Below are 57,671 nucleotides of genomic sequence, written 5' to 3' on the forward strand. Positions count from 1 at the left end.
GTCATTTCTGGCGCTTCCATTACCGCCAAAGCTTTTATTGAGATCAAGAAAAGCACAACAACGATCAGTCGATTCATCTCACATCCTTTTACTTACACCGCATCCGATGTGCGACATGACCACCAAACTGAGACCAGTTCCCGTAATACGACACCCAACGTTGCACTGAAAATTCCAAGCGTCGGGAATCACGCTTCAATACTTCTTCTCAATGTTGTTCCAGCTCAGCCCGGAGACTGGCTATCGTATGCTGACTGAAGACTTTAATACCCGCTTGCTCGAATAATGCGGCGGTTACACCTGAACCATCGATTTGAGTGCCATTAAATGTCCCATCATAGATTTTAGAACTGCCACAGGAAGGACTGCGCTCTGCGAGGATGGCATACTTTATGCCTTGTTGCATGCACAGATCGAATGCGTTTTGTGCACCAGCAACAAATTGCGCCGTCACATCAATGCCATCATTGCCGACCACACTGGCAGACCCCTGAAGGACATCGATGCCTTTACCTGCGATGATTTCAGCAGGCGCTCTGGGCACAGGCAAACCTGATGAGAGCTCAGGGCAGAAAGCAACTAATTCAACATTTGATTGCAGCCAGTTGAAATCATGGGCTGGTACTGAAAGACAACTCGCATTGTATCGGACCTTATTTCCGACCAAACACGAACTGATGAAAACCTTTTCCAAAATGCGTTCCTTTGAGTGAGAGAAAAAATTCATCACACGCTCAGCCATGGCACATCTGAACGGTTTTAATTTTCTTGGAGCAGAAACATTCATTTCCAGTCATGCCAGTTTAAAACCGGCCTTTTCATAGGTTGTGTTAGCTGAACTATTCTTGGTATATACATCAAGATAAAAGTCAAACATACCTCTGCTTTTACCCCAAGCCATTCACGACCGATGCGCTTAGAAAGAATCCCTTGGCTCCGATGACCTGCTTGTTTAAGCAATAATCTCAGTGATAACTTCAGTTTTTACAGAGTTTGCAATAAAGCACTGCTCATGTGATTGATGATGCATTTTCTCAAGTTGCTCAAGGGATGGTTGTTTCTCGCCTGAGAATTTCACTTCCGGACGCAAAATCACTTTCGTCATTGCTATTTTCCCATTGCTGTCTTTCTCCATCAAACCAACAGCATTGTCTGTATATTGGTCAATGATGAATTTTTTCTTTGCAGCAATAGCCAGAAAAAACAACATGTGGCAGCTTGATAAAGATGCAACAAATGCTTCTTCTGGGTCAACGTTGGCCTCAACGGAGTATGGCAAAGGCACCACGTGAGGAGACGAAGAGGCTGGAACCGTCACGCCTCCATCAAACATCCATTCGTGACCTCGACTGTACTGATTATCTGTATACTGCTCATCACTTCCGCGGTTCCACACGACTTTTGCATAATACTTTGACATGATTTTCCCTTTTCAAAATTTTGCCTGCAAATCGCGTAAAAACGATAATGCGACGAAACATGTTTCCTTGATGACCAAGCATAGAAAATCGGCCTGAGACATTTAGTCATGTGGTTTCACCCCGGAGACCAATTAAGTTTCCAAATGGATCTTCAAGTTGGCACATGGAGAGCCCATTTTCTATTTGCATTGGACCCCGGTAAAGATGCGCACCCAGTGATTCGAAGTGCGCTAAAGTCGCAGATAGATCGTCCACAGACCAATATATGACAGTACCATGTTTACCCGAACCCACTTTTTCGTCTGCCTGAACGAGCTCTATGGAAAATCCATTGAGGTCCAGTACGGTAAAATCGAAATCCTGATGATAGATTGGCACTGCTTCAGGGAAAGCTTTCTGATACCACTCAAGCCCTTTAGCTACATCGGAAACATGAACAAGAACAGCGGACGGGACCATACCTATCTCCAGCCAAATAACGCAAGTGCAACGTTGGAAGGTAAATCGTGACTTTACAAGTTACTTTTACTCAATAAAACGACTCAAGCCAGTACAGGAATTACGCAGGCTTTAACGCTCTGAAATACTACACCGATTCTTAATCCGGCCAGCATCCATCACCTTGGAGTGATCAGTCCGATTGATACGCCGATTCAGGCACGCTACCGCCCCTGACAACCAAGTCACGACTGATGCGATAATAAAATTGTCAGCTATGATAAGGAGTTAACAGAGGGCTTTCACGAACTGATGCATTTAAAGTTGCATATCTGTGGAGAAGCGCAAAGTTGTCTTGTACACGCCTGAGAAAAGAAGGCAATTGCGCCACTGCGCTATCCGGCAGCCGGATAGCGCATCATGAATCAACAACTTGAAGAAGAATTTGACGCAGCAGAGACAGGTGTTTCTGATGCCGGGCTCAAGCTCCCCAGTTTCCAGCACAGGGCGTAGAGCACCAGATAAAGCACACTCCCCCCAGCAAGCACGCCGTACCAGCCCCAGTGTTGCCAGCAGGTGATCAGATAAAATCCACCGAAACTGCCTCCCACATAATAGTGAACCAGATACAACGCTGTTGCTGTTGCTTTGGCACTTTTCGCTTTCTGGCTGACCCAGGCATAAGCCAGTGAGTGCGTGAAAAAAGCACCGGAGCTGATCAGTAACAGGCCGCTCAGCATGGCAGAAACAGAATCGATCGCGGCGACCCACATCCCCAGCACGCTGATTGTGGTCCCCAGCACCATCCCGTTCAGCGGCTTAAAGCGCAGGCTCCAGCTTCCGCTCAGCTTTGCGGTCAGTGTCCCGCTGAGATAGCACAGAAAGATCATCGACGCCCAGCTGACCGGCAAGTGGTAAGGCGGCGCAACCAACCGAAAACCCATCACGGTATAGAGGTTCACAAAAAGCGCAAAATTAATCCCGCCGATCAACATGGGCACCCAGAGCACGGGTTGCTGCAGGTGACGAATCACATGCTTGGTGTGATGCCGTAACTGGCCGCGCTGGGGGGTAAAATGCTGCTGTGCGGGTAGTAATCGGGCCACTAGCACCGCACCCACCAGACTGATCACCGCCATACCCGCAACTGCACCCTGCCAGCCCCAGGCTTCCGAAGCAAAGCCGCCGAATAAGCGACCGGCAATACCGCCGAGAGAGTTCGCGCTGATATAACCACCCACGGCTAATGACAACGCCTGCGGAGAAAACTCCTCGGCCATATATGCCACGGCAACTGCCGCAAACCCGGCCAGCGACGCGCCCATCAGGGCTCTGGCCAGACTCAGCATCAGCAGACTTTCTGCAAATAACATCAGACCGCCCACGACAGGCAGCAAAAACAGGCTCAGCAGCATGACTTTGCGGCGGCCAATCATTTCTGAACTCACTGCCCAGGGCACCAGCGTGATCGCCAGCGCCAGAGTTCCCGCCGCCAGCAGCCAGTTCACTCGGGTCGCGCTGGCTGAGAAAGCCTCAGTCATCACCGGCAGCATCGGCTGGAACAAATATAAGTTACAAAACACCAGAAATGAGCCGAGAGCCAGTGCAAAACTGGCGCGGCGATAGGCAGCGCTATGGGTTTCTATCATGAAATGAGCCTCAGACGGCAAACTGATGTGAAAACGTTAGCAATTTCCATCTGATAGTGAAAATATATTAAACATATCGAACTGATAAAAAATATTAATAGCCATGGATATCCGTCAACTCACTTATTTCATCGCGATTGCCGAGTGCGGCAGTTTTACCCGCGCAGCTGAGAAACTGCACATCGCGCAACCTGCGCTGAGCATTGCCATGAAGAAGCTGGAGCAACAGCTGGACATGCCTCTGTTTGATCGCAGTGATCGCCATATCGCCCTCACCCACGAAGGCGAGGTGCTGATTCAGCATGCCCGGCTTATCCTGCAGCAGGTTGAAGATGCCCGGATTGCGATGGATGAACTCAAGGGACTACAGAAAGGTGAAGTACGTCTGGGCGTACCCAGCATGCTCGGGTCTTATTACTTTCCGGATATTCTGATGGGATTCAAATCCCGCTACCCCAGGCTGAAACTCACCCTAGTTGAAGCCGGGACGCAGTCCATTCGCTCCATGTTACTGAATGGCGAATTGGATCTGGGGGTGATTCGTAGTGCCGATCTGCCCGACAGTCTTGAAGCCGAACCCTTACTTACCTCGGAAATGGTTGCGGTTGTCAGTCCGAATCACGAATTCAGTCAGTATGAATCTGTCACCTTCGAACAGTTTTTCAGTCAGGAACTGGTGATGTTCAAACAAGGCTATTTTCACCGGGACTACATCGACAATGTCTGGCAGAAGCATCATCTCAAACCGGAAATAGCTTTCGAGACCAATCTCTTACCCATGATCCTCAGCATCATCCGGCAGGAGTTTGCGATTTCGGCACTGCTGGAAATGGTCACCCGCCATGAACCCGGGCTGGTTGCCGTGCCGTTCAGTACGCCCGTCCATTTAAACCTGGCCATTGCCTGGCGCAAGAACGGATATCTGTCACTGGCAGACCGGGCTTTTATGGAGTTCATCAAAGAACATCAGCGGCACCGGAAGGAAGCGGTTTACCGCTGAGTGCGTGCGAATCAAAATGAGAATTTTGCAAATAGCATTGTGATGTAAATCACATGAAAATTTCTGATTGATGATATTTGTGTGTCATTTTCTTTTACAATGGAAAGCGACCTGGGAGCCTGATCGCAGCGGAATGTCAAAACCCGTACCGGATTTCTGTTTACCTGATCCCTTTGCGATCGACAGAACTTCGATCAGAGTCACATGACCATATTGATTTCATGGTCTTTCCGGGCCCGTCAACCGTATCACTGACTAGCATGGATGATTCACGAATGTTTGAAAAAATCGTTGCCGCACCTGCCGACCCGATTCTGGGTCTGACTGAAGAATTCAAAAACGACGCCCGCGCTGAAAAAATCAACCTGGGCGTGGGTATCTACAAAGACGAATCCGGCAATACACCGGTTCTGGCGACAGTGAAAAAAGCTGAAGCTATCCTGCTGGAAAAAGAAACCACCAAATCTTACCTGAGCATTCCGGGCACCGCAGAATATGGTCTGGCCGTACAGGAACTGCTGTTTGGTAAAGATGCAGCCATTATTACCGAAAAGCGCGCTCTGACAGCACAGGTACCTGGCGGTACAGGCGCACTGCGTGTTGCGGCAGAGTTCATCAAACGCCAGCTGGGTGATGTCACCGTTTGGATCAGCAACCCAACCTGGGCGAACCACTTTGGTGTCTTCGGTGCTGCAAGCCTGAATACCGAGCAATACGCTTACTACAACGCAGAAACTAAAGGCATGGATTTTGATGCAATGCTGAGCTCGCTGAGCAATGCCAAAGCCGGTGATGTGGTTTTGCTGCACGGATGCTGCCATAACCCAACCGGTATCGACCCGGATCTGGCGCAATGGGAAACACTGGCGAAATTCTGTGCCGAGAAAAACCTGCTGCCTATGTTCGATTTCGCGTATCAGGGCTTTGCCAAAGGCGTTGAAGAAGATGCTGCCGGTCTGCGCATTTTCGCAGAGCACAATACCGAGCTGCTGATTGCCAGCTCCTTCTCGAAAAACTTCGGCCTGTACAATGAGCGTGTTGGTGCCTTCACGCTGGTTGCTAAATCTGCAGACGTTGCCAGCACCGCGTTCAGCCAGGTGAAAAGCATTGCGCGTGTGATTTACTCTAACCCACCAGCACACGGTGCCGCTGTGGTGACTGAGATTCTGAATGATGCAGCGCTGCGTGCTGAATGGGAACAGGAAGTCGCAGACATGCGTGACCGCATTCAGGAAATGCGGACCCTGTTTGTTCAGACGCTGAAAGATTTGGGTGTGGATGCAGATTTCAGCTTCATTGAACGCCAGAACGGCATGTTCTCTTTCTCGGGTCTGAACAAAGATCAGGTGGCGCGTCTGAAAGAAGAATTCGCGATTTACATCGTGGGTTCCGGCCGCATCAGTGTGGCAGGCATGACCAAAGACAACATGATGCCGCTGTGCAAAGGCATCGCAGCCGTCATGTAATCGGGCAGCATGTCAGAAAACACATCAGGGGCGCTTATCGGCGCCCCTGCTTTTTGATGGTATTCGATTCGCCTGTGGCAGCCGTCAGCCGGATTTGTCTAAAGGCAGCACATTGCAGAATAATTCACGCTCGTACTGATGCTCGAGCTGTTCGCGCCAGGAACGCTTGGAGATATGGACCAGATAAAAGTTTTCCCGCGACGTGTCCGTCACAAAGGCCATCCCATACTGCATCAGTTCATAATGAATATCGTGAACAAATCCCAGCGAAAAACTCTGACGTCCGGTCAGTTGATTAATGTCTTCCCGTGTTAAACACACACCCTGTTCATCTTCAGCAAAACGGTTTCTTAACCATTCGGAAAACTCTCGAGCACTGATCATCGTCATATTACCTCGTTTGCGCGTGCCTACATCCGTGAATCATCCGATCCTCTCATTAGGTATAGCAGAACCAGATTATTTCGTCAGAATAAAACGAAATTACACAATAAAATCAGCCATACAGCCGTGTTATCGTCGGAAAACAGGAAAAGAAACCTGAAGGGAAAAGTGTTGTAAATCAGAGGGGGGAGGTTTACCCGCTCCTGAATTGTCTCAGGAACGGGACAGGACAATTATAGCGCTTTATATACGACTTTATTGCCAGCCAGCTGAATTCGCTCTACCAGGCTTTCTTCAACTAACTTTTTCAGTGCGCCAGTTGCCCAGGAGGCAGCTTTGCTGTCTTCCTGACCGGCTTCGAGACCGATGCTCTTCGGGTTAATCCCCTCAGCGTTCTTTGCAACGATATCCAACACCTGCTGCTGCTTTGGTGTCAGAGAAACTGAGGTCGCGACCGGGGCCGCTGGTGCCGTTTGCTTCTCTTCAACCTGAGGCTTTGCCACAACCGCTTTAGCTGGTGCTGCCTTCTTCACCGCTGCTTTGGTGACAGGTTTTTGAGCAACTGTGGTGGCTGCTTGAATGCGTTTTTGCAGTTTAAGCTGTACTTTACGTTTGTGAGAGATTCTCATTAACTTCCTACTCCGTTGTACTACTTTCAGTCGCCAGTTTGAATGTCCAGCGGGAAAAAAGTAGCGCGTGTTATACCAAGGATGTCAAAGAAATGCCAGCAAACGGCCATTTTAAGCACCATAAAAGCCAGATTAAGGGGATTTTAAGCGACAAGATCTCATTTTTATCTTTTTTCTGATCATGCCATATATGGCATAAAAAATTCTTTTCATGCACACTAACTTCCTTGCACACAAGCATTTACTGTCAATGAATTGACTCATCCTGCACCCGGCGGACAGGCTGCGGGACTCACTGAAAATTTGCCATACTCAAATCACAAGGGTTGCAGAACGATCCCCTGTCGGAGTCTCTTTGAATACTGTGTATATTACCCCTCATCATCCCAAGCCCGGTGCTTATCTCATCTGGCTCAGTCTGCTCGCAATTCTGGGTCTGGGGATCACTGTTTTCATTTTTCCCGACATCAATGGTGTGGCCGTCGCCGTTCTGCTGTTTGCCCTGCTCTGTCTGCTGCTGATTGGCGTCCAGCTCAATCGTCAGCAACCCGTGGGCTTTACCCTCACATTCATGCACATTCAGTACCACAGCCCGCAGGGCGGCTGGATGACCAAATGGCAGAATATCGCCGACATTGACCGTGCCACGATCAGCCGTGAAGGCTGGTACAAACCCCTGCCCTGGGTGGGTGTGCGGTTAAAACAGTACGATGAATTTCTGGACACTATCAGCCCCCGCATCGCCAGCCAGATCCTGATGGAGCAACGCGGTCTCCTCATCATGGCGTATAAGCGTGCAGAATCCCCGCCTCATGACATTGAAGACATGCTGTTTGACGACAAACATTACGTGAGTGGAAGCGGTAAGATCAGCAAGGGACTGATCGCGATGCTGGCCAACCGGATGCGGTATAACCGGGAGCTGACCGGGTTCGATTTCTTTATTTCGGAAGATTTACTCGACCGGCCAGCCGATGATTTTATCGGCCTGGCCCGCCGTTTTCTGGCGCAAGCCAGATAAATTATTTTGCCAGCGTCATCCTGAGATAACTCAGGCATCAATACAGAGGCATCTGATCGGCAACGTGGGGATTTGAAGCACGTTCTTCACCAAAGGTCGACATTGGGCCATGACCGGGAATAAACCGGGTGTCATTTCCCAGCGGCCAGAGTTTCTCTTTGATGGATGCAATGAGTGTGCGGTGATCCCCGCGCGGAAAATCTGTCCGGCCAATACTGCCGTTAAACAGCACATCTCCCACAATGGCAAGCTGTGCCGCTTTGTTGTGCAGAATAACGTGTCCCGGTGTATGACCCGGCGTATGGTAGATATCCAGCGTTTGTTCACCAAAGGGGATCGTGTCACCCTCTTCCAGCCAGCGGTCCGGCTGAAATTCTGGCACAGGCGGGAAACCGAACATCTGACACTGCTGCAGTAAAGCATCAATCCAGAAGCCATCCTCTTTGTGAGGCCCCCACACAGGCACATTCAACTGCTGTGATAATGGCTTTGTCCCGCCCACATGATCCAAATGACCATGGGTCAGGACCAGCCTGACAATCTGAATGCCCAGCGATTCGGCTTTGGCGGTAATCCGTTCGATATCTCCACCCGGATCGACAACAATGCCTTCCATGGTTTCATCGCACCACAGAATTGAGCAATTTTGCTGGAAAGGCGTGACCGGCACGATTTCAAACTGCAGACTCATAAACTTGTCCTAACTGTTCCAAAACCGGGCCAGCATATCACATTCATTCACATGCCCGTAGTGAGCATGTGAATGAAAGATCTTTACCAGCGGCGTACCGGTCCGGTATCAATATGAACGAAGCCACTGTTCGGGTAATAACCAACACCGCCAAGTTTCAGTTCCAGCGCAGCATTACGCACGCGGGATAAAGAAACGCCTTCCAGATTGAAGTCGATGGCCTGTCCGGTCATGTGGAAACTCTTTTTCGCAACCCCTTTGGTGGAGCCGCGCAGCATCTGATTGGTTTTTGGGGAACGGTAGCCCGAAATAATGCGGACCTGCCCCTGGTGACCTAATGCTTCCTGAATCTGGGAGATGCCGTCAAACAGACGACGATCCATGGGTGCAACTTCATTCTGACGATAATCGCGGCAAATGTGGTTCAACCGTTTCAGTTCGCGATCAAGGTAGAACTTTCCATCGAAATAGCGCGTTTCCAACTCTTCTTTCGTATGAATGTTACAAAGGTACAACTCTCGGGGACTTTTTGCCCGGTATGGGCTCGCCACTGCCATTTGGGGCAGCATCATAGCGCCTAAAGTCAGTCCGCTCGCAATCAGGAACTGACGACGCTTATTATCTACTTCTGACATCCTGAAAAAACTCAACTGGAAAACACAAAAACACAGGCGCGCAAGCCCGTAAACGAATGCAAGATAGCGATGTGTTTTCTTTGAGTCAACGCACGAATGTCAAAAAACAGACATCAAAAAGACGTCATTTTGACTAGTTATTGACGTATAAGGAATTTAGTTTTTGTAAACCGATGCAAATTTTTCTGAGTCTGGTGAATTTTTGTCCTGCTCATCGTACTGATACACATCCGGCCGGAAATTCACTAACCCTTGCTCATCCACCCAGGCCGTCTGATAGATCAGAAAAACTTCAATCCGGGTTTTCACCCCCACAGTCCGGGTTGATCTTCTGCCTGCCAGTTCATCAAACCGCGCCTCAGAGACACCGGCATAAGTCAGTAAAACTTTCGCAAGCTCATCGGCACCCTGTACACGGATACACCCCGAACTGAAAGCTCTGAAGTCTTTATTGAACAGGCTTTTTGACGGTGTATCGTGCAGATAAATGGCCTGATTATTGGGAATGTTGAACTTAAAGCGTCCCAGTGCGTTATGCGCACCAGGCTTCTGACGTAATCGGTATGGGAAGTTTTTCGCAGACACATAACGCCAGTCGATACTGCTGATTGGAATCTTCTCATTACTATTCCAGCCCCGCAGCACATCATAGTGATGCCGATAGAGATAACCCCGGTCATAACGGACTTTTGGCAGGATATCCTTCCTCATGATCGAGTTGGGCACATTCCAGTACGGATTAAACACCACAGATGAAATGCGGGAAGTCATCACCGGTGTTGGGCGTTTGGGCTGTCCGACGATCACCCGGGCATCAAACACCCGCTGGTTATCCAGCCAGAGTTTGAGCGCAAAACCGGGAATATTCACAATGAGTCTGGACGGATGGTCTGACACCCACACTCGGCTGCGTTGTGCATTCAGCGCCAGCAAGCGGATCCGCTGTTGCGGCGTGACTGCCAACCAGCTTCGTGTCTGCGGGCCAATCGCACCGTCCACTTTCAGGCCATGACGTTGCTGAAAATGTTTGACTGCTGAGACTAAATCGACATTGTAATGCCGTTTTCCGGACGCTCTGAGCTGAGCGGCTTCGCCGGGTGACAGGTCGCCCAGTCGCTCCAGCATGGTAATCAGCGCATCTGGGTTACTCAGCCAGGCTCCGAGCCGGATGATGCCCGCCTGACTGAATACCGGCCAAGGCTTCTGCGCAATCTTTTCCATCCGATCAATGGCTTGCAGCAACTGCGGATACTGACGACCAGCAGGTTTCAGGGACGCGACGAAAGTGTTCAGCTGATCACGTTCCAATGCTGCCATTAAGGTGTCGAGCGTTGCTTCAGCGGGGGCCGGAATCCGGGCGGGCACTTCCTGCCCGAACAGCCACTGGGAGCCGCCATCCAGCACATGCTCGATAAAACTCAGGTAAGCGAGGAGTGTGTCTGTCGCCAGCAGATCATACTGACGCCAGTCCCGGCTCTGTTTCAGATGTTTGAGCTGCTTTAACCTGGCCTCAAAATCCGGGCTGACTTCCGCCAGCGTGAGTACCCAGAGTTGCTGTTCTAAATCAGAGACAGTGAAGCTATCTTGCCATAAAGGCACATAGCCAACCCCGTGATAGAGCCTTGCCAGCTGTTCCCGGTAGCGTAAACCGGGTATCTGACCGGAGACCTCATCAATCCACGCCAGAGATTTTTCTCGGATCAGAGCCAGTTCAGCTGCTCTTTCCTGCGCCTGAATCTCTTCCGGGGTCATCGCCGGGAGGGGCGACTCCGGCTCCTCGGCAGGGATAGCATGTACTGCATCCTGAGCTGGTGCTGCGACGGGCGCAGACTGGATACGGGCGTAATCTCCTCGATTTTCCCCAGAATCCTCATAAAAACCAGCCTGTGACTGAAGCGGGAGTAAAACGCTGCCCACCAACAGAAGAAGCCCAATACAACCTAGCCCCGACATGTGTGCTCTCCGGTTCTGACACTGTGATTATGGCAAAGCAGCGACAGATCCGCCTGAATACAAGCGGCCTGCCCCTACTTTCTGTTCCTCTTCCATAAATGTAGTGTTCAGAAACGAATCGCGGCTGTTTCAAAGTTTCAACTCAGGAGCAGATTCCAGTGGTTATCCCACATCACCGCAGACTGAGCGATGTGTCCGGCATCGGCAGGCGTGCGGGTCAGAATCTTCCCGGCTCCGGATCCCACCAGCCACTGCCCCTGACTGACAGCCACACCGGAGGCATCCGTTAAAGGCCGCAAATCAACCAGTTCACCGCTGGCTTCATGCCAGATCCCGTAACAGTTGCCTCTGGGAGAAGTGGCCAGCAGATATCCGTCGAGACTGGCAATACTGGCGATATAATGATTGAAGTGCATCCAGTCTTCCGTTTCGCCCAGTAAAGGCCGCAGTGCGCCGCCTCGCTGATGTAAATGCACCAGTGGCGCAGCCTGATCCGGTAACCCGCGGTACTGCTGACCGCAGGCAATTTCACCGGTATCGGTCACGGCCAGATGGCGGATACTTAAACGTTTGTCGGTCAGCACGGCTTGCTCCAGCACAGCCCCCGTCCGAATATCGAGATACACCAGTGCAGGCTGCATCGTCTCCAGATTCAGTGGTTCCCGGCCCCGGGTATGCACGCCGCCGACACCAATCGCCAGCGTGTATTCATCCGCCAGCACCACTTCATGCGGCCCGATGCCGAAGTGGGTGTACTCGGCAACTTTCTGTAAACCAGCCGTCGTGTCATACACACCGATCACGCCCTGACTGGTGGCGCTGACCCCTTCAGTCGTGAACAGATAACGCCCGTCGGCAGAAAAGGTGCCATGCCCGTAATAATGCCGCCCATTATCGGCTGGCCTTAAAGGCAGCGCTTCCCCGGTATCCGGACGAAATGCCTGCATATAACTGCCTGGCCGTCTGGCGAACGCCACTGCGAGCGCGCCCCCCGGCTGAATCGCAACACCATGACCACGCTCTGGTAATGCGATCTGATGAATCGGCTGGCCCAGCTGATCCGCGACAACGACAGCATACTGACCCGCCGCTGTCCGGCTGCAGCCGATAATCCGATCCCCTTTCGCCGACGTTTTGCCCGATCCGGCACCGGCAGACACGCAGGCCGACAACAACCCGGTTGCCGGCAGAAAAATAGCGGCGCCCAGTGCTTTTTTCAGCAGGGCCCGCCGTGTTAAATCAGTCACCATCTGTTGCATTAAACCCGACGACAATTCCTAAAGCTGGCGACACTTCGTCATGAAGTGCGAAGCGAATATACTCAAGCCCGTTTTTCAAGCTGATGAGAGAGCGGTAACCGTCCCGCGTTTTCAGCAACGCGCCCAGCCCCTCTCCCTGCGGCCAGTCTGCCAGCAAGCTGCGGAACTGTCCGGCCAGACGGTCTGCCAGCGCCGTTTGGCCCTGCGCACGCAAAAGTGCATCCAACCCCTGACCATCAGCCAGATACAGCGCCTGCATAGCCAAGACGTTGGCTTTCAGATGGGCCAGCGACGTCTGAGAACGCCAGGATTCCGCCTGATAAGGCCGCGGATGCCCCGGTTTCCCCATTGGCAGCGAGAGCTTCTTCATCGCGAAATCCAACTGATTAGACAGCGCACCCACATACTCGCCCAGCGCCATCTGCGGTGTCATGGCCTGCCATGGATTTTGCTGCCAGGCCTGCTGCAGAGAATCACCGCTCTGATGCAGACGCTGACCAATCGCGACCGCCAGCGCACATCCGTGAGCGTCCTGCAAACGCTCCGGATGGTCATAGAGCAGCCATTCCATGGCTCCGACACCCTGTACAGCGACACTTTGCTCACTCAGGGCCTTTGCCGTCCAGGTTGTATCCTGTGCCAGTAACTGTGTCATTTTTCGGCCCGTGATGTCTTTTTTATCCGGCCAGAACTGAATCTGCCAGGACAATGCCAGGGCCGCTTCACTGCCTTTTTCACGGCCCTGGAAAGTCATCCAGTGCTGCATGAGTTGCTGCCAGGCGTTCCGGCTGGTGGTCAGTGCTTGTGCTGAGGGCGTCTGACAATAGTTTTGAACGGCGGATTCCAGTTGCTCAGCCGAAGTCAGCAATTGTGCTGCGGCCCGCTGGTGCTGCTGATGAATGGCAGCCGAGGTCGCAGCTTCATCGTCCTGACACCCTGTCAGCAACAGAATCGAGAACAGGCTCATCGCCACAAAAGTTCTTTTCATGGAGCTTCCTTACAGTGAATTCAGGAATGCCATCAGCGCTTCCCGATCCGTTTTGTTCAGTTGTAATACCCGATCCCGGCTCGACTGCGCTTCGCCGCCATGCCACAACACGGCTTCCATCATATTTCGTGCGCGGCCATCATGCAGATAATAGGTATGTCCGTTGACCTCCTCGGTGTAACCAATGCCCCACAATGGCGCAGTCCGCCACTCACGGCCATTGGCCAGAAATTCATCCCGGTGGTCCGCCAATCCTTCGCCCATATCATGCAGCAGCAAGTCGGTGTACGGATGAATGGTTTGCTCCGACAGCGCCGGTAAAGTGTCCACTTTGGCCGTTTTCAGGTTGCTCTGATGGCAGGTGCCGCAGCCGATGTATGCAAAGAGTTGCTCACCACGCAGGGCAGCCGGATCGTCCAGCTGACGTCGCATCGGCACACCGAGATGGCGCGAGTAAAACTCGATAAAATTCATGATTTTATCGCTGACTTCTGGTGCCCCTCCGTTGGGCAGGGTCTGACAAATCGTCTGACCGCTGGTGCAGTTTTCGACCGGGAACAGCGTGGAGGTCAGACCGACATCCCCATTGAATGCCGCTGCATTTTGCTGTTTCAACGTCGGCTGTCCGGCTTTCCAGCCAAAGCGGCCAGCGACGGTTTCTTTTTTCTCGACATCCCAGACGCGGTTCATTTTGCCGGAAATCCCCTGCCCTTCATCCGCCTGCGCTTTCGCCAGCGCTTCCAGTGTTCGCTCCGGGATTTGCTCCAGCAAGCCTAAACCGATCATCGGTGGTGCGATGCGGGCAGACATCATCACGTCTGGATGCAGGTCACCGTAATTCAGGTCAGTCAGGGTCAGCGTTGGCTTGCGTAAAGACACCACTTCGCCATCGGCAAAGGTCACAGGAATTTCGGTGTAATCGACCCGCACCTGACCTTCCGGCTTGGCATCCGGCAGCGCGAAATCCTGCAGTTGTCCGCCGTACATCGGCTCCGGGATGACACCGTCGGTGATCAGGGCTTTTTTCTGGGCATCAGTCAGCGCCGGAATACTCAAGCGAACCAACATCGACACGACATTGGTATCCCCGTCTTCCGGTGGATGGCCGCGACCATCTTTGATATGGCAGTTTTGACAACCATTGGTATTGAACAGAGGACCCAGCCCATCGCGGGCATCCGTCGTGGCCGGCGCCTGAACCCAGGGGTTGCGGAAGAAACTGTTCCCGACACTGAAATCCAGACGGTTCACCAGGGGCAGATTGGCGGCTGGCAGAGAAAAGGCGTTGGCCCCTGTTTTACTCACACTGGTTTCGCCCCCGGATTTCAACTGAATGAACCGGGTAGCGGCTTCCTGCGAACCATTTTGCTGAGCAGAAGCCGGAAAAATAAAAGAAAACGGTAAAGAAAAAACAGCCATCCGGGCTGCAATCGACATCAACTTCATAATCAAAAACTCACATTGGCGTTGAATTCAGACTCAGTGACCCATCAACATATTGACGACAAAAGGGCTCTCATGAGCCCTTGTTTCGTTATTATTTTTTAACGTCAACACACATTAAAACTGATGATCGGCTGTGTCCGGATTCAGATTGGTCACGCCAATAATACCTGCGGCACGCTCAATCTCTGCGGTTTGTTTCACCAGCCCGATGATTGCATCGTTCACCAGTTTGTGACCGGCTTTGTTGCTGGCTGCAATCAGCTGATCAAAATGCTGATTGTTCTTCTCAGCCGATTCGACCAGGGTATACACCTGCGCACGCGCCTGATCGAACTCAGCCTGAATTTCTTTAGCTGCGTTCGCATCTTTTTCTGCAACCAGATCATGCAGACTCGGACCCTTCAGCATACTGCCGTCTGCACGCTTGTAGCTGCCGGTGTAGACGTTGTAGATCCCCTGCTCGTTGTAATAATGGGAATTGTGGGTGTTATCCGAGAAACAATCATGCTCGTCTTCGGTGGAGTTGGCTTCCAGCGCGACTTTCATCCGTTCACCTGCCAGTTCACCCAGAGAAAGTGACCCCATGCCAAACAACATCTTACGCAGGCCATTGTCCGGTGAATCTGCCAGCAGCTCCGCACGGTAGTTGTCTTTCTCGGTCGCCGACCATTGCTTGGTCATCCAGTCCAGATCGGTCAACAACAGATCCGATGCCGCTTTCAGGTAAGCACGGCGGCGCTCACAGTGGCCATGGGTACAGCCTTCACCAGACACAAAATCTGTATAGGCACGCTCACCGGCACCCGCGTCTGTCCCATGCAGATCCTGTCCCCACAGCAAGAACTCAATGGCATGATAGCCCGTGGCAACGTTCGCTTCAGAACCACCAATTTCATTCAGTTCGGCCAGCAACTCAGGCGTGATTTCAGTGGCATTAATAGTCACATTACCCACCTGAATCTTTGGATTCGCAATGATATTGGCGGTCGCGCCTTCATTGCCCAGCTCGTGGTGATAGCCTTTCGCGACATAATCAATCAGCCCTTCATCCAGCGGCCAGGCGTTCAACTGGCCTTCCCAGTCATCCACAATGGCATTGCCGAAACGAAAGACTTCTGATTGCTGATAAGGGATTCGCGCCAGTTTCCAGGCAGCTTTCGCTTCCGTCAGCGTCTTCTCAGAAGGGGTCGCAATCAGAGCATCAATGGCTTGATCAAGGTGTTGTGCCGTTGTGTGGGCATCGTGATAAACGTGAAAAGCCAGATCGGCATAGTGATTCACAACATCTTGTTTGGTCGTCGCAGCCTGCGTGCTGCCAGCCACCATCACTGATGCGGCGAGAAATGAAAGGGCAAACGTCTTATTCATGTAACTTTCGTCCGTGGTCAGGTGAGTAACAATAAGGTTCAAATTGATAATCATTATTATTCACGCAAAAAACAATAACAAGTAACAGATAGACACAATTTGAAAGATATCGCGCAAAATACATACAAACAGAAAAATGCGACACAAAAGACACCCATCTCACGCTGTGCTTTATGACATGATGCTTTATTCATCTGACTTCACCGTGAGTCTGGCCAGCGCTGGGTGACAGATGGGGTCTCAAAAACCAGACAAAGCCGAGAATCTCTGGTCAGAACCACCATATTCGTCAGAAAAGCTTGAAAATCGAGCAAATCATGGTTTTCATTGTGTTTTTTGATAGAAGGCTGAACAATTCACATGCTAGAATTTCGCTTTCGCGAAGGGGACCTGCCTGCACCCCAATCATTCACGCAGCTGTTTACCCTAAAATAAGAAATAATTCATGAATTAGCCGTGACAAGCATTTATCTGGCCAGCCGGATAATGCATGCGGCTGATCAGGTGGGAGAGCAACATGGACAAACATGAAGAAGTCCTTATCGCCCTGCGACAGATCATTCGAGCAATCGACCTGCATTCAAGGCAACTGAACAAATCGACCGGTCTGACCGGGCCACAACTTGTCTTAATGAAAGCGATTCGCGATTCTGGTGAAGTCACCATTCGCCAGCTGTCGAAAAATACCAATATGAGTCAGGCGACGGCGACAACAATCCTGGATCGATTAGAAAAACGCGGGCTGGTGGTTCGCGAGCGAAGCACACTGGATAAACGAAAAGTCCATGCGCATCTGACCGATGAAGGCAAAGTTTATCTCGACAAAGCTCCCCTGCCTTTGCAGGAAAGTTTTGTCTCCCGGTTCCAGAAACTGGATGAGTGGGAACAGTCGCTGCTGCTGTCTTCGGTACAGCGCATTTCCTCCATGATGAATGCAGAGCATCTGGATGTCGCGCCGATGCTGGAAGTGGGCAGCATTACGCAAGCACATCCGGACGATAACACCGGCACGCATTAACGCACCCTTGATTCCAGCTTGCTTCACCGCCGGTGTCTCCTCCGGCGGTCTGATCCCTCCCAAAATTTGTGATTCATTTCTCCCCGGACTCATTTCTCACACAACCAACACTCTGATAGTATTCATGCCATCTTTTCAACGATTGGAAGTGAGCATCGCATGCTGCTTGAGGGTGTCGAAACCTTACTGGTCCTCGCCAAAGAAGGCACGATGAGCCGGGCCGGGAGTCGTCTGTATATCAGTCAGAGTGCGGTCAGCAAGCGCATTGCACGGCTGGAGCAGCGTTTAGGAAAGAAACTGGTGGTGCCGGATGGCCGGAATATCAAACTCACACCCGACGCTCTGGCCCTGGTGGCGCAGGTTGGCCCCGGATTCCATGAGCTGAAAGGTCAGATTTTTGAACAGCAAGCCATTCAGGATCAAACGCCGATTACACTTGCTTGCTCCGAAACACTGGTTGCAGGGTATCTGGCCCCGCTGATGGGCCGTTATCTGCAGCAGGATCCCCATCTGGTGATCAACACACATCATACCCCCGTGATTATCGAGCGGGTGCAGGCCGGTGATGCCACGCTGGGTTTTTGTGCCGGTCACCTACCGCCGCAACACGGCTTGCAGGTTGTCCATCTAATGAATGAGCCCTTCACCGTGGTCTTCAGTCAACCTTTATCAGGCCCACCCAGTGTGTTACTAACCAATGATCTCAGCAATCCGGCCAATGCCTATCAGGCAGGACTCCTGCAACAGACCGGGATTCGCCCGCTGATGGAAATGGACTCTTACACCGCTGCCGCGCAATTGGCTCTGGCAGGTGCCGCACCCGCGCTGGTGCCTTTGTCTGTGGTCAAAACACTGGCAATCGATGATTCACACTGCCAGTATTTTGCCTTTCTGGACGGGTTTAACCGCCCGATTTACCTTTGCTATCGTCAGCACAGCTACCGTGCCGATCGTGTCCGGCGACTTATTGAAACCATTGCGGATTTTGTTCCCAAAGCAGCTTCAATGCCATCAGCATAGACATCACAACGACCATAGGCCGGATCAGCTTCCGGCCTTTGCTGACCACCACTTTCGCGCCCATTCTCGCCCCAATAAAACCACCGACCGCCATCACCAGTCCCACTTCCCAAACCGGTAAACCCGCCAGAATGAAAAACAGTAACGCCGCAATATTTGAGGTGAAATTCAGGACTTTAGTCCGGGCAGTTGCTTCAACGATCCCCAGTCCCGCCAGCGTCACAAAACAGATCGTGAACAGCGAGCCCGTCCCCGGTCCGAAAAACCCATCATAAAAGCCAATCCCGATCCCGACACTGAAGGCAAACGCTCCCTCTGAGATTCTGGCTTTGCCGCCATGAATACTCGCCTGAGGCGCCAAAAGGAAATAAAGCGAGATCGCAATCAGCAAGATAGGAATCAGACTCGTCAGGATACTGGCATCAATCCGTTGGACCATTTCAGCCCCGAAGGCAGATCCGGCGAATGTAAAAGCGATGGCCAGTGCCATCTGTCTGAGATTGACCATGCCATTGCGAACAAAATAATAAGTCGCGGAAAAGCTGCCAAAGGAGCTTTGCAGTTTATTGGTGGCCAGTGCCTGTGTCGGCGGAATGCCCGCCGCAAGCAGCGCCGGGACCGTCAGCAGTCCACCGCCTCCCGCAATGGCATCAATGAAAGCCGCCAGCCCGGCGACGAAAAACAATAACGCGAGAATCTCAACAGATATATCCATACATCGTTCCACAAAACCACACCAAACATCCCCCAAAAGTCATACTGAGCAGGGGCTTACGGACAGAGAAGGTATCATCCTTACTTGGCAGGCAATAGCGAAAGAAAAGATATCAATTCATTCCGCTTTGGAATCATTGTGTGACGCGCCAATGACTCAGGCACAGGCTGTGTCAGCACTATAATTGAGGAGAAGGAGGAGGTATCGCTTATGTGGCTTGTTTATCCAAACGCAGCGGATGGGGTAACGCCGAGATCAGAATCCTTGCAAACCTGGGTGGATGCAGCGCTTCAGGCGCTGGAAGACTTTTTCAAATCACCGCAGGACAACGTCGTCGAGTGAGTTTCAGATTTGCGTACGAATCCGCATGAAAACAAGGGAGCGACGGCTCCCTTATCGCTTCCCAATTCAGGATTAGCGGACTTTCGCACGTCGATTTCTGCGCAATGTGCTTGCCAGACCCAGTAACCCGACCCCAAGCAAAGCCACACTCGCAGGCTCAGGCATATCCTGTGGCGGCTGATTCAAGGTGAGATCCCCAAGCGCCCACTCTTCGAAACCTGAATCAAACTCATCAAAGCTTGAGTACAGCACGAAGTAAATCTGATCATTTGGGATACTGGAGAAATAGTCTTCATGAATAAAAAAGGCTAAATCCGTCGCCCCGCTGCCCGGCCCATTGTTATTCTTACTGGCATCCAGCCGAATTGAATTATCCAGAAATGCCCCATTGTCATCCCAGTCCAGACTCCAGAGTAACGTCTGGTCCTGCAGATTGTTGATATCATCCACATTCTGCATCGGTGTACTGGTGGCAAACAGCATCAGATTCGTCAGGACGATCTCATTATCCTGACCGGTCTCGTTCACATCCAGAATAAACGAGTAAAAGCCATTGTTTAGCTGAAGCTCAGACAACAGAACATCCCGTGTAAAATTTCCTGACGGATGTTGATCCATCATATAGGGATCCGTCGTACTGGTATTAAAACCTTCCTGAATACCATTGCCATCGCCATTCGCATTGGCGCCATTCCCTCCTTCCTGAATCCTCAGGAATGAGCCCAAATTCCCGGAACCTGCCCCCGTTTGCTGATACACAGTGACATAACTGTCACCCTGATTCCCCATGTTTAACAAGGCTTGATCTGTTCCTGATACCGCCAAATTGATCTCAGCTGCGTTCGCTGAGACGACGAAACAACACGATACTGCCAGTGCTAGCTTACTCAACAATTTCATGCCTTGATCCTCTGCTACTACTGTTAGGCAATGAGTAAGGAGCAAGAATTAGTCCAAAAGTTAACCACTTCAAATCACAACAAAAGTTTTAAGCCTTTCCGGTGAGGTGTAAAAAAATCTGACACTAGTGATCGGGGAAGGATTTCGGATCATTTCAGCTGCCAGGCCAAGCTGAACCATGACATAGCGTTTGAAGACTTCATCGTAAGGTTGCGCATCCAGCGCTTTTTGCATGCAGTACAACCAGGCATTTTTTTCTGCCGTTGTCAGCCGGAGGCGTTTGCGACTGGCCGACAGATAACGCCGACCATTCGATTTGGTATACAGCGGCGTTTCTCCTGACATCCATGCCTTGAGAAAAGCCTGTAAGGACTGGTGGAATTCCGTCAGATCATCAGGATATTTTTGTCGCAGCACGGCCACTTCCGGCAGCGTGTCCAGACAATGACAGAAAGCATCGGTCAACTGACAGATCCCCGCCTGCCCCCCAGCCGCATTCAGCCGATTCTGGCCCTTTGAATAATCTTTGATGTCCAGACTGACAATGTCAGAAATATCACGCTCGGGGGTATCACAGTCACGCTTTCCAGAACTCAGTGCCTCACCTAAGTATCGGCAAAATATTGGGGTACGTGCTGAATTTGTGTATTTGAAATGGGACAAAAGAAAGCCTTCGCAATCTGCGAAGGCTGTAAGTTGCATAACAGGAGAAGAAAGACTGCCTTTCGGCACAGTTATGCGACAATCGATTACAGTGAGGCGCTGTAAATCGTCTGATTCTGCTGATAGAGTTTCAGGCGTTCCGTAAACTTGGCAATCCGCTGAGATTCCGCGTTCTGTGCTAATTTCTCTAACGCAATTTCCTGAGCACGGACCGCCTGCGGGAACTGGCCACATGCGGCATAGGCAGCAGCAAGGTTGTCGTAATCTCCAGCGTCAGCCTGAGTTTTATGAATCACTTCCTTTGCCAGTTTCAATGCCAGATGACCATCCCGTTCCTTGTCATTCTCACAGGTTGCATACAACCAGACCAGATTTCGCTTTGAATTAATGGAACCGCCGTTCGCTGCCTCTGTAAACCAGTGAATCGCTTTCCCGCAGTTCACCTTGCCATCGGCACCGGATGCGTAATATACACCCAGTTCTTCCATGGCCGGCAAGTCGCCTGCTTTGGCCGCTTTGGTATACCAATGCACAGCCAGTTCGTTATTCTGTGGCAGCAACTGACCGTCTTTAAACAGATCACCAATCATGGTTTTCACTTCTGGCATGTCAACAGATGCTTTTTCCAGCCAGTACAAACCTTTCATCGGATCGGCTGCAATTCCGCTGTTGCCTTCCAGATAGGCGCGGCCCAAGAAGAGCTGCATATTTTTATCGCCTTCTTCGGCTTCAAGTTCTACATATTTCAACGTCGACTTCAGATGATTGGTTGGTTTGGTCGTCACCGAAGCCTGCACAGGCTGAAGGCTCACCCCCATCAGGGCAATACCAAATAGTGTGCCGAATGCAATCTGTTTCAAATTCATGAGTCCGTTCAATGCAGGTGCAAGCAGTTTGCCACTAGATGTCATAAGTTGTTTCTCTTTGTTCCTTTACACGCAATGGAAAAGAACTTTAAACAAGGGCAGGTCAAAAAACAACCAGCCAAATCTGGGCAACAGTGACTGTATAAAGCGACTTTGTTTTCAAAGCGTACAAAAATCAGCGAGTTGAAAGATAACGGATACGATTATTTTTAGGCTAAAATGAGATATAGATCTTGTGTTAAATTAAGATAAATCACAATTTCAGCACATTCTGCTGCGACTTAAGAAAGTATTCAGATTGGTGGGCACTGTGCCTGAACCGGCAAAGAAAAACCGGTTGGTGCGAAGCCAACCGGTTGACTGTGGAGTTTCAGATAAGGCTTACTGCTTATTCATACCCCAGATCGTAGCTGCCCTCGGCGTTATCTGTGACTTCCACATCGTAGCTGCCATATCCGGAGAACTCAGGAATTGCATCATCGACGTCACACATGATTTCGAAGTCATAGTAACCTTTCGGTACACTGGGCATGCCGTAAGAGTAAGATCCGTCTCCGTCATCATTGGCCGTTGTGATGTAGTCCGGATCATCGCCTGATGTCGGGCCGTCACCCAGAGACTTGAACAGATAAATCAGTTTCATGGCATCTTCAACACAGGCAGATTCCAGTACATCACCGACGATATCGACTGCATCCACATGATTGACCAGCCACATACCTTTTCCGGTCAGCCCATAAGCACCACTGTCTTGCATTTCCAGAGCACTGTATGGGTCGATCATCATGGAATAGGTTTGCGGATAGCCTGCTTTATCTTTCAGATTAAAGCCGGCGAATTCCAGCTTACCGCCCAGGTCAATGGCTTTGTAGTCACCATCATATTCCTGCACATAGGAATACGGGCTGCCGGAACTGATATCAACATCACCATCGAAGTCGATGTCATAACCACCATAGGTGCCCTGATCATTGATATTCAGCGTAACGCTCACATAATCATCGACAGGTAATCCCACACCTTTAAGCAAATACGCCAGATCATCACTCATATTCAGCAGGTCGATCAGCACCATGCCGTCCGGTAATGCATCTTTAATGATTTCAGATGGTGGCACACAGTCAGGATCAGACTTCAGTGCTTCTTCAATCACTTCATTGGTGTATTCTATCACATTGCCCGCGCTGCCCTTCAGTTCCAGACCGGTAATCGCCAGACACACTTTGCGTGGACCGTCATAGCCGTCGCCCGGATCTCCTGGGTCGCCCGGATCACCCGGATCGGTTCCAGGATTCTCTGGCACCACAATGGTGACAGGAACTTCCTGCTGACCATCTGAGTCCAATGGTGTATTGGCAGCATTATCTGCACTGTCTGAATCACTACAGCCCGCCACTGCCATCATGGCGAGCATTAATAGAATTATACTTTTCATGTCATCACCCCTACGACAATACTTATTTGTTCGTTATTCATTCAAATCCGGCCGCCACGCCTTGGTTTCAGTCATTGAGTGGTTAGTCAGATGGCCGACTCCAACACTAAAATTCTAGGCACTCTGCTGAGTCAGAAAGCGCAATCGTGTGTGACACTAACGAATGAGAAAGGGGTCTTACGAACAAGACAAATCTGACAGAGCTATCTGCCGTGAAGCAAAAAAGTAAGACAAAATTCGCAGATTGATGCATCAAAAAAACCAGCCGAAGCTGGTTTTTTCAAATCATATCCAATGAGATGGTTCAGGCAGGGTTGATTGCGGTATCCTGAGCATCGGTATCCAGAGTTTCACCCAGTACCAGTTGCTCAGCCCCCGGATTCGGTAATGATTTCGGCTCCTGACCGAAACCACGCAGACCCACCACATGCACATGCTCGCGATCTTTGAAGATCTTCCGCACCAGTTTGTAAGTTGTCCCTCGCTCTGGACTGATGTTTTCAGGCGCAGCAATCAGCAGCTGCATATCCAGACGTTCACACAGCTCAAAGAGCGTCGCAATCGACTTGGCATCCAGACGCGCAGCCTCATCCAGGAACAACAGGCGGCACGGAATAATATCTTTTCCACGCAGGCGTCGGGCTTCTTCTTCCCAGCTCTGCACCACCATCAGCAAGATTGCCTGACCGGTACCAATTGCCTCACCCGTCGACAGTGCACCGGATTCAGCCTGCAGCCAGCCATCCGTCCCGCGGTTAACTTCAATACTCAGCTCAAGGTAGTTCCGGTAATCCAGCAATTCCTCGCCCAGTGTTTGCGGCGAACGCTGACCCAGCTCAATATGCGGGTTCAGGCGCTGGAACAACTTGGCAATCGCTTCTGAGAACGTCAGGCGATTGTTGCCAAACAGATCCTGATGCTGATCCTGCTGTTCAGACAGACCACTGAGCAATGCTTCATGCGTTTCACGCACGTTCACATTCAGGCGCACGCCTCTGACCTGACCAAAGCCAATGTTCTGCAGTCCCTGGTTCAGCATCTTGATTCGGTTCTGCTCACGCATAATCGTTTTACGGATGATGTTCGCCACACTGTCGGAACTGATCGCCAGGCGTTTTTCACGGGCAGTCAGTTCTTCGGTCAGGCGCGCCAGCTCCACTTCCATTTCTTCAATGGCTTCCACCGGATCATCGGTGCGGATAATATCGTGGCGGATCCGCTCACGCAGATGCTGATACACGGCAATATAAAAGAGCACTTTCCGTTCCGGACGGGACACATCTTCCGACTGACGCAAGGCATCTCGCAAGGTCTCGTTACCCGATACCGCCAAACGCAGGGCACCCAAGGCTTTATCCGACAGAGAACGGAGCTCATCGGCACTCATATAGGCCATTTCGCGACGATGCAGGCGGCGCTCGACATCACTTTCACGTGCCAGACGCAAGACGGCACACCAGCCCGCCTTGGTATTGACCACCAGAGTGCGCAGATCTTTGTAATCCTTCTCGACTTTACGCAGACGCTTCACCAGATTGCGCATTTCCATGTCAATCGAGGTGGTCGATTTTTCCAGCTCGCTGCGACGATTGCGAGAACTGTGTAAACGCTCATGCAGCTCGTCACGGCGTAAACGGGCACGTTCTTCTGCTTCCGCATCGGCACGAACCCCAAGTTCCTGCAGTTCGCGCTCAAATTCCTGAACCGTTTCCAGTTTGGCCTGATGCGAACTTTTCAGAGACGCCAGCAGCTGGTTGTACTGATTATTCTGAGTTTGTGACTGCTTCAGATTTTCACGCTGACGGGTCCGTTCACGTTCTGCAGCTTCCAGCTTGGCTTTGAGTTGCTCGTTCAGCTCTGAACTCTTACTGAGCAGTTCCACTGCATCGGCATAACCAAAGTGGTGACGACGTTCAACCAGATCAGACAGCGCAAAGATTTGCGTTTTCAGCGTTTGCAGGGCTTCATCTGCAGCCTGATAGTCAGCCTGCATCGCATCGAAGCGCTCCGGGTCTGTATCCAGCGCCGACACCAGACCTTCCAGCTCATCCAGTGCTTTACCGAAACGATCCAGGTACTGACGCGCGTCATCAATCTGGTTCAGTTGCTGCTCAACTTCTTCCAGACGGGCGGCCAGCGTCTCATCTTCCAGTATACTGACCACAGGTTGCAGCTTGGATAACAGCGACAAGCCTTCACGAGCAGCCGTCAGCTGGCTGCGCTGCTGTTGCTCAGTCGCTTCTGTATCATTCAGCTGACGCTGAACCTGACTGCGCTTTTCCCGGGCGATACGAATGGCTTCTTCCGGATCCGGTTCAAAAGCAACAGCCAGATGACTTGCCACGAAGGCATTAAAACTTTGATACAGACGTTGGAGCTTCTGCGCATCAAACGACGCTTTGGCATGATCTTCAACAATCTGATCCCGAGATTCACGCAGAATCTCCAGACGTTGTTCACGGGCAGCACGGCCAAACAACGGGACTTTCGGGAAACGTGAATAACGCAGTTGCTGTTCGTTTAACTGAACACAAACCGCACCTTCCAGTTCATCCACCACAAAGCTGCTGTCATCAAAAGACTCCGCGTCACCCTCAATGATGTACAGGTCATCCGGGCAATCATCCAGCATCGGCAGTTTTTCACGGATAGCCTGCAGATCCTGCACCACAATGGCATGACGGGCCGGACCATACATGGCACTGAAATACGGAGCATCATCAAGGGTGATGTCGTCATAGATTTCAGACAGTAAGGTGCCGCCCAGCACTTCAGCGATGACGCGCAGACGTGAGTCATCACTTCCACCCGGTAACGCCAGGCGCTCAATTTCCTGCTCCACGTCCTGCTTGCGTATCGCCAGTTTGTCACGGGTGTGAATGGCTTCACGCTCCGATTCCAGCGTTTGATGCATGGCCGTCATGACAGCCTGACTGTCGTACAGCGTCTGCTCAGACTGAGCCGCCAGTTTTTCCAGTGCATCACTGGCCGCAATCCAGGCCGGCGCCTTGGCTTCCAGGGCCGTGATGTCCTGTGACAGTTGCTGCTCCTGACGACGCAGCTCACCCCGTTGGTCGACCAGTTCAGACTGCTTCAGTTCCAGACTGTCGAGCGTGGCTTCGTGACGTGCCTGCTCTTCTGCCAGTGCCAGTTCGCTGTCGACAGTCACTGCAAATTTTTTGGCATAAGTCTCTGCCAGTTCCTGCGCCTGACGCTGGTGACGCATGCTGCGTTCCAGATCGCGATACTGAGCACTGAGCTGTTCGCTGCGCTGGGCAATCATGCGCATTTCACGACCGGTAGCCAGCAGTTCACGTGCCTTCTCACCCGCCACGGCACGGTCGACCGCACCGGCAATGGTGATCACCAGTTGCAAACCTTTCTCAAACTGCTGCGCAGCGGCTGCAGACATATCCAGCTTATGCTTCAGGGCCAGCAACGCCGTGGTTTGCGTGTCCTGCTGTTGTTTCAGATCCGACAAACGCTCAGGCGCATTGTCTTTGTCCAGTGTGTCATCACCTGTGATCGCGCACGCTTTTTCCAGCGCCTGAACCGCCTGCTGATATTGCAGTGCCCGGGTTTGCTGGGAGTCCAGTGCCTGCTGGTAATCCGCCAGCTGTGATTTCAGGCTGTCGACTTCTTCTTCGCTCAGCATGGCCTGTTCTTCAACCATGGCGAGCTGTTCCGCCGCTTCCTCGACAATCATCACCTGCTCTTCCAGGCGTTCTGTCAATTCCAGCAGGTCATCCCGGTAACGCTCGATTTTCTCCTGCTGACGCACAGCCGTCTGAACCAGTTGCAGGTGATCAGATGCCGCCTGATGATCTTGTTCCAGTGCACTTTCGTTTTCTTTCAGCTCGTCGAGTTCCATCGACAGATTGCTGTACACCTGCTGCTGATCCAGCAGGGTCTGGCGCGAACCCAGCAATTCATTGCGGAGCGTCAGTGTCTGTTCCAGCTTGGCACGGCGCTCGTTGGCGTGGCGCATATAGTCCGCGGCAACATAGTTGGTCGCTTCCGTGATCAGGTGCTTGAAGAGATCACGGTCATTTTGTGTCACTTTAATCGCTTCCAGCGTCATGCGGTTTTCACGCAGCGCTGCTTCCATATCCTGGAAAGCCTTTTTAACCCCGGAGTTATGCGGCAGCAGGTAATCCCGCAGCGATCGGGTGATCGCACTGGAAATCCCGCCATATAACGAGGCTTCAATCAAACGGTAGAACTTAGAACGATCGGTGCTGTTGCGCAGTTTCTTCGGCAGTACACCAAATTCAAACATCTGTGTGTGGTAATCAGTCACCGAGTTGAAGGTTTTGAATTGCACCCCTTCGTACTGTGCCACGGTCTCTTTCACGTCATTCAACTGACGGACCCGAGCCTGATTGTCGGAAATGGTTTCGACCAGAATGTCTGTTGGCTTCACTGCCGCTGGCAGGCCCTGAATCAGAAAAGGTTTAATGTCGACTTTCTTATCACGTCCGGCAACCTGCTGCAGTTTCACTGCAAAGATCACCCGCTGATTCTTGGAGTTCACCACATCCAGCGCGGAATAACAGGCACCCGGCTTGAGTTTCCCGTGCAGACCTTTGTCACGCGATGCTGCCGAACTGCCCGCTTCCGTGGTATTTCGGAAATGCAGCAGGCTCTGATCCGGGATCAGCGACGTAATAAATGCGGCCATGGTGGTTGATTTACCGGCACCATTACCACCAGAAAGCGTCGTCACCAGCTGGTCGATATCAAAGGTCCGGGCAAAGAAGCCGTTCCAGTTCACCATGGTGAGAGACTGATACTTACCGCGCTCCATCAGGCTTGTTCCTCCTGCGCTGTTTCTTCTTCATGTTCAGACGCATCGTCAGCCAGATTATCAATCAGGCTGGATTGTGTCGGTGGCTGCTGATGAACAACGGCTTCACCATCGCGGATCAGTTTCAATTGTGCTTCCCGAATATCATCGCTGGTCCGCACATCGGCACCAAAACGGAACACCGCTTCGCTGATCCGAAATTTTCCGGTATCACCCAGCATGATCACCATGCCCAGACGACGCATCCGGCGCAGTGAGGTTTTCACTTTATCGAACAGTTTTTCACGGTCGAGATCCGAGCCGGATGCCCGGTTCGTGACCAGTTTCATCAGCTTTTTCTCGTCTGCCAGCGCCAGCAGTTCGTCGAAGAGTTCCTGATTGGTAAAAATGCCTTCATGGGCCAGACGTTCAGGGCTGAGATACAGGAAACACAAGACTTTCCCCACCAGCATATCCAGTTCCGACAAGACAGAGCGACCAATCAGAGACGTCGAGCGCGGGCGCAGGTAAAAGAAGCCTTCCGGCGCGCGAACCAGTTCAGCGTTGTAACGCTTGTAGAACAGCATCAGATCCTGCTCAAATTCCAGCAGGAAAGCATGGTTGTCCAGATCTTCACTGGACACGTGACGGCCAGAACGAAGCGCGTTGTCCAGTGCCGGAAACAACGGATTGGCAATGGCTTTGGCCAGATTCTCTGGCATAAATTCTTCAATAGGTGTCAATGACATTGGCTTGTACCTTGGCTCCGTAGTCGTTGATCATTTCCCAGTCAGGCTGGATTGCAGTGAAGTCTGACTCGGAATATCCCAGTCTCACGGCCTGATCGACAATAATACGAGCTAAATCAAAATGTTGTGCATGTGGATGTTGTGCAAGATAATCCCGCATCAGCGTGCCGAGTTGAATGGCGGCGCCTTGCGATTTATGGGTATCCAGCATTGCGGCAATCTGTTCACTGAGCTGATCATTCACCAGACTCAGTTCTTCAAATTCCACCTGATCCGGCACGATACCGGTCACTTCATCATCCCGCAGGACCAGTTCCTCATCCCGCATATCCAGCAGACGCTCCGCATCGGCGTAGGTCAGCTGCCACGGGGCATCAAAGAACTCAGCCACCGACTGACGTAACCGCTGACTGAAAGCGCGGTTCTTGTCCATGTCAATGGCGGTCCGGATAAATTTATGGACGTGACGGTCGTAGCCAATCCACAGATCAATCGCCTGCTGGCCCCAGTTCACAATCCGATCGAGTTTGGCCTGGAGGGAATACACCATGCCATCAATATAATCCAGCGCCAGTTCAGACTCTGAACCCACAGCTTCCTGAATAGACAATAATTGGGTTTGCAGCTGATCGCCTGCCGCCTGCAAGGTATCCTGCAATTCCCTTAAGGTACTGGATGTTTCGTTCAGCAGGCTTTCACAGTTGGTAATGGCGGCGCGCCAGTCCTGATTCAGCAGTTCAGCGATGTCTTGCTTGACCTGCTGCTGCTGTTCATCCATGGTGCGCTGGTTCAGATCAATCCGATCAAAAATTTCGGCCACTGAATATTTCAGGACCGCGTAAACATGCAATTTCCAGTGCTGTTCGTCGCCCCCTTCATGGGCAGCCACGGCAGCTTTGTTGAGCTCATCCGCCACCATCGCCAGTTGAATCGACAGCTTCATCGACGAAAACTCACGGTGACGGGAATAGTAATCTGCAATACCAAGTGCCAGCGGACTCAAGCGGTAAATACTGGCCCCTTCGGTCAGTTCACTGGTAAAGCGGGAAATCAGGCGTTGCCTGACCAGCTCGTTAATTGCATTGTTTGCCCGAAAAACCAGGGTGTCTTTCGACTGTTCAAACAGGTCGCTGACGATTTTAAACGCATCGACCAGCTCGCCTTCCCCCAGTTCTTCATCCAGGCGTTCACCACTCAATACAGCAATCGCCAACAAAAATGCCAGCCGTTCCGTGGGCAGGTTAAGGGCGAATTCATGCTGTTTCACCCAAGTCACCAGCTCAGGAACGGTCTGGGATTGGTCACTCATCCGTTGTCCTTATTTGTTAGATTTATTGCACGCAACAGGCTATGCGGGCCTGCTGTTTACTGCAACGGCTTTTGGGCGTAAACGTGAATGTAGCGCCCTAAAGATAAATACGGTTCCTGACGACAGATACCTTGTTCCATCGCCAGCAATTGTTCGAGGCTGAATTCGCCAACCCGGCTGGTTCGCATGTAGTCATGGAAAGTCCGTACACCCGTTTTTCCCAGGATCTGAAAGCCGCCTTCCGTGAGCCAGGCATACACCTCTTCCGGCTTTTGCGCCGACTGTGGCTGAAGCTTGAATCGTTTGCGGTGAGGCATCCCCTGTTCAACGTGGGTCAGATTACCGCAAATCAGATTTTTAAACAGCAGGCCATTATGGTTATAAAACATGACAGAGATGATCCCGCCCGGTTTTACCTGCTGCATCAGCAATTCCAGTGCCGCCCGAGGGTCGGTCAGCCATTCCATGACCGCATGAAACAGCACTAAGTCGACCGGCTCCTCCAGATGTTCATCCACCTGCTGAACCGGACAATGGACCAGACGATATTGCTCAAGCAAGCCGTTTTTGGCAATTTCCTCTCGGGCCAGCTTGAGCATTTCTCCAGAAAGATCACATAAAGTGATCTGATGCCCCAGCCGCGCAATCAATTGGGACAACTGTCCCATCCCACCGCCAGCATCCAGCACGCGCAATGATGCGCCCGGACCGGCCTGATTGGCGTCAAGGGTGTGTAAAATCTGCTCCAAATCTTGCCATACGACAGTCTGACGGATCAGCCCTTTTGCTGTACCGTAGATGTTTTCTGAGAACTTTTGGGCTAAATCATCAAAATTTCGATCTCTGATCACGTCAGTTTTCGTTATGATAGCGTTCTTGTCAGATGCTTATTGTGTCACAAGCTTTAGAGGAATAAAGGCTTGGAGCGTGTTTTCAAGCTCAATTGCTGAAATTTCGGACGACCTGATATGTTTGAACTGAAAAAAATCTTGTCGGCGTTTCTGATGCCCCTGCCATCCCTACTGTTGATTGGCTTGCTGGGACTGCTGATACTCTGGTTTACCCGCCGACAGAAACTGGCTTCATGGCTGCTGACACTTTCTTTACTGGGTATTTTCCTGGTCGCTTTTCAACCGGTTTCCACCGCGTTACTCAGCCCGCTGGAACGCGGCTATAAAGGTTACATCCACACCGGAAAACCGGTCGATTACATCATGGTCCTTGGCAACAGCCATGTTGTTGACAAAGATCTGCCCATCACCTCTGAACTGTCCCGCGCTTCGCTGATGCGTCTGGCAGAGGCGATCCGAATTCATAACCTGTCTCCCGGCTCGCGAATCATTCTGTCCGGATACGACGGTGGCACGGAGATCAGCCAGGCCCGGATGATGGCCAAAGTCGCCATCGCACTGGGGGTGAACAAACTGGACATCCTACTGCTGGAAACTGCCAAAGACACCTGGGAAGAAGCGTTTCAGGCGGCATCTGTGGTCGGGAAACGGAATCTGGTCTTGGTGACCTCAGCCAGCCACATGCCGCGGGCGCTTACAGAATTCAAACAAGCCGGGCTCAATCCAGTCCCTGCACCGACGAACTTTCTCGCCAGCGATGAAATCCATCAGCCCTGGCTGAAATATGCCCCCAAAGCCCAGTACCTGGAACAGACTGAACGCTTCTGGCACGAAACCCTCGGACGCTGGTGGCAGCACCTGCGGGATATGGCAGACAGTGCTGCACCGGTCAATGTGGTTCAGCCGGATACCAAAGCCGACGCAGCCTGACCGCCTATTTCACATACACGACCTTTCAGTCACAGCCGGAAATCTTCCGGCTGCCCCTTCAATTCGTACACAATTCAGCCAATCTGACGACAAATCCAATCCATATTCTATTTAGTTTTATCATGTGACATTTTTGAATAGTTAAAGTTATGAGTAACCATTCCTTCCGGTCGACTGAATCCCTATGATGCGGAAAACCTTTTCGTCAAGACAGCCTTTTGCAACATAACCTTCGGGCTGCACACTTTTGAAACAGAGAGAAGTATGTATCTAATCGTGAATCTGGCGATTTTTGCGTTGCTTATCGCCCTGCTGGTGAAACAGCAACAATCTGATCAGTCACTGTCCAAACGCGTCTTTACGGGTCTCGGACTGGGGGTTGCCTTTGGTGCCGCGCTGCAGTTCTTCTATGGCGAGGGGAACGAAGCCGTTGCCGCCACCCTGAAATATGTCGGCATTGTGGGTTCTGGCTATGTCAGCCTGCTGAAGATGATCGTGATGCCACTGATCATGGTGTCTATTATTGCCGCCATCGTGAAAGTTAAAAACGCTGGATCTCTGGGTAAAATTGCCGGTCTGAGCATCGGAATTCTGCTGGCAACGACCGCAGTGTCTGCACTGATTGGTATTCTGGTCAGCAACATGTTTGGTCTGACTGCCGAAGGGATTGTTCAGGGTGCGCGCGAAATTGCCCGCGGAGAAGCCCTGCAAAACCGTCTGGCGACCGTGGAAACCCTGTCACTGGCTGACATGATTATTTCTTTCTTCCCGGGGAATCCGTTTGCCGATCTGGCAGGCAGTCGTCCAACCTCGACCATTGCCGTTGTGATTTTCTCTGCTTTTGTCGGGATTGCGAGTCTGACTGTGATTCGTACCCAGCCTGAATTGGGTAAGAGTCTGGAAACCTTCGTCAATGTGGCTCAGGAAGTCGTCCGGACTTTGGTTCGCATGGTTCTGGCCCTGACCCCTTACGGCGTTCTGGCTCTGATGACCAAAGTCGTGGCCGGATCGAACTATGGCGATATCCTGAACCTGCTGAACTTTGTTGTTGCTTCTTATGTGGGTCTGGGACTGATTCTGGTCATGCACCTGCTGCTGGTTGCTGGCATTGGCGTGAATCCGGTTCGTTTCCTGAAGAAGATTCTGCCGGTCCTGACCTTTGCTTTCACTTCCCGTTCAAGTGCAGGCACCCTGCCACTGAACATTGAAACTCAGGTGAAGAAACTGGGTAACGGTGAAGCGGTCTCGAACTTCTCAGCATCTTTTGGTGCGACCATGGGCCAGAACGGTTGTGCCGGTCTGTATCCTGCCATGCTGGCTGTGATGATTGCGCCAACGATCGGTATTGACCCGCTGGATCCAGGCTTTATTCTGACTCTGATTGCCATTGTGACTGTCAGTTCATTCGGAATTGCCGGTGTGGGTGGCGGTGCGACTTTCGCTGCAATCATTGTGCTGTCTGCACTGGATATGCCAGTTGCTCTGGCAGGTCTGCTGATTTCCATCGAGCCGCTGATTGATATGGGCCGTACTGCAGTCAACGTGAGTGGTTCCATGACGGCAGGCACCATCACCGCCCGTGTGTTAGGTCAGGCGGATCAACGCATCTTCGACGAAGATGAAGAAATCAGCGGTGAGCGTGCAAACGCATAACGCCCTTCTCTTCATTTCTCATGCATCAGCCCGGTCGAGTACCGGGCTGATTGTTTTCTGCACCACGCGGAAACACCCTCGCATTCAGCCTCGCCTCCGAACATGTCCAAACAGACTCAACCGACCCATGCTCAATACCTGAAGGCCAAAAGTCTTGTCGGCATTTTACCAAATGGTCTGTAAAGCTCAGGATACGGGTCACTGCCTTGCAAACTGCAATGAATCAAGCGTCACTTTATCGCATAGCTGATTGATAAAATGGACGGCTGCATGCGTGAGCGTTCGATTTTTACGAACAAAGATAATCGTTTTACATGTCGGTAGTTCGCTCATATCCAGTATGCAAAGCTCTCCTTCGTTCACTTCGTTAACGACCGAGTATTTGGGCAGCACAGATAAATAGTCAGAGGACTGAACGTAATCCTTGATATAACTAATCTGGCTCATCTCTAACTTAGGTTCAAACTCAAGCCCTTGCTCTTGCAAACATTGGTGGAAGAGTTGCGTGGTTTGAAACCGATGGCTTAGCGCGACGAAAGGCTGCTTTACGATATCTTTCAGCAGCAAATTCGGTTGGCGGACGAAGGGATGCGACTGACGGGCGACAATCACGATTGGCGTCTCGACACTTTTGACAATATCAATACCACTGCAATCATCAGGCTGCATCGCAATACCAATATCAGCGTGATCGTTTCGGACGCTCGAATAGCTCTCTTGGCTCCCTGAGATATTGATTCCAAAACTCACCTCAGGATACTTCCTGGCAAACGCCTCCATCGGGGGCATAACCCAAGACTCAACGACCCCTTCAATCGTTGCCAGTTGAATGTTCCCCGTGAGCAGGTTTTGTAACTTGTCGATTTCAGACTTGGCCAACTCTATCTCTCGAATTGTCCGACGCACATGTTTTTCGACGACTTTTCCCTGTTCTGTCAGAAACATACCATTCGCTCTCCTCTCGAAAAGCGGCGTACGAAAATAGTGCTCAAAATTTTTTATCTGGCGACTGAGTGCTGATGCACTGATATGCAGCAATCTTGATGCTTCTCTCAGTGACTGGGTTTCTGCTAACACAACGAAGTATTTCATTGTTGTCATTTCCATGAATCCCCCCTTTCTACTTCCTTGTTCATGATGAAACACATCACGCACTATCTTGGTCGAGTGTTCTAATTATTGCAACACAGCGTGAAAATCTTACTGATATTAGAAACGCACAGCCTCCACTAAGATTGAACCAACTCAAATGAAAAGGATGCTTATTGATGAAAACCAAAAGGAAAATACTGTGGTTTACTGTCGTGTTCTTCCTGTTTCTCACCACACTCCCGTATTTAGGTTACTTTGATCAGCCCGTACTGGTTGCCGGGATTCCAGAGCCACTTTTTCTCATTCTGCTTTGCAATGTCGTACTGACTGTCTGCGCGATCGCTATCTATCCCCTTTACTTTAAACCTCTGATGAAAAAGCTTGCCGACAAACCAATCGTGAGGATCGAATAATGAATCATGACATCACACTTGGGATCTTATTCTCGTTCTTGGTGGCGTTTACCGTGGTTGCATATTTCGCAAAGAAAAATGCGCCGGAAACGGGAACTTCGACTGAAAGCTATGTGATTGGTGGCCGAAGCATGGGCACCGTCGTCCTGCTTCTCTCGATGGGAGCAACCTACTTCTCGACCTGGACTTTACTCGGTGCTTTTGGAACCTACTATCGCAGCGGTGTCTGGTTCTCATCCTTTGCTGTTTGGACCATCTTTCATGGCATTTTTGTCTGGTTATTTGGGACTCGGATCTGGCTCGCTGGTAAGAAATTTGGTTTTTTCACCCCCGGACAAATGTTTCAGCACTACTACTCGAGTAAGCGGCTGAGAATCGCTGTCGCGATTGTGGGGATTCTTGCGCTTGTGCCCGTCATGCTGATCCAGATTAGCGGTGGCGCGCAAGCGCTGGAGTCTCTGACTGACGGTATGGTGCCTTATGTGATCGGCGTGACTGTGACTTCTTTGATGGTCGGTGTCATTGTGCTCTGGGCAGGATTTAAAGGGACGGCATGGACCGATTCGTTCATGGGTTTGTTCTTCGCCTCAATTTTAATCTTCACCGCCTTTTATGCAGCCGACAAGGCCGGTGGATTCGCATTGTTTGAGAAAGCATTGGCGCATAGCCCTGAGAAAATGGTCACAGGCGGCAACCCTCTCAAGATGATTGAACTGTGGTTAGGACTGGGTTTTGGTGCCTGGGTGCTACCGCATATGTGGCAAAAATACTACTCAGCCTCTTCAGCCGAAGTACTGGGTAAAGTGGCCGCCATGACCCCATTCTGGAACTCATGGATGATGGCAATCATTCCATTAGTTGTTGGCACGGCCGCGATGATCCCTGGTGTCGTGCCTGGGGTAACCGCTGCAACAAGTGACACCATTCTACCGCAGTTCTTCTCCGCACATTTACCGGTGCTCGGCGCTTTTGTTGTGGCAGGTATCCTTGCAGCAGCCATTTCCACCATCAATAGCCAATTGCTCTCTTCTGCGAGTATCGTCGCAGAAGATATTGTGAACTCGCTGCGCAAATCCCCCATGACGTCTATCAATACAGTTAGAGTCACAAAGCTTGCGGTGATCGCACTCACGCTTCTGGTTTTCGTGCTCGCATTAACACCGGGCGGCGCCGGGTTTTTGATCCCAATTGCTTCACTCGGGTTTGGTCTTGGCTTGCAAATTGTGCCAAGTGCACTGGGCATACTGTATTTCAGATCGATTTCTGAAGCGGGTGCATTCTGGGGGTTAATCACAGGCGCATCAGCCATGGGGATTTCAGCCTTACTCGGGTTGAACTTCATTGTCGGGCATGGGCTGTTCGGACTGATCATCAATGTCATCGTTACTGTGGTGATCAGTCAAAAAACACAACCTGTCTCGCAAGACTCAGTGGCCCAGTATCACAATATGTATGCCGCGTATATGACCGACAACGTCTCGACTGACGATGAGGTCAGCGATCATATCGTCCCCCAAAAGTAAGGATACAGAATGAAAAATAAAACGAAGGTGGCACTTGTTCAAGACAGCAGCGTTCCATTTGATGCCGAGAAAACAACAGAGAAAGCAATCGCTCTGATTGCGCAATGTGCCAGCAATGGTGCTGAGCTCGCCGTCTTTCCGGAAGCTTTTCTGGGCACATACCCCAAAGGGCTCACATTTGATGCGCCAGTTGGGACACGCCTTCCTGAAGGAAGAGAAGACTATTACCGATACTATGAGGGCGCAGTCACACTCGATGGTACTGAAGTCCAAAAACTGACGGATGCCGCAGCAGAACATCATATTTTTGTGGTGATGGGTGTGATAGAGCGGCTGGGTACGACCCTTTATTGCAGCGTGATATTCATTGATCCGGCTGAGGGTTTGGTGAATATCCGCAGAAAGCTCATGCCAACAGGCTCAGAACGTTTAATCTGGGGCTTTGGAGATGGCTCGACGCTGAAAGTTGTTGAAAGCAGCATCGGAAAAATTGGCGCGGTCATCTGCTGGGAAAACTACATGCCAGCGCTACGGGCCGCGATGTATGCACAAGGCGTTGAAATTTATTGTGCACCGACCGCCGATGACAGAGAGTCCTGGCTCTCAAGTATGCGTCACATCGCCATGGAAGGGCGCTGCTTCGTTCTGAGTGCTTGCCAACACATCACTCGTGGAGAATATGGTGAAAATTATCGCAGCGTCTTACACGCTGACAGCAATGACGTTGTGATGAAAGGCGGGAGTGTGGTTGTCGGCCCGCTTGGCGAAATTATTGCGGGTCCTGTATTTGATGAGAAAACAATTATTTATGCAGAACTGGATAAAGAAACCCTGATTCGGAGCAAATTAGACTTTGATCCCGTGGGCCATTACGCCAGGCCAGATGTACTCTCAATCAATGTTGATACGACGCGTAAATCAGCCGTTTGTTTTCACGCCTCACCATCACTGCCACATCAAAACGGATACTGACCATAAAGAGAGCGGCATGAACGTGTGTGAATGCCTGCACCCCATCAAGTCTCTGAATCTTCGAGCCCGGTTGAATTGCCGGGCTTTTTGCCTTTGTTTCGCAATCAGATCAAACCAATTTTTCGCAACCGCCGGTACAGCGTATTCCGGCTGATGCCTAAAGCTTTTGCGGTGCGGGAAATATTACCGCCCTGAGCCTCATACGTTGCCAGCATGGTCTCTGAAATGGCAGCCTCTAATTTTCCAGCTGTAGGATCTTCAGCCGGCAGCGATGCCGAAGAAAAGTGACATCGTTGGTGCTGTGGCACATGATTCAGCGTCAATTCCGATTCCCCTTCTGCCAGCGCGACGGCCACTTTCATCAGGTTATCCAGCTCACGAACATTGCCAGGCCATGCATAACATGTGAGTTGATGCGCCAGTTCGGGACAGATCGCCAGCAAAGGATCGCCGCTATGCTTTTGCAGCAGGGCCTGAATCAGCATGGGTTTATCCTGTCGGTCACGCAGCGCGGGAAGTGTCAGAACCAGTCCGTTGAGCCGGTAATACAAGTCTTCCCGGAAGCGTCCTTCTGCAACGGCCTGCGCCAAATCCTGATGTGTGGCCGCAATAATCCGGATATCGACCGGAACCGGTTGTGTGGCTCCAACGGGGACGACCTCTTTATCCTGAAGGACATGCAGCAAACGGGTTTGAGCCGACAGAGGCATCTCCGCAATTTCATCCAGAAACAAAATCCCCTGATGTGCTTGTCTGATTTTGCCGGGCTGTCCCTGACGGCTGGCACCGGTAAACGCGCCCGGCATATAACCAAATAATTCGGATTCAATCAGGGTCTGCGACAAAGCCCCGCAGTTCACGGCAATCAGGGGAAATTTTCGTCGGGTGCTATTCTGGTGAAGCAGTTTCACGAACGCACCTTTCCCGACACCGGTTTCACCCAGCACCAGAACAGGGATATCTTTTTCAATCAGCTTACAGGCCTGCTGCCATGCCTGTTCAATCCGCGCATCTCCGAAATGGAGCGGGCAAGAGGGTGATAACGTTTGACGGGCTGACGATGTGCGGTGTGATGGCCGTTTTTCAGTATTGAGTCTGTGTTTCTGATAAATCAGTGGTGCGACATCTGACACCCCAGTTTCCCCCTCACCGATGAGTTCTTCCAACTGCCGTCCCAACATCTGGTGTGCACCTAACAGCCGCTCTGCAGCTGAGTTATGTGCCAGAATCTGTCCCTGCTCATTCGCGATCAGAATTCCCTGCCAGCCAGAATTCAGAACCGTCGAATCGCAAGCCAGATCCACCCGAACCGAGGCATCCGGTAACTGACAGAGCAATGCATTTTCAACCCACTGAACCATCTGCTGAACCAGTAACCGGGTTTGTTCGGTATGCTCTTGCTGCTCACTCGTGATATCCAGAACACCAATCAAAGTCCCAGACGGGCTGAACAATGGGCTCGCTGAGCAACTGATAAACCTGTGCTTGCGTATAAAATGCTGCGCGCCCATCACGGTAATCAACTGCTGCTCAGTCAGCGCATTGCCGATCGCATTGGTTCCTTTCAATGATTCCTGCCAGCACACGCCGGATTCGAGTGCGATACCGGTTAATCGGTTTTCAAATCTGGACTGCCCCCAGGCCTGAATGATCACGCCTTCGGCATCGCCGAGTAACAAACGGCTATTCGTGCCTGCAAAAACCTGATTAAACAAGGGCAATGCGATGGCCTCAACTGCCGCGATCATCGCGCTGGCCTGTGCTTGCCTTTCCTCTAATGCAATCCGATCTAACCGGATGTTTTCCGGCATTTGGCTTTCCCGTAAACCTGCACGCTGGCACCGGTGCCAGGAATCGGACAGCCAGTCTGAACTGGTCGCTGTAACAGAAGTTGGCATCATCAAGTGTTCCGTTTTAGAACAGTGTTCCACGTACCACTGAGCAGCAATGAAACACTGATCGCGGTGATCAGTCTCAGTGCCGGCAGCAGCACTCATTCAATATTATTTGATTCATCATAGCGTTACATTTATTTAACAACAAGTCGACCCAGTTGGCCCGGGACTTGCGATAATCCCCCCGAATGAACAACATCACCCAGCAGCTTATCTGACTGAAAAGTGGTCAGTTCATCACAACCAGAATCGACAAAAAAGGAAATTGCTATGATCTATGCGCAACCGGGAACGCCAGAGTCAATTGTGAATTTTAAGTCACATTACGATAACTTTATTGGCGGAAAGTGGGTGAAGCCTGTGTCCGGGCAATACTTCGACAATGTGTCACCCGTCAACGGCAAAGCCTATTGTCAGGTGGCTCGTTCAAAAGCTGCGGATATCGAGCTGGCGCTGGATGCCGCACATGAAGTCCGGGCCAAATGGGCCAGCACTAGTGTGGCCGATCGTTCCAATATCCTGCTGAAAATTGCGGATCGGATTGAAGCCAACCTTGAAATGCTGGCCGTTGCTGAGTGCTGGGAGAACGGGAAACCCGTTCGGGAAACACTGGCTGCTGACCTGCCACTGGTGGTCGATCATTTCAGATACTTTGCCGGGTGTATCCGAGCGCAGGAAGGCACAGCGGCAGAGCTGGATGCTCATACCGCCAGCTATCATTTCCCTGAGCCGGTCGGCGTGGTGGGTCAGATCATTCCCTGGAACTTCCCGATGCTGATGGCAGCCTGGAAACTCGCCCCTGCCATGGCCGCGGGCTGCTGCGTGGTGCTGAAGCCCGCAGAGCAAACACCCACTTCCATTCTGGTGCTCATGGAAACCATCGGCGATTTAATTCCTGCTGGTGTGGTGAATATTGTAAATGGGTACGGCAGCGAAGCCGGTCAGGCACTGGCCACCAGCAAACGCATTGCCAAGCTGGCCTTCACGGGCTCAACGGATGTGGGTCACCACATTCTGAAATGCGCCGCGGATAACCTGATCCCTTCCACCGTTGAGCTGGGCGGCAAGTCACCCAACGTCTACTTTGAGGACATCTTCGATCACGAAGATGCCTATCTGGATAAATGTGTCGAAGGCTTGCTGCTGGCCTTCTTCAATCAGGGCGAAGTCTGCACTTGTCCGAGCCGGGTGTTGGTCCAGGAATCTGTTTACGACAAATTTATTGCCAAAGTTGTCGAGCGAGCCAGTACCATCAAACAAGGCAATCCGCTGGATACCAGCACTCAGGTCGGTGCACAGGTATCTCAGGAGCAATTTGATAAGATTCTGAGCTATCTGGAAATCGGCCGCCAGGAAGGGGCTGAAGTCTTACTGGGGGTGATGTAGCAGTGCAGTCCGGAGAGATTGCATCCGGCTATTACATCGCACCGACCCTGCTGAAAGGCAATAACAAGATGCGCGTCTTTCAGGAAGAAATCTTTGGTCCGGTCATTGCGGTCACCACCTTCAAGGATGAAGCCGAAGCGCTGGCAATTGCCAATGACACCGAATACGGCTTGGGCGCCGGGGTGTGGACACGGGACGCCAACCGCGCTTATCGCATGGGCCGGCAAATCGAAGCTGGCCGGATCTGGGTCAACTGCTACCACGCCTACCCCGCTCATGCAGCCTTTGGCGGCTATAAGAAATCCGGGATTGGCCGTGAAACCCACAAGATGATGCTGGATCACTATCAGAACACCAAAAACCTGCTGGTGAGCTACGATGTGAATCCCCTGGGTTTCTTCTGACTTATCGGTAATAGAGCAAACAGCCGGTCTGATGACCGGCTGTTGAATGTCGTATTTACTGAATCAGCAAACGGACTTTTTCCAGATCTTCCGGGGTATCAACACCGGCTGGGGGAGGATCAATCGCGACATCGACATGGATTTTCTCACCATGCCAGAGCACACGCAGTTGTTCGAGCGACTCGATCTTCTCGAGCGTGCTGGGCTCCCAATGGATGTAAGTGTTAATGAAACCCGCCCGGTAGGCATAAATCCCAATGTGACGCAGCAGGTTCTGATGAATCTCCTGCGGGCGTTTTGCGAAGTTATCGCGATCCCACGGAATCGATGCACGGCTGAAATATAAGGCGTAGCCGTTTTTATCTGTCACCACTTTGACCGCATTGGGGTTGAACACTTCATCCGCATGATCAATTTCAACCGCAAGCGTTGCCATGGGTGCATCACTCCGGGCCAGATTATCTGCAACCTGACGAATGATGCTTGGCGGAATCATGGGCTCATCGCCCTGCACATTCACAACGATTTCATCTGCGGCCAACTGGTATTGTTCAACCACTTCCGCCAGACGTTCCGTACCGGATTCATGATCCGTGCGCGTCATGCACACTTCACCGCCGAACGCTTTCACAGCATCGGCAATACGTTGATCATCTGTTGCAACAATCACCTGAGAAGCGCCCGCTTTACAGGCCTGCTCGTATACCCATTGGATCATCGGTTTTCCGGCGATATCAGCCAGTGGTTTACCCGGTAGCCGGGAAGACTGATAACGCGCGGGAATAATGACAGTAAATGCCATTACATCACCTCTTCTGCGCTCAGGGTACGGGCTTCCGGCTCCAGCAGCACAGGAATACCGTCTTGGATCGGATACGCCAGGCGATCAAACTTACAGATCAGCTCATGGTTGTCTTTGTCAAAGTGCAGCTTCCCTTTACAAACCGGGCAGGCAATGATTTCAAGCAGACGATGATCCATATTCTTCCTTCACTTTTATGATTTGATTAATTAATGCAGTGGCCTGAGGCTCTGAGAGTTTGGCATCAACCGGCAGATACCACCAGTTGGGCTGCGCGAATGACTGGCATTTCACTGCATCTTTTTCGGTCATGACCAAATGTTGGCCTTTCGCAGCCAGATCCGCCAGTTCACTGGCCTGAAAGGCCTGATGATCCGCAAATGGCTGACAGTATACCGGCTGGACATTCAATTGATTCAGCGTGGCAAAAAATCGCGGCGGATGGCCAATGCCCGCCATGGCGACCACATCCTGTAAGCTACTGGCATCCCGTCGTTCACCCGTTACCAGATTCACCATCTGACCCGGCGACAGTTGCATGGCGATTTCTCCGGGCTTGGCGTCACCGCCGTTGCAGATCAGAAAATCCACGGAGGCCAGACGCGCACAACTTTCACGCAACGGGCCAGACGGAATCATCTGTTCGTTCCCGAACCGGCGCTTGCCGTCAATCACGACGATTTCCAGCGCTCTGTCGAGTGCGTAATGCTGCAGGCCATCATCAGTGATGATCACATCCACTTCAGACTCCAAAGCCTGCACGGCCTCCGCACGTTTCGGTGCAACCACCACAGGCGCACCTGTTCTTTTCGCGATCAGAACCGGCTCGTCACCTGCTTCTGCCGTCGTCGTTTCTGCCGTCAGCCGCAGTGGGTACTGTGCCGCCTTGCCGCCATAACCGCGGGAAACGACACCCACCCGGTAGCCTTTCGCCTGTAACTGCTCGACCAGCCAGATCACCACCGGCGTTTTACCATTCCCGCCAGCAGTAATATTCCCCACCACCACCACAGGCACAGCGGCACGGTAGGCTGGCTTTTTGCCGCTCAGAAAATCACGACGCCGGGCACGGCTGATCCAGCCATACACCTGACTCAAGGGCCAGAACACAGGCGCAAGCGCCCACCCGGCGGGGTGGCGCTCAAACCAGATTTTTTCGATCAGGTTCGCCATAAAGTGCCTGCTCAGTCACCAAACTGAATGCGGTGAAGCTGTGCGTAGGCGCCGTCTTTTTCCAGCAGCTTCGCATGCACACCACGTTCAATGATTTCACCTTCGTCCACCACCAGAATTTCATCGGCGTTCTCAATCGTCGACAGGCGGTGTGCGATCACCAGCACCGTTTTATCTTTCTGGAGTTCATCCAGCGCGGCCTGAATGGCCCGCTCAGATTCGGTATCCAGCGCCGAGGTTGCCTCGTCCAGAATCAGGATCGGTGCATCACGCAGCAATGCCCGGGCGATCGCAATCCGCTGACGCTGACCACCGGACAGGCTCACACCGTTTTCACCGATCACGGTGTCCAGCCCCTGCTCCATGCCATTAATGAAGTCCATCGCGTAAGCCAGCTCAGCGGCTTTTTCGATGTCTTCACGGCTGAAACGATCCCCACTGGCGTAAGCGATGTTGTTCGCGATGGTGTCATTAAACAAGTGAACGTTCTGAGACACAATCGCAACCTGATCACGCAGATTCGACAAGCGATAATCGTGAATATCCCGCGCATCAATAGCGATCAAACCGGAATCAATGTCGTAAAAACGGGTCAGCAGATTGGCAATGGTACTTTTCCCGGAACCGGAGCGGCCAACCAGCGCCAGTGTCTTACCGGCAGGCAGTTCAAAACTGACATTGCGCAGCGCAGGCGTCTCTTTGGTCGGATAGGTAAAGGTCACATCTTTGAATGCCACATCTCCTTTGACGCGAGTCGGCGCATGTGTCCCGTGATCTTTTTCAGTTTCCAGTTCCATCAGGCCAAACAAAGTCTGGCAGGCGGCCATCCCGCGCTGGAACTGCGACGTCACATTGGTCAGGGCTTTCAGCGGACGCATCATGCCGAACATGGCACCAAAGATCAGGGCAAACGTCCCCGGCGTCAGCTCATTGCGAAGACTCTCGGTATTTGCCAGCACCAGCACAGCGACCAGCGCCATCGATGCAATCAGCTGAATCACCGGGTTCGCAATCGCCTGGGCAGACACCAGCTTCATGGTTTGCTGACGCATGCGGTTGCTGACTTTTTCAAAGCGTTGCTGTTCGACCTGCTGACCGCCGTAGCTCAGGACCACTTTGTGGCCTTTGAGCATCTGCTCTGCCGACGAGGTCACTGAGCCCATGGTGTCTTGCATGTTTTTAGAAATCTTACGGAAGCGTTTCGACACGATCCGAATACTGATCGCGACAACAGGCGCAATCACGAGCAGGATTGCCGACAACTGCCAGCTGTTCCAGAACATCATGCCCATCAGCGCAATAATGGTCGCCCCTTCACGGACCAGACTGACCAGCGCGCTGCTGGTTGCCGAGGCAACCTGCTCGGTATCGTAAGTAATGCGTGACAGCAGTGAGCCCGCAGATTCTTTGTCGAAAAAGCTCACCGGCATTTTCATGAAGTGATTAAACACCTGACGACGCATGTTCATGACCACGTTCCCGGAAACCCAGGACAGGCAATACGTCGAGACAAACCCGCTGATCCCACGAACCAGCATCAGGCCCAGAAGATAAAACGGCATCACCGCCAGAAAGTTGGATTCGACACTGTCCAGCCCTCCGAAACTTTCATCCATCAGCGGCTTAATCATTGAAAGCATCAGTGCATCGCTGGTGGCATTCACAACCAGAGCGATAACAGCGGCAACCAGTCCTGCTTTGTATAAACTGATAGATGGCCAGAGTCGTTTGAACGTATCCCAAGTGGATTGATCGTTTACTTGTGTCATGTAAAACCGATGGTTATCTGTGATTGGCGGCTATTCTACTCGTTAACTTGAGATGCACCAAGTCGGTAACGGTCTCATGACAGCCTCTTGTGTTTGTTTTTTCAGCAATCTGAACCTATCGGCAGCAATCAACAGATGAAGGTCTGAACAAAGTCTGGTACCAACCCCGCCGGATATCCTGCCGATACCGGACCACGTCAATCTGTCCCTGATGAATACGTAAGCGGATTTGTCCGTTTTCTGCGGTATCCAGCCAGTCGATTCCCCGCGAGAGATACCGCGCTTTCACCTGCGCGGATGGCAAAGGCCACGGGCTGTATCTGCCTGTTGAGACCAGCGCATAACGCATGTCCAGAGACTGCAACCAGGTCTGCGTCGAAGACGTCTGACTGCCATGATGCGGAACCAGTAAAATGTCTGCTTTGAGCCTGGGCTCCAGCTTTGCCAGTAAAAGCTCAGAAATGGCATCAATGTCACCGGTCAGCAAAACCGTTGTTACTGCGTCCGGGTTCAAAAGCCGATCGCTGACTTCGACAACACAGGAATGCGGATTTCCCGCCCGTGCCACCCGTTTTGGCGGCCAGAGCACCCGAAAGCTCAGATCCTGCCAGCGCCAAGCCTGACCGCGGACACAAGGCGCAAATCTGGCCCGGTGATCGCTGCTTCGCTGCCAGTCTGGATTCAGGCGTGTGATCGCATCCTGTGCCCCACCGGCGTGGTCGGCATCGGCATGACTGAGGATCAGACCATCCAAGCGAGTGATCCCCTGAGCCCTGAGCACGGGTTCTATGACGGATAACACCATGCTGCCGCCTGGCCAGCGAATGCCGGTATCATATAACACAGCCCGTTCTTGTCGCTGAATCAGCACCGCCAGACCGTGCCCCACATCCAGCATATCAATGCGCCAGTCTTGCGGCGGTAGCACCTGCTGCTGATACCATGCCCGAATGCCGAGCAACGCAATCAATAAACTCAGTTGCAGTCCCACAAACTGACGCCAGGGCAGAAACCACCCGATCATCACTGCAGCAACGGCAATCAACAACCCCGCAAACACAGTTTCTGATAACGGCCACCAGCCTCCTACAGCCAATTCCCCCAGCCACACAACCGGTGTGATTGAATGGTCCGCCCATTGCCAGAACAGCCCGGAAAGGGAGGGAAAAGCCATCAGCGACACAGCAGCCAGCACCAAAGGCACAGTCACCAGGCTCACCCAAGGCACCGCCATCAGATTCATCAGGGGCGACAGCGGTGAAATACCGCCGAACCAGATCCACTGAAACGGCAACATCAGTCCGAGTAAAATCAGTTGTAGCAGTGCATACACCCGCAGTGTTTCCCGCCAGACAACCGGAAGCGACTCCCGCATTCCCTTCCGCCGCCGAATCCCGCCGGTATTGGCAAGATAGAGCACCAGAACCGCCCCAAACGATAACCACAACCCGGCCGAATATGAAGCCAGCGGATCCAGCAACAGACAAACTGCCAGCACGACCAGCCAGATCCGTAAGCCATCCCAGACGATGCCACACCGGATCAGTAACAAACAAAACGCCGACATCAGCAAAGCTCTTTGTGTCGGTATGCTGAACCCGGCCAGCCAGGCATACCCGCAGGCGAGTCCGAGCGCGAGCCATAACGGGAGCCAGCCCAGCCAATTGCTCTCAGGCAACCCACCCCGTATCCGACCCCCAAGCCACCAGCCCATCGCAACCACAAGACCGATATGCAGCCCGGATATCGCCATCAGATGCGCTAAACCACTATCCCTCAGCATGACCCAGTCATCCTGACCCAATCCGTCGCGCTCTCCAAAACTCAGTGCGAGCAGATAAGCCTGATGCGTCAAACCTTCTGTCAGACGCAATGCCCGTTCATAGAAGCGCTGTCTGAGAGAGACTGAATCCGGTGCGGACAATAACTCCCCGGACAAGACCGTTCCCGTCCCGTGAATCCCGGCGCCCAATGCATACCGCTCTGCATCAAATCCCGCAAGATTCACCCGGCCACTCGGACGCCGGACGCGCACCGTCAGTTGCCAGTCTTGCCCTTGCCTTAAAACAGGTCCTTCAGGCCAGTCGAGATGTAACTGCATGTTTTCTTTGCGCAGAAGATCGCGCTCCTTCACAGACTTCACAAAGAAATGGAACCGGTTATCAAGAATATTGTGATTTATTAGGCTGCGAACCTCGCCAACTATGGTAATATTCTCGCGCTCCTGAGGCAGGCGGTTCACTGTCTGACCGTAGTCTGCAGCATGCCACCACGCCCAGAGCCCGCCTAACGCGAATACCAGCACAAAAACGATTCGCAAATAGAGAAATATCGCTCCACCTATAATCATGGCTGTAATCAACCATATGTAGTCTGGCATGGATGGCCAGTAGTGAAGTGACAATATTCCGAGTATTAAACCGGCTGTCATCTGGTACATCGTGACAACCCGACGCATACAGCCATCAGATAATATGACAAACGATGCCAAGACAACTGATTAAACGTTTCTTGCCCAGCCCGGAGAGGATTAAAAGCCAAAAGGCTTTGAAAGTATTCGGTACTGTGCTGCATAACCCTAACCTCTGGTGTCTGAACCGCCGCTCGGCTTCCGGCGCTTTTGCGGTTGGCCTCTTTATGGCCTACGTGCCTTTACCAAGCCAGATGATCATGGCTGCTGGTCTGGCAATCCTGTTTGGTGTGAATCTTCCGCTGTCTGTTTCTCTTGTCTGGATCACCAACCCCATCACGATGCCGGTGATGTTTTATGCCGCCTATAAAGTTGGTGCCTGGCTCATGAACGTGCCCTATCAACCCTTTCACTTTGAATTGTCCTGGGCATTTCTTCAGGAACAAATGGGCTACATTGGACCGCCATTCTTACTCGGCTGTCTGGTCTGTGCCACGCTCTGTTCACTGATTGGTTACTTCGGCATCCGGGGGTTCTGGCGCTATTCCGTCGTTCGCAGCTGGAACAAACGCCGTTTTCGCTAAGTTATCACCTCGAGCCGGCATCTCCCCGGCTCTCGCTCGTTCCTTACCAACCGCGTAAATTAATGCAAACGACGCAGAAAAAAATCCGTTGTTCGCCTGACAATGAGATCGCTCGCAAGCCCCATTTCCACCACTGCAAAGCCACATCAAAAAACCGACACACATCTTAAGCCTGTCGTTGCATATCCTCAGTTTGCAATCACAAAATCCTGCATCCATTTTGATTATCATTTGACCCAAAAACCAACCGGCTCTAGATTAAAGCCCACCCAAAACTGGTATACCGGTATTCCAAATGAATTATGAATTCGATAAATCAATTGCTTACACAAAAATCATCGCCTTAATTCAGTCCGAGGGCTGGCCGCCCGGTACCAAACTGTCCGAACGAAAAATATCAGCAGAAATCGGCATGGGCCGGGTTCCCGTGCGGGAAGCATTAAAAGACCTGCAGCGATTTGGCGTCATTGATGTCAGCCCTGCCAAAGGCTCTTTCCTGCGCCGTGTCACCCAGAAAGATCTTCAGGAAACTTACGAAATCCGGGAGTTACTGGAAGTGAAAGCCGTCGAACTGGCTGCAATGCGTCATCCGGAAGGGAGTCTGGATCAATTCGAAATGCAATTTCGTACTTTGATCGCGGCGGTAGAGCAATACAGCATTGAAGCCATTGATGAATTTTGCAGCCAGTTTCATGATTATTTGTTCCAACTGGCCGATAACCAGATTCTGGTGGAAACCTTCAAACCGTTTAAATTAAAAAGTGCGCTGCTTTTTCAACTTCCCACGCAAGCGTTATCGCACCGTTTCAACCTGAAGAAAGAAATCCTGGAAGAACACCTGACAATTTTATTACTCGTAAAGGAAAGAAATACCCTGGCTTGCCGTTCATCCATGAAAGCACACTTAAATGCGGGTTTTGCACTTCGCGAGAAATATTTTCAGTAAACACGGACTGTGATGATCAATTTTCTCTGCGATAAGTCGCGCCAGACTTCGACCAAGAGGCCTGATATCAACTGTCAGGCAGAGTTGAAAACAAGCATCGAAAGCAAATACCAGCAGTCACTTCACCCGAGCAATCATCAAAGAAGTGATGGGATCACCCAATCATGAAAGGACGTGTAGACATGCTTGCAGGAAGACAAAAGCGCACCATTGCTTTCAGAGTTTTTATCGCCATGATCCTGGGAACGATTGCAGGATTCATCCTGGAGGAAGAGGCTGCCCGGATAAAATTTCTGGGGGATATTTTTCTTAACCTGTTAAAAATGACCATTGTGCCGACCATTTTTATCATCGTGGCTTCCGCCGTCTGTCGTTCAGGACATTCCGGTGAACTGAGCCGTACTGGCGGAAAAGCCGTGATTTACTATCTCGGAACCACACTGGTTGCCGCATTAATCGGCGTGACTGTCGGGCTGGTCCTGGAGCCCGGGGTTGGTTTTACTTTCTCCACGGCTCAGAACAGCACACCGCTGGAAGTGACCGAGATTTCCGGATGGCAGCATTTCATCACCAACCTGTTTCCGGAAAATATCATCGCCAGCATGGCCGAAGGCAATATCATCCATGTCATGATCGCTGCCTTAATGACCGGCTTCGCGCTGCGTCAGGCGGCTCAGGAAAATGAAGCCATTTACACCATGATGGAACAGTGCAGCCAAGTGGTACAGACGCTTGTGGGCTATGTCATTGCTTTGTCACCCATCGGCGTTTTTGCGCTGATGGCACATACCGCCGGCACTTACGGTGCAGCCATGTTCGGCTCCATCGGTATTCTTCTGCTTGTGTTTTATCTTGGTTGCCTGCTGCATTTTCTGTTTACCTATGCCCTGATCGCACGATTACAAATCAATATCGGTCCGTTTGAGCTCATCAAACGTTGCCATGAACAGGTGATTTTTACGTTAGCAACCACCAGCAGCGTCGCGACACTGCCCGTCTCAATCAAAACCGCCCGGGAAAAATTCGGCGTCAGGCAGAACATTGCCAATTTCTGTATCCCGCTGGGCTCACAAATGAACAAAGATGGTAATGCCATCTTGCTTCCGATTGTGCTGATATTTACCGGGAATGCCGCCGGCATAGATTTTACCGTGATCGATCTTGCCCTCATGACCGGATTTTCCATCCTGATGACGCTGGGCGGCGGCGGTATTCCGGGTTCAGGTATCATCAAAATTGCCGTCGTTGCTCAGGCTTTCAACCTGCCGCTTGAAATTGTCGGCATTGCGGCTGGAATATACCGACTGCTGGATATGGGCATCACGACACTGAATTGTCTGGGAGATGTCGTCATTGCTGCAGCGATTGATGCGGACGAGAAACGCACTGAAATGACATCGACGCTCAAGATGTCCCGTGGAAACAACTGAATTTTTCAGGAAAAGGAAAAGCAACGCCCGGTGAATCTCGAAACACGCACCGGGCATTCTCAGTTTATTTCGCGCTCAGCACCTGTGCAGGTTGCAGCGCACTGGCCCGTCGCGCCGGATACCAGGTCGCCAGCAAACTCAGAACAGTGGCCGTGACCGTGACCAGCGCGACATCCTGCCATTCCAGTTGTGTCGGCAGGAAGTTGACGAAATAAATATCGCCGGACAGAAACTGATGCCCGATCAAACGCTCAATCCCCTTGGCAATGGTTGTCAGATTCAACGCAACAACCGACCCGAGCAGGGCACCGAAGAGACTGCCGATTAAGCCCGAAAGTAATCCGTGCCAGACAAAAATCATCCGCACCAAGCGGTCTCCCGCGCCCATGGTTCGCAGAATTGCGATATCAGCGGCCCGATCTTTCACGGCCATCATTAACGTCGAGACAATATTGAAGCAGGCAACACCAATCACCAGCACCATCACCAGATACATGATGGTCCGGACCAGCTGAATATCGCGATACAGATAGCCGTATTTCTGCGTCCAGCTTTTCAGGTAGACATAAACCGGCAGGGTATAACCAACTTCCTTCACGATGGTCGTGGCATCCAATACCTGATCGACATTCATTGAGATCCCGGAAACCCCCTGCCCCAGAGACAGGTAGTCCTGTGCATCCCCAATCGGGACCAGCGCAAAGTTATGATCAATCTGCCCACCCAGCGCCAGAATGCCAGCCACCTGCAACCGAATCCGCTTCGGCGCTTTCAGCTGCTGACCGCTGTCACGATTGGGCAACATCGCCGAAATCCAGTCCCCGACTTTCACACCCAGGACATTCGCGACCCCTTGCCCCAGAATCATTTGCTTCTGACCAGCTTTCAGATTCTGCCAGGCGTTGTCCTGAACATAACCGGGTAACGCACTGACCTGTGTTTCCTGTTGCGGATCAACACCCCGGACTTCCACGGCTTTCAACTGTGTGCCTTTTTCAAGCAACGCGGTGAACTGAACATAAGGTGCGGCGGCCTTGACGCGCGGATGCTTCTCCACGATTTCCAGCACCGACTGCCATTCATTAAATGGCGGCCGGACTGCTTCCAGTTCGCCGTGAGGAATCACAGCCAGAACCCGGTTCTGCAACTCACGCTCAAAACCATTCATCGCAGACAGACCAATGATGATCACTGCCACGCCGACAGCAATCCCCAAAATCGAGGAGATGGAGATGAAAGACACCATGCGATTGCGCTGTCTTGCCCGGCTGAACCGGCTTCCGATAAACAGAGACAAGGGTCGCATCAGGCCACCTCGAACGCTGCCAACTGACCGTCTTGCATGTGCAGACAGCGATCCAGTTTTGCAGCCAGTTCATTATCATGGGTCACGACCAGAAATGCTGTACCGGAGTCCTGGTTCAGGCGGCGCATCAAATCGTAAATTTCCAGAGCCGTTTTGTGGTCCAGGTTTCCCGTCGGTTCATCGGCAAGGACCAGTGCAGGCTGATTGACTAATGCCCGCGCAATGGCGACACGCTGACGCTCTCCCCCACTGAGTTCTGAAGGTCGATGGGTATAGCGATGGCTCAGGCCAACCTGATCCAGGATCGCTCTGGCCTGCGCTTTGGCTTTCGCAGCCGCAACACCGCCAATCATCAATGGCATCGCAACATTTTCTTCCGCAGAAAAATCAGCCAGCAGATGATGAAACTGATACACAAAGCCAATCTCCTGATTTCTGAGCCTGGCCTGTTTGTTGGCACTCATGCCATTCAGTTTTTGCCCTTTGAAGTAGACTTCCCCCTTGGTCGGCGTGTCCAGTGCGCCTAAAAGATGCAGCAAGGTACTTTTGCCTGAACCGGACGAACCGACGATTGCCACCAGTTCTCCCGGTGCCATCGTCAGGCTGACATCATTCAGCACCTGGGTTTCCAGTTTGGCTTCACGGTACACCTTGAACAGATTGTGGCATACCAACAACGAATCACTCATAACGCAAGGCCTCTGCTGGACGGACCGATGCCGCCCGGTAAGAAGGAAATAGGGTGGCGACTAAACTCAGGCTGATTGCCCCCAGAATAACAATGGCAACCTGCAAAGGCTTCACCTCAACCGGCAATGCCCCGCCCAAGCTGGCCAGATCGACCCCGAGTACAGACAGGATCGGATTAAGATAAAGGGCCAGTAAGATGCCCAGGACACCGCCGGTCAGCGCCCCGATAACCCCGCTGCTGGCTCCCTGGACGATAAACGTCAGCAGAATCTGTCCACTGGTCATGCCCTGAGTTTTGAGAATTGCGACTTCTGCCTGTTTTTCCATCACCACCATGATCAGCGCAGAAATAATGTTGAATGCGGCCACACCGACCACGAGTCCCAGCATCAGGCCCATCATGTTCTTTTCCATTTTGACGGCCTGAAACAGTTCCCCGCGTTGCTCGCGCCAGTCTGACCACTGCCAGCCGTCAGGTAACGGTGATTGCGACAGCTCAGTCACCCGAAAAGGATCATCCAGAAAGAGACGCCAGCCTGTGAAACTATCTTTCTGATAGCGCAGCAAACGGCCAGCATCCTGAATGTTGGTCAGCACAAGGGATTTATCAACATCCGAACCGGTGAAATAGATCCCGGAAACAATGAAATTCCGCTGGCTGGGAATCCGGCCAAGCGGGGTATAGACACTGACACTGGTGACCATCAGACGCACCTTGTCCCCGACTTTCACACCCAGCTGCTGCGCCATGCCGTTGCCCAGAATCACCCGGTAGCTGCCCGGTGTCAGATCACGGAGATCGCCCTGAACCAGACTGCCTGCCAGCGGCTCATAGCGCTCTGGATCAATGCCAAGCATAGAACCGGCAGATAAAGCACCCGCACTTTGCAGCACCGCTTCTGCACGGGTCAGCGGCGTCGCCTGGGTGACATGGGGTAATGCTGTCAGCGCGGAGGGCGCTTGTCCGGTATCCGTTACCGGACCGTCTGCCTGCGTGATCAGCGCCTGAGGCAACACACCCAGAATTCGGTTTTTCAGTTGTTGTTCAAAGCCGTTCATCACAGAGATGACAATGACAAGCGCAAGAACACCGATGGTAATCCCCGCCGTCGACATACCTGAAACAAAGCGACTGAAACGATCGCCGGACCGACCTTTGAGGTAACGCAATCCGATAAAAATTGGCAATGGATGAAACATCATTCAGTTAGGAACCATCCTGTAAACAGTGTTCGAAAGCATACCTGCTGACGGTCGTGATTACCACGCAGCCAAGTAAAAGATATGAAAAAAGAGTGGCTAAAAATCAAGCTCTTGATACCTCTAACTTGCCCGTTCGTCTGTGCTAAGTGATAATCGAAGCCTAAACAACAAATCACGAGTGTGACATGAATCAGGACGAGTACTTTTCAGTCCATGCCGGGCTTACCATCAATGTTGAACCTTTACCGGAACATTTTGCGCTGCCCGACGACCAGGCATTTCTTCAGGAAATCCCACCTTTATTTCGTGTTGCCAGTGAATGTAGCGAACTGGAACACAACGCAGACAAAGTCTTGCAGCAAGAAAGTAAAAGCATGAACAGGACTCTGCTGGATTATCTGGCAGCCCAGAATAACAAAATCAATCTGCTGCTCGCTTTTGTGCTCAGACAACAAGATGACCCAGCCTATCGTCAACTGACCGAAACCTTCGGCGCCAGCCAGCTCACCTATGTTTCTCAGCAGCCTTTAGCGACCGGCAGCCAGGTCCGGCTGAAACTCTTCCTTGAAAATCCGCCCGCCGCCGTGTATTGCTATGCCGATGTGCAGGATTGTCAGCCTGTCGATGGGGATGCTTTTCAGATCACCCTGCATTACACGAGGCTGCAGGAAGAAGACAGAGATCTGCTTATTCGTGCAGCATTGCACATTCAACAGAAAATGCTGCGCCAGCGCGCGTTGCAACGAAGCGAAAAACAATAATTTGTCATGACCTCACAGACTTTATTTTCTCTCCCTTTACCGGGCAAAGCGGGCGATAAGCGATTTGTCGGGAACGTGTCTGGTGCTGCGCTGGCAATTTCGATTGCCGAACTGGCCAAAAGCCATCAGGGTCCGGTGCTGGCCGTTGTGCCAGACACCCAGACCGCACTGCGCCTTCAGCCTGAAGTCAGCCAGTTCACCCAAGTCGATGTGCATGTGTTTCCCGACTGGGAAACCCTGCCTTACGACAGCTTTTCACCCCATCAGGATATCATTTCCGATCGATTGGCCCGGCTGTATCAGTTACCGACCCAGAACAACGGTATTCTGCTGGTCCCGGTCAGTACTCTGCTGCAACGACTGACGCCGCGCAGTTTCCTGCATCAGCATGCCCTGCTGGTCCGCAAAGGGGATCGGTTGTCACTCGAAAAGCTACGTCTTCAGTTAGAAGCCGCGGGCTATCGTCGTGTCGATCAGGTCATGGAGCACGGTGAGTACGCCAGCCGTGGTTCGCTGCTCGACCTGTTCCCGATGGGGAACAACGAGCCCTATCGCATTGACTTTTTTGATGATGAAGTTGATTCCATTCGTCAGTTTGACCCGGAGTCGCAACGTTCCACCGGTGAAATCGACAACATCAATCTGCTCCCGGCCCATGAGTTTCCAACCGATGACGTGGCCGTTGAAAACTTCCGGATGCGCTGGCGGGAACGATTTGAAGCGCGCCGGGAACCGGAATCCGTCTATCAGCAAGTCAGCAAACGGACCTGGCCGGCGGGTATCGAATACTGGCAGCCTCTCTTTTTCGAACAGACCGATACCCTGTTTGATTATCTGCCGCAGGACACCCTGCTGCTGACTTTTGGTGAGCTGGAACAAGCCGCTGATCATTTCCTCAACGATGCGGCATACCGTTTCGAAGAACGACGGGTCGACCCACTGCGCCCGCTCCTGCCGCCCAAAGAACTGTGGCTCACAACGGAGGAGATGTTCTCCCACTTCAAGAACCTGCCGCAGGTGAAGCTGAGTAAAGCGAAAGAAGAAGAAAAAGCGGGCCGCTTTAACCCGGCGCTCTCTCCGATTCCGGCACTGACTCTGAATCATCAGTTGAAAGAGCCACTGTCCGCACTGCGCCAGTTTCAGGAAAAGTTCACGGGGAAAATCATCTTCTCCGTCGCCAGCGAAGGCCGGCGGGAAGCCCTGCTTGATCTGCTGGCACGCATTAAGCTGCGTCCCATGGTTTGCCACAGTCTGGAAGAGGCCATGTCGGCAGCCAGCCCGTATACCCTGGTGATTGGTGCGGCGGAACAGGGCTTCATTCTGGAAGAACCGTCCGTTGCCTTCATTTGTGAAAGTGATTTACTGGGTGAACGCGTCATACAACGACGCCGTCGGGAAGAAAAGCGGACCGTCAGTTCAGACACCATCATCCGCAATCTGGCTGAACTCAAAATCGGACAACCTGTGGTCCATTTAGATCACGGCATTGGCCGCTATCAGGGGCTGCAAACCCTCGAAGCCGGTGGCATCACCACAGAATACGTAACGCTGGAATATCAGGGCGCTGCGAAGCTCTATGTGCCGGTTGCTTCTCTGCACCTCATCAGCCGCTATTCCGGCGGTGCTGAAGATGCCGCACCAATCCATAAACTGGGCGGTGAAAGCTGGCAGAAAGCCCGCCGTAAAGCCGCCGAGAAAGTCAGAGACGTGGCCGCCGAACTGCTGGATGTATACGCCAAGCGCGAACTCAAACCCGGCTTCAAGTTCAAACTCGACCGCGAGGCCTATGCTGATTTCTGCACCGGCTTCCCGTTCGAGGAGACAAACGATCAGGCCATGACGATCAATGCCGTGCTGTCGGATATGTGTCAGGCCAAGGCCATGGATCGCCTGGTGTGCGGTGACGTCGGTTTCGGCAAAACGGAAGTGGCGATGCGCGCCGCCTTTGTCGCCGTTGATAACAGCAAACAGGTCACCGTACTGGTGCCAACCACCCTGCTGGCTCAGCAGCATTTCGAGAACTTCCGAGACCGCTTTGCCAATACGCCGGTTCGGGTGGAAGTGTTGTCCCGCTTTAAAACCGCCAAAGAGCAGAAAAGCATTCTGGAAGATGTCAGAAATGGCAAAATTGATATCCTGATCGGCACCCACAAACTCCTGAATGCTCAAGTCAAATATCAGGATCTTGGTTTGTTGATCGTCGACGAAGAGCACCGTTTCGGCGTCCGCCAGAAGGAAAAACTGAAATCACTGCGGGCGGATGTCGACATCCTCACACTCACGGCCACACCCATTCCGCGAACGCTGAACATGGCGATGAGCGGCATGCGGGATCTGTCGATTATCGCGACCCCACCTGCCCGCCGACTGGCCATTAAAACCTTTGTGCGCGAACGGGATGATTTAATAGTCCGCGAAGCCGTGCTGCGTGAAATTATGCGGGGCGGTCAGGTCTATTTCCTGCACAACGATGTCGACAGCATCGAGAAAACTGCGGAAGAACTGGCGAAACTCATCCCCGAAGCACGCATCACCACCGCCCATGGTCAGATGCGTGAACGTGAACTAGAGCGCGTCATGAGTGATTTCTATCACCAGCGTTTCAATTTACTGGTGTGTACCACCATTATTGAAACCGGGATTGATGTGCCGACCGCGAACACCATTATTATGAACCGCGCCGATCATCTGGGTCTGGCTCAGTTGCATCAACTTCGGGGACGCGTTGGCCGCTCGCATCATCAGGCTTATGCTTATCTGCTGACACCGCATCCGAAACGAATGACCAAAGATGCCGTGAAGCGTCTTGAAGCCATTGCCTCGCTGGAAGATCTGGGCGCCGGATTTACGCTGGCAACCCACGACCTTGAAATTCGTGGTGCCGGTGAATTACTTGGCGATGAACAATCCGGTCAGATTCAGTCAGTCGGTTTCACCCTCTTCATGGAAATGCTGGAGCAGGCCGTGGAATCGCTGAAAGCCGGGAAAGAGCCTTCACTGGACGATTTACTGCGCGAACAAACTGAAGTGGAATTGCGCCTGCCTGCGCTCTTACCGGATGACTACATTCCGGATATCAACACCCGTTTGTCGCTCTATAAACGTATTGCCAGTGCCGATCAGGAATCAGCTCTGGATGAACTGAAAGTCGAGTTGATCGACCGCTTCGGATTGCTGCCCGATGCGGCTACCAACCTGCTGACGCTGAATAAACTCAAGCTGAAAGCGGCAGGCTTAGGTGTGCGCCGGATTGAAGCCGGCGAGAAAGGCGGTTATTTTGAATTTGCTCAAAATGCTGCAATCGACCCCGGTTTCCTGGTTGGTCTG

Annotated in this window: 48 protein-coding genes and 2 pseudogenes (2 of these 50 running past the window's edge); 17 read left to right on the forward strand and 33 right to left on the reverse strand. The window is 51.9% G+C overall.

Annotated elements, in window-relative coordinates:
- The 5 genes and pseudogenes from KDD30_RS08525 to KDD30_RS08545 form a co-directional block, all read right to left on the reverse strand.
- Positions 1–77 (reverse strand): annotated as a pseudogene (locus tag KDD30_RS08525) (MBL fold metallo-hydrolase) (its annotated part extends 376 nt beyond the left edge of the window); the annotation flags it as partial.
- Between the two features lie 131 nt (positions 78–208).
- Positions 209–787 carry a DUF523 domain-containing protein gene (locus tag KDD30_RS08530; RefSeq protein ID WP_371826034.1) on the reverse strand — a complete coding sequence of 193 codons (579 nt, stop codon included), beginning with the start codon at positions 785–787 and terminating at the stop codon, positions 209–211.
- Between the two features lie 165 nt (positions 788–952).
- Positions 953–1,420: an OsmC family protein gene (locus tag KDD30_RS08535; RefSeq protein WP_211645415.1), complete on the reverse strand. Its 468-nt coding sequence runs from the start codon at positions 1,418–1,420 to the stop codon at positions 953–955.
- Positions 1,421–1,526: 106 nt separating this feature from the next.
- The gene (locus KDD30_RS08540) at positions 1,527–1,880 is read right to left on the reverse strand and encodes a VOC family protein (protein ID WP_211645416.1); all 354 of its coding nucleotides are present in this window, start codon (positions 1,878–1,880) and stop codon (positions 1,527–1,529) included.
- A 404-nt stretch (positions 1,881–2,284) separates the two neighbouring features.
- Positions 2,285–3,508 carry an MFS transporter gene (locus KDD30_RS08545; RefSeq protein WP_211645417.1) on the reverse strand — a complete coding sequence of 408 codons (1,224 nt, stop codon included), beginning with the start codon at positions 3,506–3,508 and terminating at the stop codon, positions 2,285–2,287.
- Positions 3,509–3,611: 103 nt separating this feature from the next.
- Here KDD30_RS08545 and KDD30_RS08550 point away from each other — a divergent pair, with 103 nt between their 5' ends.
- A complete protein-coding gene (locus tag KDD30_RS08550) occupies positions 3,612–4,508 on the forward strand; it encodes a LysR family transcriptional regulator (RefSeq protein WP_211645418.1) in 897 nt (298 codons plus the stop codon).
- Between the two features lie 275 nt (positions 4,509–4,783).
- Positions 4,784–5,974: an amino acid aminotransferase gene (locus KDD30_RS08555; protein WP_211645419.1), complete on the forward strand. Its 1,191-nt coding sequence runs from the start codon at positions 4,784–4,786 to the stop codon at positions 5,972–5,974.
- 84 nt (positions 5,975–6,058) lie between these two features.
- On the opposite strand, the gene KDD30_RS08560 is transcribed toward KDD30_RS08555, so the two are convergent.
- Positions 6,059–6,364, reverse strand: coding sequence for a hypothetical protein (locus KDD30_RS08560; RefSeq protein ID WP_211645420.1), 306 nt, complete (start codon positions 6,362–6,364; stop codon positions 6,059–6,061).
- A gap of 227 nt (positions 6,365–6,591) precedes the next feature.
- Positions 6,592–6,987, reverse strand: coding sequence for a MarR family transcriptional regulator (locus tag KDD30_RS08565; protein WP_211645421.1), 396 nt, complete (start codon positions 6,985–6,987; stop codon positions 6,592–6,594).
- 364 nt (positions 6,988–7,351) lie between these two features.
- On the opposite strand from KDD30_RS08565, the gene KDD30_RS08570 reads away from it, so the two are divergent.
- Complete coding sequence (locus tag KDD30_RS08570; protein ID WP_371826090.1) at positions 7,352–8,008, forward strand: DUF2982 domain-containing protein; 657 nt, start codon at positions 7,352–7,354, stop codon at positions 8,006–8,008.
- A gap of 37 nt (positions 8,009–8,045) precedes the next feature.
- Here the strand turns inward: KDD30_RS08570 and KDD30_RS08575 are convergent, their stop codons facing one another.
- From KDD30_RS08575 to KDD30_RS08605, 7 genes are all read right to left on the reverse strand, one after another.
- A complete protein-coding gene (locus KDD30_RS08575; RefSeq protein ID WP_211645422.1) occupies positions 8,046–8,699 on the reverse strand; it encodes an MBL fold metallo-hydrolase in 654 nt (217 codons plus the stop codon).
- 83 nt (positions 8,700–8,782) lie between these two features.
- The gene (locus KDD30_RS08580) at positions 8,783–9,334 is read right to left on the reverse strand and encodes a YcbK family protein (protein ID WP_211645423.1); all 552 of its coding nucleotides are present in this window, start codon (positions 9,332–9,334) and stop codon (positions 8,783–8,785) included.
- Between the two features lie 156 nt (positions 9,335–9,490).
- Positions 9,491–11,287 carry a murein L,D-transpeptidase gene (locus tag KDD30_RS08585; protein WP_211645424.1) on the reverse strand — a complete coding sequence of 599 codons (1,797 nt, stop codon included), beginning with the start codon at positions 11,285–11,287 and terminating at the stop codon, positions 9,491–9,493.
- 137 nt (positions 11,288–11,424) lie between these two features.
- Positions 11,425–12,546: a DUF1513 domain-containing protein gene (locus KDD30_RS08590; protein ID WP_211645425.1), complete on the reverse strand. Its 1,122-nt coding sequence runs from the start codon at positions 12,544–12,546 to the stop codon at positions 11,425–11,427.
- Positions 12,527–13,534 (reverse strand): imelysin family protein, encoded by a 1,008-nt coding sequence (locus tag KDD30_RS08595; RefSeq protein WP_211645426.1) that lies wholly within the window; start codon positions 13,532–13,534, stop codon positions 12,527–12,529. Before KDD30_RS08595 ends, KDD30_RS08590 begins: the two co-directional genes overlap by 20 nt.
- Before the next feature lie 9 nt (positions 13,535–13,543).
- Positions 13,544–14,980 carry a di-heme oxidoredictase family protein gene (locus tag KDD30_RS08600; RefSeq protein WP_249199299.1) on the reverse strand — a complete coding sequence of 479 codons (1,437 nt, stop codon included), beginning with the start codon at positions 14,978–14,980 and terminating at the stop codon, positions 13,544–13,546.
- Positions 14,981–15,094: 114 nt separating this feature from the next.
- Positions 15,095–16,348 (reverse strand): imelysin family protein, encoded by a 1,254-nt coding sequence (locus tag KDD30_RS08605; RefSeq protein WP_211645427.1) that lies wholly within the window; start codon positions 16,346–16,348, stop codon positions 15,095–15,097.
- 517 nt (positions 16,349–16,865) lie between these two features.
- Here KDD30_RS08605 and KDD30_RS08610 point away from each other — a divergent pair.
- Positions 16,866–17,366 carry a MarR family winged helix-turn-helix transcriptional regulator gene (locus KDD30_RS08610; RefSeq protein WP_211645428.1) on the forward strand — a complete coding sequence of 167 codons (501 nt, stop codon included), beginning with the start codon at positions 16,866–16,868 and terminating at the stop codon, positions 17,364–17,366.
- Positions 17,367–17,525: 159 nt separating this feature from the next.
- Positions 17,526–18,386, forward strand: a complete 861-nt coding sequence (locus KDD30_RS08615; RefSeq protein WP_211645429.1) for a LysR family transcriptional regulator — start codon at positions 17,526–17,528, stop codon at positions 18,384–18,386.
- Here KDD30_RS08615 and KDD30_RS08620 read toward each other — a convergent pair.
- Positions 18,331–19,101: a TSUP family transporter gene (locus KDD30_RS08620; protein WP_211645430.1), complete on the reverse strand. Its 771-nt coding sequence runs from the start codon at positions 19,099–19,101 to the stop codon at positions 18,331–18,333. The two genes, KDD30_RS08615 and KDD30_RS08620, sit on opposite strands and share 56 nt — an antisense overlap.
- Positions 19,102–19,311: 210 nt before the next feature.
- Between KDD30_RS08620 and KDD30_RS24750 the strand changes: the two genes are divergently transcribed.
- Positions 19,312–19,443: a hypothetical protein gene (locus KDD30_RS24750; RefSeq protein ID WP_256449214.1), complete on the forward strand. Its 132-nt coding sequence runs from the start codon at positions 19,312–19,314 to the stop codon at positions 19,441–19,443.
- Positions 19,444–19,515: 72 nt separating this feature from the next.
- Here KDD30_RS24750 and KDD30_RS08625 read toward each other — a convergent pair whose 3' ends face one another.
- The 8 genes from KDD30_RS08625 to cmoM all read right to left on the reverse strand — a co-directional run bounded on the left by KDD30_RS08625 (position 19,516) and on the right by cmoM (position 31,002).
- On the reverse strand, positions 19,516–20,343 hold the full coding sequence (locus tag KDD30_RS08625) for a PEP-CTERM sorting domain-containing protein (RefSeq protein ID WP_211645431.1): 828 nt from the start codon (positions 20,341–20,343) through the stop codon (positions 19,516–19,518).
- 69 nt (positions 20,344–20,412) lie between these two features.
- Positions 20,413–21,006, reverse strand: a complete 594-nt coding sequence (locus KDD30_RS08630) for a globin (protein ID WP_211645432.1) — start codon at positions 21,004–21,006, stop codon at positions 20,413–20,415.
- Positions 21,007–21,092: 86 nt separating this feature from the next.
- Positions 21,093–21,872, reverse strand: coding sequence for a tetratricopeptide repeat protein (locus tag KDD30_RS08635; RefSeq protein ID WP_249199047.1), 780 nt, complete (start codon positions 21,870–21,872; stop codon positions 21,093–21,095).
- Positions 21,873–22,260: 388 nt separating this feature from the next.
- Entirely contained in the window at positions 22,261–23,307 is a 1,047-nt protein-coding gene (locus tag KDD30_RS08640; RefSeq protein ID WP_211645434.1) for a hypothetical protein, read from the reverse strand.
- 304 nt (positions 23,308–23,611) lie between these two features.
- Positions 23,612–28,117, reverse strand: a complete 4,506-nt coding sequence (mukB, locus tag KDD30_RS08645; protein WP_305800648.1) for a chromosome partition protein MukB — start codon at positions 28,115–28,117, stop codon at positions 23,612–23,614.
- Positions 28,114–28,842, reverse strand: coding sequence for a chromosome partition protein MukE (mukE, locus tag KDD30_RS08650; RefSeq protein WP_211645436.1), 729 nt, complete (start codon positions 28,840–28,842; stop codon positions 28,114–28,116). Before mukE ends, mukB begins: the two co-directional genes overlap by 4 nt.
- Entirely contained in the window at positions 28,823–30,151 is a 1,329-nt protein-coding gene (gene mukF, locus KDD30_RS08655) for a chromosome partition protein MukF (RefSeq protein ID WP_211645437.1), read from the reverse strand. Before mukF ends, mukE begins: the two co-directional genes overlap by 20 nt.
- 56 nt (positions 30,152–30,207) lie before the next feature.
- Complete coding sequence (gene cmoM / locus KDD30_RS08660; RefSeq protein ID WP_211645438.1) at positions 30,208–31,002, reverse strand: tRNA uridine 5-oxyacetic acid(34) methyltransferase CmoM; 795 nt, start codon at positions 31,000–31,002, stop codon at positions 30,208–30,210.
- A gap of 117 nt (positions 31,003–31,119) precedes the next feature.
- On the opposite strand from cmoM, the gene elyC reads away from it, so the two are divergent.
- Positions 31,120–31,932: an envelope biogenesis factor ElyC gene (elyC, locus tag KDD30_RS08665; protein ID WP_211645439.1), complete on the forward strand. Its 813-nt coding sequence runs from the start codon at positions 31,120–31,122 to the stop codon at positions 31,930–31,932.
- 264 nt (positions 31,933–32,196) lie between these two features.
- Complete coding sequence (locus KDD30_RS08670) at positions 32,197–33,585, forward strand: L-cystine transporter (protein WP_211645440.1); 1,389 nt, start codon at positions 32,197–32,199, stop codon at positions 33,583–33,585.
- A gap of 198 nt (positions 33,586–33,783) precedes the next feature.
- Here KDD30_RS08670 and KDD30_RS08675 read toward each other — a convergent pair whose 3' ends face one another.
- Positions 33,784–34,692: a LysR family transcriptional regulator gene (locus tag KDD30_RS08675; protein WP_211645441.1), complete on the reverse strand. Its 909-nt coding sequence runs from the start codon at positions 34,690–34,692 to the stop codon at positions 33,784–33,786.
- Between the two features lie 161 nt (positions 34,693–34,853).
- On the opposite strand from KDD30_RS08675, the gene KDD30_RS08680 reads away from it, so the two are divergent.
- Genes KDD30_RS08680 through KDD30_RS08690 form a run of 3 tightly spaced genes read left to right on the forward strand, consistent with a single transcriptional unit; the run spans position 34,854 to position 37,585 of the window.
- Positions 34,854–35,090 (forward strand): hypothetical protein, encoded by a 237-nt coding sequence (locus KDD30_RS08680; protein WP_211645442.1) that lies wholly within the window; start codon positions 34,854–34,856, stop codon positions 35,088–35,090.
- Entirely contained in the window at positions 35,090–36,613 is a 1,524-nt protein-coding gene (locus KDD30_RS08685) for a sodium:solute symporter (RefSeq protein ID WP_211645443.1), read from the forward strand. Before KDD30_RS08680 ends, KDD30_RS08685 begins: the two co-directional genes overlap by 1 nt.
- A 9-nt stretch (positions 36,614–36,622) precedes the next feature.
- Positions 36,623–37,585, forward strand: a complete 963-nt coding sequence (locus KDD30_RS08690) for a carbon-nitrogen hydrolase family protein (protein ID WP_211645444.1) — start codon at positions 36,623–36,625, stop codon at positions 37,583–37,585.
- A 104-nt stretch (positions 37,586–37,689) separates the two neighbouring features.
- Here KDD30_RS08690 and KDD30_RS08695 read toward each other — a convergent pair whose 3' ends face one another.
- Positions 37,690–39,483, reverse strand: a complete 1,794-nt coding sequence (locus KDD30_RS08695; RefSeq protein ID WP_211649750.1) for a sigma-54-dependent Fis family transcriptional regulator — start codon at positions 39,481–39,483, stop codon at positions 37,690–37,692.
- Between the two features lie 267 nt (positions 39,484–39,750).
- On the opposite strand from KDD30_RS08695, the pseudogene KDD30_RS08700 reads away from it, so the two are divergent.
- Positions 39,751–41,270: pseudogene (locus tag KDD30_RS08700) on the forward strand (aldehyde dehydrogenase family protein).
- Positions 41,271–41,325: 55 nt separating this feature from the next.
- On the opposite strand, the gene kdsB reads toward KDD30_RS08700, so the two are convergent.
- From kdsB to KDD30_RS08725, 5 genes are all read right to left on the reverse strand, one after another.
- Positions 41,326–42,072, reverse strand: coding sequence for a 3-deoxy-manno-octulosonate cytidylyltransferase (kdsB, locus tag KDD30_RS08705; protein WP_211645445.1), 747 nt, complete (start codon positions 42,070–42,072; stop codon positions 41,326–41,328).
- Entirely contained in the window at positions 42,072–42,251 is a 180-nt protein-coding gene (locus KDD30_RS08710) for a Trm112 family protein (RefSeq protein ID WP_211645446.1), read from the reverse strand. The genes kdsB and KDD30_RS08710 overlap by 1 nt, the downstream gene beginning before the upstream one ends.
- Complete coding sequence (lpxK, locus tag KDD30_RS08715) at positions 42,232–43,245, reverse strand: tetraacyldisaccharide 4'-kinase (protein WP_211645448.1); 1,014 nt, start codon at positions 43,243–43,245, stop codon at positions 42,232–42,234. Before lpxK ends, KDD30_RS08710 begins: the two co-directional genes overlap by 20 nt.
- 11 nt (positions 43,246–43,256) lie before the next feature.
- The gene (gene msbA / locus KDD30_RS08720) at positions 43,257–45,014 is read right to left on the reverse strand and encodes a lipid A ABC transporter ATP-binding protein/permease MsbA (RefSeq protein ID WP_211645455.1); all 1,758 of its coding nucleotides are present in this window, start codon (positions 45,012–45,014) and stop codon (positions 43,257–43,259) included.
- 115 nt (positions 45,015–45,129) lie between these two features.
- Positions 45,130–47,472: a DNA internalization-related competence protein ComEC/Rec2 gene (locus KDD30_RS08725; protein WP_371826035.1), complete on the reverse strand. Its 2,343-nt coding sequence runs from the start codon at positions 47,470–47,472 to the stop codon at positions 45,130–45,132.
- A 26-nt stretch (positions 47,473–47,498) separates the two neighbouring features.
- Here KDD30_RS08725 and KDD30_RS08730 point away from each other — a divergent pair, with 26 nt between their 5' ends.
- The 3 genes from KDD30_RS08730 to KDD30_RS08740 all read left to right on the forward strand — a co-directional run bounded on the left by KDD30_RS08730 (position 47,499) and on the right by KDD30_RS08740 (position 50,384).
- Positions 47,499–48,008, forward strand: a complete 510-nt coding sequence (locus tag KDD30_RS08730) for a DUF2062 domain-containing protein (protein WP_211645464.1) — start codon at positions 47,499–47,501, stop codon at positions 48,006–48,008.
- Positions 48,009–48,303: 295 nt separating this feature from the next.
- The gene (locus tag KDD30_RS08735; protein ID WP_211645466.1) at positions 48,304–48,954 is read left to right on the forward strand and encodes a GntR family transcriptional regulator; all 651 of its coding nucleotides are present in this window, start codon (positions 48,304–48,306) and stop codon (positions 48,952–48,954) included.
- Between the two features lie 164 nt (positions 48,955–49,118).
- Positions 49,119–50,384 carry a dicarboxylate/amino acid:cation symporter gene (locus tag KDD30_RS08740; RefSeq protein WP_211645468.1) on the forward strand — a complete coding sequence of 422 codons (1,266 nt, stop codon included), beginning with the start codon at positions 49,119–49,121 and terminating at the stop codon, positions 50,382–50,384.
- A gap of 64 nt (positions 50,385–50,448) precedes the next feature.
- Here the strand turns inward: KDD30_RS08740 and lolE are convergent, their stop codons facing one another.
- Genes lolE through lolC form a run of 3 tightly spaced genes read right to left on the reverse strand, consistent with a single transcriptional unit; the run spans position 50,449 to position 53,580 of the window.
- On the reverse strand, positions 50,449–51,693 hold the full coding sequence (lolE, locus tag KDD30_RS08745; protein ID WP_211649752.1) for a lipoprotein-releasing ABC transporter permease subunit LolE: 1,245 nt from the start codon (positions 51,691–51,693) through the stop codon (positions 50,449–50,451).
- Complete coding sequence (lolD, locus tag KDD30_RS08750) at positions 51,690–52,379, reverse strand: lipoprotein-releasing ABC transporter ATP-binding protein LolD (protein WP_211645475.1); 690 nt, start codon at positions 52,377–52,379, stop codon at positions 51,690–51,692. Before lolD ends, lolE begins: the two co-directional genes overlap by 4 nt.
- Positions 52,372–53,580: a lipoprotein-releasing ABC transporter permease subunit LolC gene (gene lolC, locus KDD30_RS08755; protein ID WP_211649754.1), complete on the reverse strand. Its 1,209-nt coding sequence runs from the start codon at positions 53,578–53,580 to the stop codon at positions 52,372–52,374. The genes lolD and lolC overlap by 8 nt, the downstream gene beginning before the upstream one ends.
- A 188-nt stretch (positions 53,581–53,768) precedes the next feature.
- Between lolC and KDD30_RS08760 the strand changes: the two genes are divergently transcribed.
- Together KDD30_RS08760 and mfd are read left to right on the forward strand one after the other, a co-directional pair.
- The gene (locus tag KDD30_RS08760; RefSeq protein ID WP_211645477.1) at positions 53,769–54,344 is read left to right on the forward strand and encodes a PilZ domain-containing protein; all 576 of its coding nucleotides are present in this window, start codon (positions 53,769–53,771) and stop codon (positions 54,342–54,344) included.
- Between the two features lie 6 nt (positions 54,345–54,350).
- On the forward strand, positions 54,351–57,671 hold the 5' portion of the coding sequence (gene mfd, locus KDD30_RS08765) for a transcription-repair coupling factor (RefSeq protein WP_211645479.1). Its footprint extends 135 nt past the window's final position; 3,321 of the gene's 3,456 nt are visible here — the first part of the coding sequence; it begins with the start codon at positions 54,351–54,353; the stop codon falls past the right edge of the window.

The organism is Photobacterium sp. GJ3 (assembly GCF_018199995.1).
Classification (GTDB): Bacteria; Pseudomonadota; Gammaproteobacteria; order Enterobacterales; family Vibrionaceae; genus Photobacterium.

Excerpts from the sequence above, each read along its gene's own strand:
- mukF (WP_211645437.1), bottom strand. The coding sequence starts at position 30,151 with ATGAGTGACCAATCCCAGACCGTTCCTGAGCTGGTGACTTGGGTGAAA.
- KDD30_RS08545 (WP_211645417.1), bottom strand. The coding sequence starts at position 3,508 with ATGATAGAAACCCATAGCGCTGCCTATCGCCGCGCCAGTTTTGCACTG.
- KDD30_RS08605 (WP_211645427.1), bottom strand. The coding sequence starts at position 16,348 with ATGAATAAGACGTTTGCCCTTTCATTTCTCGCCGCATCAGTGATGGTG.
- KDD30_RS08640 (WP_211645434.1), bottom strand. The coding sequence starts at position 23,307 with ATGAAAAGTATAATTCTATTAATGCTCGCCATGATGGCAGTGGCGGGC.
- lolC (WP_211649754.1), bottom strand. The coding sequence starts at position 53,580 with ATGTTTCATCCATTGCCAATTTTTATCGGATTGCGTTACCTCAAAGGT.
- KDD30_RS08580 (WP_211645423.1), bottom strand. The coding sequence starts at position 9,334 with ATGTCAGAAGTAGATAATAAGCGTCGTCAGTTCCTGATTGCGAGCGGA.
- KDD30_RS08540 (WP_211645416.1), bottom strand. The coding sequence starts at position 1,880 with ATGGTCCCGTCCGCTGTTCTTGTTCATGTTTCCGATGTAGCTAAAGGG.
- KDD30_RS08675 (WP_211645441.1), bottom strand. The coding sequence starts at position 34,692 with ATGGAAATGACAACAATGAAATACTTCGTTGTGTTAGCAGAAACCCAG.
- KDD30_RS08730 (WP_211645464.1), top strand. The coding sequence starts at position 47,499 with ATGCCAAGACAACTGATTAAACGTTTCTTGCCCAGCCCGGAGAGGATT.
- KDD30_RS08555 (WP_211645419.1), top strand. The coding sequence starts at position 4,784 with ATGTTTGAAAAAATCGTTGCCGCACCTGCCGACCCGATTCTGGGTCTG.
- KDD30_RS08690 (WP_211645444.1), top strand. The coding sequence starts at position 36,623 with ATGAAAAATAAAACGAAGGTGGCACTTGTTCAAGACAGCAGCGTTCCA.
- KDD30_RS08610 (WP_211645428.1), top strand. The coding sequence starts at position 16,866 with ATGGACAAACATGAAGAAGTCCTTATCGCCCTGCGACAGATCATTCGA.
- elyC (WP_211645439.1), top strand. The coding sequence starts at position 31,120 with ATGTTTGAACTGAAAAAAATCTTGTCGGCGTTTCTGATGCCCCTGCCA.
- KDD30_RS08530 (WP_371826034.1), bottom strand. The coding sequence starts at position 787 with ATGAATGTTTCTGCTCCAAGAAAATTAAAACCGTTCAGATGTGCCATG.
- KDD30_RS08620 (WP_211645430.1), bottom strand. The coding sequence starts at position 19,101 with ATGGATATATCTGTTGAGATTCTCGCGTTATTGTTTTTCGTCGCCGGG.
- KDD30_RS08575 (WP_211645422.1), bottom strand. The coding sequence starts at position 8,699 with ATGAGTCTGCAGTTTGAAATCGTGCCGGTCACGCCTTTCCAGCAAAAT.
- KDD30_RS08565 (WP_211645421.1), bottom strand. The coding sequence starts at position 6,987 with ATGAGAATCTCTCACAAACGTAAAGTACAGCTTAAACTGCAAAAACGC.
- KDD30_RS08595 (WP_211645426.1), bottom strand. The coding sequence starts at position 13,534 with ATGAAAAGAACTTTTGTGGCGATGAGCCTGTTCTCGATTCTGTTGCTG.
- KDD30_RS08625 (WP_211645431.1), bottom strand. The coding sequence starts at position 20,343 with ATGAAATTGTTGAGTAAGCTAGCACTGGCAGTATCGTGTTGTTTCGTC.
- KDD30_RS08695 (WP_211649750.1), bottom strand. The coding sequence starts at position 39,483 with ATGCCAACTTCTGTTACAGCGACCAGTTCAGACTGGCTGTCCGATTCC.
- KDD30_RS08635 (WP_249199047.1), bottom strand. The coding sequence starts at position 21,872 with ATGAATTTGAAACAGATTGCATTCGGCACACTATTTGGTATTGCCCTG.
- KDD30_RS08590 (WP_211645425.1), bottom strand. The coding sequence starts at position 12,546 with ATGCAACAGATGGTGACTGATTTAACACGGCGGGCCCTGCTGAAAAAA.
- KDD30_RS08740 (WP_211645468.1), top strand. The coding sequence starts at position 49,119 with ATGAAAGGACGTGTAGACATGCTTGCAGGAAGACAAAAGCGCACCATT.
- KDD30_RS08550 (WP_211645418.1), top strand. The coding sequence starts at position 3,612 with ATGGATATCCGTCAACTCACTTATTTCATCGCGATTGCCGAGTGCGGC.
- msbA (WP_211645455.1), bottom strand. The coding sequence starts at position 45,014 with ATGACACAAGTAAACGATCAATCCACTTGGGATACGTTCAAACGACTC.
- KDD30_RS08535 (WP_211645415.1), bottom strand. The coding sequence starts at position 1,420 with ATGTCAAAGTATTATGCAAAAGTCGTGTGGAACCGCGGAAGTGATGAG.
- KDD30_RS24750 (WP_256449214.1), top strand. The coding sequence starts at position 19,312 with ATGTGGCTTGTTTATCCAAACGCAGCGGATGGGGTAACGCCGAGATCA.
- KDD30_RS08680 (WP_211645442.1), top strand. The coding sequence starts at position 34,854 with ATGAAAACCAAAAGGAAAATACTGTGGTTTACTGTCGTGTTCTTCCTG.
- KDD30_RS08600 (WP_249199299.1), bottom strand. The coding sequence starts at position 14,980 with ATGAAGTTGATGTCGATTGCAGCCCGGATGGCTGTTTTTTCTTTACCG.
- KDD30_RS08685 (WP_211645443.1), top strand. The coding sequence starts at position 35,090 with ATGAATCATGACATCACACTTGGGATCTTATTCTCGTTCTTGGTGGCG.
- mukE (WP_211645436.1), bottom strand. The coding sequence starts at position 28,842 with ATGTCATTGACACCTATTGAAGAATTTATGCCAGAGAATCTGGCCAAA.
- lolD (WP_211645475.1), bottom strand. The coding sequence starts at position 52,379 with ATGAGTGATTCGTTGTTGGTATGCCACAATCTGTTCAAGGTGTACCGT.
- KDD30_RS08560 (WP_211645420.1), bottom strand. The coding sequence starts at position 6,364 with ATGACGATGATCAGTGCTCGAGAGTTTTCCGAATGGTTAAGAAACCGT.
- KDD30_RS08670 (WP_211645440.1), top strand. The coding sequence starts at position 32,197 with ATGTATCTAATCGTGAATCTGGCGATTTTTGCGTTGCTTATCGCCCTG.
- KDD30_RS08710 (WP_211645446.1), bottom strand. The coding sequence starts at position 42,251 with ATGGATCATCGTCTGCTTGAAATCATTGCCTGCCCGGTTTGTAAAGGG.
- KDD30_RS08585 (WP_211645424.1), bottom strand. The coding sequence starts at position 11,287 with ATGTCGGGGCTAGGTTGTATTGGGCTTCTTCTGTTGGTGGGCAGCGTT.
- KDD30_RS08615 (WP_211645429.1), top strand. The coding sequence starts at position 17,526 with ATGCTGCTTGAGGGTGTCGAAACCTTACTGGTCCTCGCCAAAGAAGGC.
- lpxK (WP_211645448.1), bottom strand. The coding sequence starts at position 43,245 with ATGGCGAACCTGATCGAAAAAATCTGGTTTGAGCGCCACCCCGCCGGG.
- KDD30_RS08760 (WP_211645477.1), top strand. The coding sequence starts at position 53,769 with ATGAATCAGGACGAGTACTTTTCAGTCCATGCCGGGCTTACCATCAAT.
- kdsB (WP_211645445.1), bottom strand. The coding sequence starts at position 42,072 with ATGGCATTTACTGTCATTATTCCCGCGCGTTATCAGTCTTCCCGGCTA.
- KDD30_RS08735 (WP_211645466.1), top strand. The coding sequence starts at position 48,304 with ATGAATTATGAATTCGATAAATCAATTGCTTACACAAAAATCATCGCC.
- KDD30_RS08725 (WP_371826035.1), bottom strand. The coding sequence starts at position 47,472 with ATGCGTCGGGTTGTCACGATGTACCAGATGACAGCCGGTTTAATACTC.